This window comes from Mesorhizobium sp. P2_A8 (genome assembly GCF_056404935.1).
The window spans coordinates 229,266-286,130 of the sequence record NZ_JBFUDB010000004.1; the positions used below are offsets into that span (position 1 = coordinate 229,266).

The 56,865-nt window shown below is 63.4% G+C and carries 52 protein-coding genes (2 of these 52 running past the window's edge); 25 read left to right on the forward strand and 27 right to left on the reverse strand.

The genetic code is table 11. The features are described 5' to 3' along the window. A protein-coding gene (locus tag AC1D10_RS13585) for a DMT family transporter (RefSeq protein ID WP_379101577.1) crosses the window boundary here: on the forward strand, positions 1–771 show its 3' portion. The gene continues 153 nt to the left of window position 1, outside the view; only the last 771 of its 924 coding nucleotides appear in the window; its start codon lies off the left edge, out of view; its stop codon occupies positions 769–771. 36 nt (positions 772–807) lie between these two features. Here AC1D10_RS13585 and AC1D10_RS13590 read toward each other — a convergent pair whose 3' ends face one another. Then, positions 808–1,710 carry a phosphotransferase gene (locus AC1D10_RS13590; RefSeq protein ID WP_477272463.1) on the reverse strand — a complete coding sequence of 301 codons (903 nt, stop codon included), beginning with the start codon at positions 1,708–1,710 and terminating at the stop codon, positions 808–810. A gap of 101 nt (positions 1,711–1,811) precedes the next feature. Here AC1D10_RS13590 and AC1D10_RS13595 point away from each other — a divergent pair, with 101 nt between their 5' ends. Next, positions 1,812–2,444 carry a class I SAM-dependent DNA methyltransferase gene (locus AC1D10_RS13595; protein ID WP_477272465.1) on the forward strand — a complete coding sequence of 211 codons (633 nt, stop codon included), beginning with the start codon at positions 1,812–1,814 and terminating at the stop codon, positions 2,442–2,444. Between the two features lies 1 nt (position 2,445). On the opposite strand, the gene AC1D10_RS13600 is transcribed toward AC1D10_RS13595, so the two are convergent. After that, positions 2,446–4,887, reverse strand: coding sequence for a GcvT family protein (locus AC1D10_RS13600; protein ID WP_477272467.1), 2,442 nt, complete (start codon positions 4,885–4,887; stop codon positions 2,446–2,448). Then, positions 4,884–5,771, reverse strand: coding sequence for a phosphotransferase (locus tag AC1D10_RS13605; RefSeq protein ID WP_477272469.1), 888 nt, complete (start codon positions 5,769–5,771; stop codon positions 4,884–4,886). Before AC1D10_RS13605 ends, AC1D10_RS13600 begins: the two co-directional genes overlap by 4 nt. A gap of 411 nt (positions 5,772–6,182) precedes the next feature. Here AC1D10_RS13605 and AC1D10_RS13610 point away from each other — a divergent pair, with 411 nt between their 5' ends. The 7 genes from AC1D10_RS13610 to AC1D10_RS13640 all read left to right on the forward strand — a co-directional run bounded on the left by AC1D10_RS13610 (position 6,183) and on the right by AC1D10_RS13640 (position 13,781). Beyond that, positions 6,183–6,959 carry a DeoR/GlpR family DNA-binding transcription regulator gene (locus AC1D10_RS13610; RefSeq protein WP_477272471.1) on the forward strand — a complete coding sequence of 259 codons (777 nt, stop codon included), beginning with the start codon at positions 6,183–6,185 and terminating at the stop codon, positions 6,957–6,959. Between the two features lie 107 nt (positions 6,960–7,066). Beyond that, on the forward strand, positions 7,067–7,978 hold the full coding sequence (locus tag AC1D10_RS13615) for a LysR family transcriptional regulator (RefSeq protein ID WP_477272473.1): 912 nt from the start codon (positions 7,067–7,069) through the stop codon (positions 7,976–7,978). 220 nt (positions 7,979–8,198) lie between these two features. Beyond that, positions 8,199–9,353 (forward strand): ABC transporter substrate-binding protein, encoded by a 1,155-nt coding sequence (locus tag AC1D10_RS13620; protein WP_477272475.1) that lies wholly within the window; start codon positions 8,199–8,201, stop codon positions 9,351–9,353. A gap of 201 nt (positions 9,354–9,554) precedes the next feature. After that, positions 9,555–10,553 (forward strand): ABC transporter ATP-binding protein, encoded by a 999-nt coding sequence (locus AC1D10_RS13625; protein WP_477272477.1) that lies wholly within the window; start codon positions 9,555–9,557, stop codon positions 10,551–10,553. Further along, the gene (locus AC1D10_RS13630) at positions 10,550–11,518 is read left to right on the forward strand and encodes an ABC transporter permease (RefSeq protein WP_477272479.1); all 969 of its coding nucleotides are present in this window, start codon (positions 10,550–10,552) and stop codon (positions 11,516–11,518) included. The genes AC1D10_RS13625 and AC1D10_RS13630 overlap by 4 nt, the downstream gene beginning before the upstream one ends. Continuing rightward, a complete protein-coding gene (locus AC1D10_RS13635; RefSeq protein WP_477272481.1) occupies positions 11,508–12,323 on the forward strand; it encodes an ABC transporter permease in 816 nt (271 codons plus the stop codon). Before AC1D10_RS13630 ends, AC1D10_RS13635 begins: the two co-directional genes overlap by 11 nt. Before the next feature lie 30 nt (positions 12,324–12,353). Next, on the forward strand, positions 12,354–13,781 hold the full coding sequence (locus AC1D10_RS13640) for a gamma-aminobutyraldehyde dehydrogenase (RefSeq protein ID WP_477272483.1): 1,428 nt from the start codon (positions 12,354–12,356) through the stop codon (positions 13,779–13,781). Positions 13,782–13,896: 115 nt separating this feature from the next. Here the strand turns inward: AC1D10_RS13640 and AC1D10_RS13645 are convergent, their stop codons facing one another. The 10 genes from AC1D10_RS13645 to AC1D10_RS13690 form a co-directional block, all read right to left on the reverse strand. Next, positions 13,897–14,211 (reverse strand): hypothetical protein, encoded by a 315-nt coding sequence (locus AC1D10_RS13645; RefSeq protein ID WP_477272485.1) that lies wholly within the window; start codon positions 14,209–14,211, stop codon positions 13,897–13,899. 55 nt (positions 14,212–14,266) lie between these two features. After that, complete coding sequence (locus tag AC1D10_RS13650) at positions 14,267–14,629, reverse strand: nuclear transport factor 2 family protein (RefSeq protein ID WP_477272487.1); 363 nt, start codon at positions 14,627–14,629, stop codon at positions 14,267–14,269. 84 nt (positions 14,630–14,713) lie between these two features. Next, positions 14,714–15,193, reverse strand: coding sequence for a carboxymuconolactone decarboxylase family protein (locus tag AC1D10_RS13655; RefSeq protein ID WP_477272489.1), 480 nt, complete (start codon positions 15,191–15,193; stop codon positions 14,714–14,716). Positions 15,194–15,302: 109 nt separating this feature from the next. Further along, positions 15,303–16,856: an alpha/beta fold hydrolase gene (locus AC1D10_RS13660; RefSeq protein WP_477272491.1), complete on the reverse strand. Its 1,554-nt coding sequence runs from the start codon at positions 16,854–16,856 to the stop codon at positions 15,303–15,305. A 110-nt stretch (positions 16,857–16,966) separates the two neighbouring features. Beyond that, on the reverse strand, positions 16,967–17,278 hold the full coding sequence (locus AC1D10_RS13665; RefSeq protein ID WP_477272493.1) for a formate dehydrogenase subunit delta: 312 nt from the start codon (positions 17,276–17,278) through the stop codon (positions 16,967–16,969). Further along, positions 17,268–18,098: a formate dehydrogenase accessory sulfurtransferase FdhD gene (gene fdhD, locus AC1D10_RS13670; protein WP_477272495.1), complete on the reverse strand. Its 831-nt coding sequence runs from the start codon at positions 18,096–18,098 to the stop codon at positions 17,268–17,270. Before fdhD ends, AC1D10_RS13665 begins: the two co-directional genes overlap by 11 nt. Before the next feature lie 2 nt (positions 18,099–18,100). Continuing rightward, positions 18,101–21,013, reverse strand: a complete 2,913-nt coding sequence (fdhF, locus tag AC1D10_RS13675; protein WP_477272497.1) for a formate dehydrogenase subunit alpha — start codon at positions 21,011–21,013, stop codon at positions 18,101–18,103. Between the two features lie 10 nt (positions 21,014–21,023). Beyond that, entirely contained in the window at positions 21,024–22,580 is a 1,557-nt protein-coding gene (locus AC1D10_RS13680; RefSeq protein ID WP_477272499.1) for a formate dehydrogenase beta subunit, read from the reverse strand. After that, positions 22,577–23,056, reverse strand: a complete 480-nt coding sequence (locus AC1D10_RS13685; RefSeq protein WP_477272501.1) for a formate dehydrogenase subunit gamma — start codon at positions 23,054–23,056, stop codon at positions 22,577–22,579. Before AC1D10_RS13685 ends, AC1D10_RS13680 begins: the two co-directional genes overlap by 4 nt. A 136-nt stretch (positions 23,057–23,192) precedes the next feature. Continuing rightward, positions 23,193–24,092 (reverse strand): LysR family transcriptional regulator, encoded by a 900-nt coding sequence (locus AC1D10_RS13690; protein WP_379101616.1) that lies wholly within the window; start codon positions 24,090–24,092, stop codon positions 23,193–23,195. 150 nt (positions 24,093–24,242) lie between these two features. Here AC1D10_RS13690 and AC1D10_RS13695 point away from each other — a divergent pair, with 150 nt between their 5' ends. From AC1D10_RS13695 to AC1D10_RS13710, 4 genes are all read left to right on the forward strand, one after another. Beyond that, a complete protein-coding gene (locus AC1D10_RS13695) occupies positions 24,243–24,884 on the forward strand; it encodes a DUF47 family protein (protein ID WP_477272504.1) in 642 nt (213 codons plus the stop codon). 3 nt (positions 24,885–24,887) lie between these two features. Continuing rightward, positions 24,888–25,892, forward strand: coding sequence for an inorganic phosphate transporter (locus tag AC1D10_RS13700; protein ID WP_477272506.1), 1,005 nt, complete (start codon positions 24,888–24,890; stop codon positions 25,890–25,892). A gap of 209 nt (positions 25,893–26,101) precedes the next feature. Continuing rightward, positions 26,102–27,352, forward strand: coding sequence for a sensor domain-containing diguanylate cyclase (locus tag AC1D10_RS13705; protein WP_477272508.1), 1,251 nt, complete (start codon positions 26,102–26,104; stop codon positions 27,350–27,352). A 92-nt stretch (positions 27,353–27,444) separates the two neighbouring features. Beyond that, on the forward strand, positions 27,445–28,614 hold the full coding sequence (locus tag AC1D10_RS13710) for an Mrp/NBP35 family ATP-binding protein (RefSeq protein ID WP_477272510.1): 1,170 nt from the start codon (positions 27,445–27,447) through the stop codon (positions 28,612–28,614). 32 nt (positions 28,615–28,646) lie between these two features. Here the strand turns inward: AC1D10_RS13710 and AC1D10_RS13715 are convergent, their stop codons facing one another. Then, positions 28,647–29,096, reverse strand: a complete 450-nt coding sequence (locus AC1D10_RS13715) for an SRPBCC family protein (protein WP_477272512.1) — start codon at positions 29,094–29,096, stop codon at positions 28,647–28,649. 146 nt (positions 29,097–29,242) lie between these two features. Between AC1D10_RS13715 and AC1D10_RS13720 the strand changes: the two genes are divergently transcribed. Then, on the forward strand, positions 29,243–31,048 hold the full coding sequence (locus tag AC1D10_RS13720) for an IlvD/Edd family dehydratase (RefSeq protein ID WP_477272514.1): 1,806 nt from the start codon (positions 29,243–29,245) through the stop codon (positions 31,046–31,048). Here the strand turns inward: AC1D10_RS13720 and AC1D10_RS13725 are convergent. Beyond that, entirely contained in the window at positions 31,042–31,236 is a 195-nt protein-coding gene (locus AC1D10_RS13725; RefSeq protein ID WP_477272517.1) for a hypothetical protein, read from the reverse strand. The two genes, AC1D10_RS13720 and AC1D10_RS13725, sit on opposite strands and share 7 nt — an antisense overlap. On the opposite strand from AC1D10_RS13725, the gene AC1D10_RS13730 reads away from it, so the two are divergent. The 3 genes from AC1D10_RS13730 (at position 31,235) to AC1D10_RS13740 (ending at position 33,965) form a co-directional block, all read left to right on the forward strand. Beyond that, complete coding sequence (locus AC1D10_RS13730; protein ID WP_477272519.1) at positions 31,235–32,059, forward strand: chromate resistance protein ChrB domain-containing protein; 825 nt, start codon at positions 31,235–31,237, stop codon at positions 32,057–32,059. The two genes, AC1D10_RS13725 and AC1D10_RS13730, sit on opposite strands and share 2 nt — an antisense overlap. Further along, complete coding sequence (chrA, locus tag AC1D10_RS13735; RefSeq protein WP_477272521.1) at positions 32,056–33,441, forward strand: chromate efflux transporter; 1,386 nt, start codon at positions 32,056–32,058, stop codon at positions 33,439–33,441. Before AC1D10_RS13730 ends, chrA begins: the two co-directional genes overlap by 4 nt. 125 nt (positions 33,442–33,566) lie before the next feature. Beyond that, positions 33,567–33,965 (forward strand): hypothetical protein, encoded by a 399-nt coding sequence (locus AC1D10_RS13740; RefSeq protein ID WP_477272523.1) that lies wholly within the window; start codon positions 33,567–33,569, stop codon positions 33,963–33,965. Between the two features lie 15 nt (positions 33,966–33,980). On the opposite strand, the gene AC1D10_RS13745 is transcribed toward AC1D10_RS13740, so the two are convergent. Beyond that, positions 33,981–35,567 carry a trimethylamine methyltransferase family protein gene (locus AC1D10_RS13745; RefSeq protein ID WP_477272525.1) on the reverse strand — a complete coding sequence of 529 codons (1,587 nt, stop codon included), beginning with the start codon at positions 35,565–35,567 and terminating at the stop codon, positions 33,981–33,983. A 189-nt stretch (positions 35,568–35,756) separates the two neighbouring features. After that, on the reverse strand, positions 35,757–37,250 hold the full coding sequence (gene pdxR, locus AC1D10_RS13750; protein WP_184877324.1) for a MocR-like pyridoxine biosynthesis transcription factor PdxR: 1,494 nt from the start codon (positions 37,248–37,250) through the stop codon (positions 35,757–35,759). A gap of 349 nt (positions 37,251–37,599) precedes the next feature. Between pdxR and pgi the strand changes: the two genes are divergently transcribed. Then, the gene (pgi, locus tag AC1D10_RS13755; RefSeq protein WP_477272527.1) at positions 37,600–39,243 is read left to right on the forward strand and encodes a glucose-6-phosphate isomerase; all 1,644 of its coding nucleotides are present in this window, start codon (positions 37,600–37,602) and stop codon (positions 39,241–39,243) included. A gap of 5 nt (positions 39,244–39,248) precedes the next feature. Continuing rightward, positions 39,249–39,971 carry an HAD family hydrolase gene (locus AC1D10_RS13760; protein WP_477272529.1) on the forward strand — a complete coding sequence of 241 codons (723 nt, stop codon included), beginning with the start codon at positions 39,249–39,251 and terminating at the stop codon, positions 39,969–39,971. Here AC1D10_RS13760 and AC1D10_RS13765 read toward each other — a convergent pair. Both AC1D10_RS13765 and AC1D10_RS13770 read right to left on the reverse strand, forming a co-directional pair. Next, positions 39,968–40,705, reverse strand: a complete 738-nt coding sequence (locus AC1D10_RS13765; RefSeq protein WP_477272531.1) for a class I SAM-dependent methyltransferase — start codon at positions 40,703–40,705, stop codon at positions 39,968–39,970. The genes AC1D10_RS13760 and AC1D10_RS13765 overlap by 4 nt on opposite strands. Further along, entirely contained in the window at positions 40,702–42,696 is a 1,995-nt protein-coding gene (locus AC1D10_RS13770; RefSeq protein ID WP_477272533.1) for a long-chain-fatty-acid--CoA ligase, read from the reverse strand. Before AC1D10_RS13770 ends, AC1D10_RS13765 begins: the two co-directional genes overlap by 4 nt. Before the next feature lie 455 nt (positions 42,697–43,151). On the opposite strand from AC1D10_RS13770, the gene AC1D10_RS13775 reads away from it, so the two are divergent. The 5 genes from AC1D10_RS13775 to AC1D10_RS13795 are packed head-to-tail and all read left to right on the forward strand — an operon-like array spanning position 43,152 to position 48,390. After that, positions 43,152–44,750, forward strand: a complete 1,599-nt coding sequence (locus AC1D10_RS13775) for an ABC transporter substrate-binding protein (RefSeq protein ID WP_477272535.1) — start codon at positions 43,152–43,154, stop codon at positions 44,748–44,750. A gap of 43 nt (positions 44,751–44,793) precedes the next feature. Then, the gene (locus tag AC1D10_RS13780) at positions 44,794–45,801 is read left to right on the forward strand and encodes an ABC transporter permease subunit (RefSeq protein WP_477272537.1); all 1,008 of its coding nucleotides are present in this window, start codon (positions 44,794–44,796) and stop codon (positions 45,799–45,801) included. Next, positions 45,801–46,712 carry an ABC transporter permease subunit gene (locus AC1D10_RS13785; protein WP_477272539.1) on the forward strand — a complete coding sequence of 304 codons (912 nt, stop codon included), beginning with the start codon at positions 45,801–45,803 and terminating at the stop codon, positions 46,710–46,712. Before AC1D10_RS13780 ends, AC1D10_RS13785 begins: the two co-directional genes overlap by 1 nt. Further along, positions 46,712–47,563, forward strand: a complete 852-nt coding sequence (locus AC1D10_RS13790; protein WP_477272541.1) for an ABC transporter ATP-binding protein — start codon at positions 46,712–46,714, stop codon at positions 47,561–47,563. Before AC1D10_RS13785 ends, AC1D10_RS13790 begins: the two co-directional genes overlap by 1 nt. Continuing rightward, on the forward strand, positions 47,560–48,390 hold the full coding sequence (locus AC1D10_RS13795; RefSeq protein ID WP_477272543.1) for a dipeptide ABC transporter ATP-binding protein: 831 nt from the start codon (positions 47,560–47,562) through the stop codon (positions 48,388–48,390). The genes AC1D10_RS13790 and AC1D10_RS13795 overlap by 4 nt, the downstream gene beginning before the upstream one ends. Positions 48,391–48,424: 34 nt before the next feature. Here the strand turns inward: AC1D10_RS13795 and AC1D10_RS13800 are convergent, their stop codons facing one another. The 5 genes from AC1D10_RS13800 to AC1D10_RS13820 form a co-directional block, all read right to left on the reverse strand. Then, a complete protein-coding gene (locus tag AC1D10_RS13800; protein ID WP_477272545.1) occupies positions 48,425–49,699 on the reverse strand; it encodes a cysteine desulfurase-like protein in 1,275 nt (424 codons plus the stop codon). Positions 49,700–49,746: 47 nt separating this feature from the next. Then, a complete protein-coding gene (locus tag AC1D10_RS13805) occupies positions 49,747–50,421 on the reverse strand; it encodes an amino acid ABC transporter permease (RefSeq protein WP_379101655.1) in 675 nt (224 codons plus the stop codon). 161 nt (positions 50,422–50,582) lie between these two features. Next, positions 50,583–51,380 (reverse strand): ABC transporter substrate-binding protein, encoded by a 798-nt coding sequence (locus tag AC1D10_RS13810; RefSeq protein WP_477272548.1) that lies wholly within the window; start codon positions 51,378–51,380, stop codon positions 50,583–50,585. 73 nt (positions 51,381–51,453) lie between these two features. Beyond that, complete coding sequence (locus AC1D10_RS13815) at positions 51,454–52,644, reverse strand: pyridoxal phosphate-dependent aminotransferase (RefSeq protein WP_477273102.1); 1,191 nt, start codon at positions 52,642–52,644, stop codon at positions 51,454–51,456. Between the two features lie 184 nt (positions 52,645–52,828). Continuing rightward, positions 52,829–53,605, reverse strand: coding sequence for an HpcH/HpaI aldolase family protein (locus AC1D10_RS13820; RefSeq protein WP_477272550.1), 777 nt, complete (start codon positions 53,603–53,605; stop codon positions 52,829–52,831). 123 nt (positions 53,606–53,728) lie between these two features. On the opposite strand from AC1D10_RS13820, the gene AC1D10_RS13825 reads away from it, so the two are divergent. Beyond that, positions 53,729–54,820 carry an LLM class flavin-dependent oxidoreductase gene (locus AC1D10_RS13825; protein ID WP_477272552.1) on the forward strand — a complete coding sequence of 364 codons (1,092 nt, stop codon included), beginning with the start codon at positions 53,729–53,731 and terminating at the stop codon, positions 54,818–54,820. Positions 54,821–54,843: 23 nt separating this feature from the next. Here the strand turns inward: AC1D10_RS13825 and AC1D10_RS13830 are convergent, their stop codons facing one another. From AC1D10_RS13830 to AC1D10_RS13840, 3 genes are all read right to left on the reverse strand, one after another. After that, positions 54,844–55,239: a RidA family protein gene (locus tag AC1D10_RS13830; RefSeq protein WP_477272554.1), complete on the reverse strand. Its 396-nt coding sequence runs from the start codon at positions 55,237–55,239 to the stop codon at positions 54,844–54,846. Positions 55,240–55,303: 64 nt separating this feature from the next. Beyond that, a complete protein-coding gene (locus AC1D10_RS13835) occupies positions 55,304–56,452 on the reverse strand; it encodes an acyl-CoA dehydrogenase family protein (RefSeq protein ID WP_477272556.1) in 1,149 nt (382 codons plus the stop codon). Next, positions 56,452–56,865: the 3' portion of an enoyl-CoA hydratase family protein gene (locus AC1D10_RS13840; protein ID WP_477272558.1), read on the reverse strand. Its footprint extends 399 nt past the window's final position; the window shows 414 of its 813 coding nt (coding positions 400–813); the start codon falls outside the window, past its right edge; it ends in the stop codon at positions 56,452–56,454. The genes AC1D10_RS13835 and AC1D10_RS13840 overlap by 1 nt, the downstream gene beginning before the upstream one ends.

Here is a 56,865-nt window from a genome sequence, read left to right on the forward strand (position 1 = left end):
CGATCCATCGGCGCCTTTTTCGTGCTTGGCCCGATGATCGCTCATCAGGGCACGGCCAAGCTGTTTCGCATGGAACGCCTCGAACTGCAGCTGCTGCGCGTGGTGATGACCACGCTCGACACCGCGTTGTTCTACGCCGCCGTCGTCTACCTGCCGCTTGCCGACGTGATGAGCTTCTACATGGCCGGACCGATCTATGTCGCGGCACTGTCGCATTTGCTGCTTGGCGAAAAGGTGGGCTGGCGCCGCTGGGTGGCGATCCTGCTCGGCTTCTGCGGCGTGGTGATCATGCTGAAACCATCTTCGGCGGCGTTCTCGCTGTCATCGAGCTTCGCGCTCGCCGGCAGCATTGCCTTCGCCTTCGCCATCATCCTCAACCGGCGGCTGCGCGGCACCAGCGACACCAATCTGGTGACCTGGCAGACCATAGGCACGATGGTGGTCGGCGGTGTGCTGACCATCGGCGCCTGGCAGACCCCATCGGCGCTCGATTTCGGCGCCATGCTGCTGCTCGGCATCGTCTCTTGCGGCGCGCATCTGATGATCACCAGGGCGCTCAAGCTGGCGCCGGCCTCGACACTGGCACCGTTGCACTACACGCTGCTCTTGTGGGCGGTGGTGTTCGGACTGGTGTTCTTTGGCGACGTTCCAGGCCCGCGCATCCTGATCGGCTCGGGCATCGTCGTTCTCGCCGGCCTGTTCATCTTCCACCGCCAGAAAGTGGTCGACACCACGGTGCCGCCGGAAAACGTGCCGAAGGGCGTCAATTAGGATCCAGGTTTCTGGTAGGATCCAGGTTTCTGGCGCCTAACCCCGGCGTACCGCCGCCAGATGCCGCGAAAACTCCGGCGTCTCCATCAGTGCCTTGCAGCGGACGAACCGGCCGTCGGCATAGGCGCGGAAATCGTCGACCGGGTTGTTGTTGGCGAGCTGGATCAGCCCCCACAGCGTCCATAGCAGGTCGCACATCGCCTTGTAGATGACGACGCGGCCGCGCTCCGCCGACCTCGCCTCGCCGCCGAAATAGGCATGCATCATCTCTTCGTCCTGCGCCGTGTCGAATTTGCCTTCCACGCTGAGGTCGCCAAGGTCCCAGAGCGGATCGTTCATGCCCGAATATTCCCAGTCGACGATCCACATCCTGTCGCCGGCATCGAGAAAGTTTTCGCACAGCGGATCGCAGTGACAGGCGGCGAGGGGCAGGGGATGGGCGGCAAGCGCCGACCGCACGCTCTCGGCTTCGCGCACCACGTCATGATAGCCGGCCGGCAGGGCGACATCCTTGGTCGACAGCACCTTAAGATAATCGTCGATCATCGCAAACAGTTCGAAACGGAAGGGAAACACCGCGCCTGAGTTGTGCAGCTTACGAAAGGCCTCGCCGGCCCGCGCCGGGCTGCCCGGCCGAACCTTGAATTTTTCCGGCGACATCGTCTCGGCGCCAACGATGAAGCGCGTCACCATGATCCCGGAGCCGGGATCGACATGCAGAACCTCGGGACTGACCCCCGCCTTTGCCGCTTCGCGCGCCGCCACCGCTTCGTTGGCGCGGTTGATGTATTCCTCGGTGCCCTTGCCCGGGATGCGCAGGCAGAACTCGCCAGCCTTGAAAACCAGATTGGTGAGGCCGCCGAGCCGCTCCAGCGGCCCGGTGTAGCTGGCCAGCATGGGAATGGCGGAAAGCGTTTCACGCACCTCGTCGGTCACCATACCTGCGTCCCCACACGCTGTTATTTGTCGCAGCGACGGTTCCACAATTTTCGTGCTTTGGCTATCATCCGATACGAGACCGATTGGTGGACAGGACAAAAGTGGCGGACAAGAAACATCAGGGCCCGCTCGCCGAGGCTTACGCGGCGAAGCGGCCAGAGGACGTCGCGGCACTCTATGATCGCTGGGCGCAGACTTATGACGCCGATATGTCGGCCGCCGGTTATCGCCATCCGACGATCTGCCTTGCCTTGCTGGCTCGCCATCTGCCGCGCGGTGCCGCACCGCTGCTTGATGCTGGCGCGGGCACCGGGCTCATCGGCGAATGGTTGACCATTGCCGGCTATCCCCAGATCGAGGCGCTAGATATCTCGGAAGGCATGCTCGCCCAGGCGGCCCACAAAGGGGTCTATTCGGCGCTTCATTGCCTGGCGCTCGGCGGCAAGTTGCCCTTTGCCGACGATGCCTATGCCGGCATCATTTCGGCCGGCGTCTTCACCTCCGGCCATGTCGGCGCTGAGGGGCTGGACGAGCTGATCCGTATCTGCCGGCCGGGCGGCATCATCGTGCTGACGGTCAAGAACACGCTGTGGGATGCCGGTTTTGCCGCGCGCATCGCCGCACTCGAGGCGCAAGGTCTTGTCACGTCCGTCGAGGAAACGCGTCCTTACGTCTCCATGCCGGGCGAGGCCGACACCGTGCCCAGCCGCGGTCTCGCTTTACGCGTCACCTGATCTACGCTTTGACCTTGGCGGCGGCCGGGTCGTACATCGACTCGAGATGGATCTTGGCCGGCGACCGCTCCATCGCCACAACCAGCTCATAGTCGCCCGAGGCGAGAAAATCGTCGCTCACGCCGTCGATGTTGCGCACGTAGCCGTAGCCGATGTTGCTGCCCACCGTGTAGCCATAGCCGCCGCTGGTGAGATAGCCGACCGGCTCGCCGTTGCGCAGGATGGTCTCGCGGCCGAGCAGCACGATCTCCGGATCATCGACCGTGAAGCCGGCAAAGCGCTTCTTCAATGCCGCGCCGCTGATCGTCTCAAGCGCACGCCGTCCAACGAAATCGGTGTTCTTGCGCAGCTTGACCGCCCAGCCCAAGCCGGCTTCCTGCGGCGTGTCGTTGGGCGTGATGTCGGAGCCCCAGGCGCGATAACCCTTTTCCAGCCGCAGCGATTCCAAGGCGCGATAGCCGACCGGGCGGATACTGTGCTTGTAGCCAGCAGCCATCAGTGCATCGAAGACTTCCCCTGTCGCCGCGATCGGCACATGCAATTCCCAGCCGAGTTCGCCGACATAGGTGACGCGCAGCGCCCGCACTGTGCGGCCGGCGATGACAATCTCGCGCACATGGCCGAACGGGAAGCCGGCATTGGACACATCGGCGTCGGTCACGGCTGAAAGCACGTCGCGCGCCCTAGGCCCCATCAGCGACAGCGTGCCGAAATCCTCGGTGACATCGACAAGCGTGGCCTTGAGCCCTTTGCCGATATGGTCGCCGATCCAAGACAGGTCATGCGTGCGGAACCCGGTGCCGGTGACGATGTAGAACATCTCCTCGGCCAGCCGCGCCACGGTCAGATCGGCCTCGATGCCGCCGCGCGTGTTGAGAAGCTGCGTGTAGGTCAGCCGGCCGACCGGCTTGTTGACATCGTTGGCGCAGATCCAGTCCAGCGCCTTCAGCGCGTCAGGTCCGCTCAGCTCATATTTGGCGAAGGAGGATTGGTCGAAGATGCCGACCTTTTCGCGCACATGCCGGTGCTCGTCGCCGACAGCTGCGAACCAGTTCTGGCGCCCCATCGAATAGACGTCCCGCGGCTCGATGCCTTCTGGCGCGAACCAGTTCGGCCGTTCCCAGCCGAGCTTCGAGCCGAACACGGCGCGCTGCTGTTTCAGCCGATCGTAGAGTGGCGAGACGATGTGGGGTCGTCCGCTGGCGTACTCCTCATGCGGGAAGCCGATCGTATAGTGCTTGCCATAGGCTTCCAGCGTGCGGTCGCAGACCCACTGCCGGTCGCGGTGCAGGTTGGAGAAACGCCTGATGTCGACGACCCATAGGTCGAGCGGCGCTTCGCCATCGACCACCCACTGCGCCAGCACCCAGCCGGCGCCGCCACCCGACGCGATGCCGAAGGCGTTGAAGCCGGCGCCGACGAACATGTTGGCGCATTCGGGTGCTGCGCCAAGGATGAAATTGCCATCCGGCGTAAAGCTCTCCGGCCCGTTGATCATCTGCTTGACGCCGACGGTTTCCAGCGCCGGCACGCGCGCCATCGCTTGGCGCATGTGCTGCTCGAAATGGTCGTAGTCGTCGTCGAACAGCCGGAACTCCCAATCGTGGGGCACATCGCCGGTCGTCCACGCCTGCGGGTTCGGCTCATAGCCGCCCATCACCAGTCCGCCGACCTCTTCCTTGAAATAGGTGCGCCGGTCCGGGTCGCGGATGGTCGGCGCATCGGTCGCCAGTCCGTCGATCTTCTCGGTGATGATGTACTGGTGTTTAACCGGCTGCAGCGGCACGTTGATGCCCGCCATTGCGCCAACCTGCCGCGCCCATTGCCCGGCGCAGTTGACCACCTTGTCGCACGCGATGTCGCCCTTGCTGGTCTTCACCACCGTGATGCGGCCAGCCTTCATCTCGAAGCCGGTGACGCGCACATCCTCGAACAGTTTGGCGCCATGCATGCGCGCACCCTTGGCCAGCGACTGCGTGATGTCCGAAGGGCTCGCCTGGCCATCGGTAGGCAGCCAGGAAGCGCCGACGAGATCGCCGGTTTCCAGCAGCGGCCACATCGCCTTGACCTCCGCCGCCGACAGCAATTGCATGTCCATGCTGAAGCTTTTTGCCGTCGTCGCCAGCCTCCTGTATTCGGTCCAGCGGTCGGCATTGGTGGCGAGCCGCAGGCAGCCGGTCATCTTCCAGCCGGTGGCAAGGCCGGTTTCGGCCTCCAGCCCCTTGTAGAGGTCGACGGAGTATTTGAGCACGCGGGTGATCGAGGCGGATGAGCGCAACTGGCCCACAAGGCCGGCGGCGTGCCAGGTCGAGCCCGAGGTCAGCTTGCCCTGTTCGAGCAGCACCACGTCGGCCTTATGGTCGCGCGCAAGGTGATAGGCCGTCGAACAGCCGATGATGCCGCCGCCGATGACGACGATGGCGGCCTGGCTGGGCAATGTCATGATTTTTGTATCCCGTATTTTGTTCTGTAGTTTTCCAGCGCCGCATCGAGCCGCGTCAGGTTTTCCTCGGTGTAGGCGACATAGTCGATGCCGGGCGCGTCGAGGTAGAGTTCGGACACCATGCTCCACATCGCCTCGCGCAGCAGCGAGGCGCACTGCATGGCGGCATGCGAGCGGCGGATCGCTCCATCCGGCTCCTTCATGAAATAGGCGGTCAGGAAGGCGAAGGATTCCTCGTCGCTCATGCCGGCATTCGAGGCGACGCCGGCGAGGTCGAACATCGCCGTGTTGAAGCCAGCATACTCGAAGTCGATCAGCCACAGCCTGCTGCCGTCGTCGAGAATATTGGCCGGCAATAGATCATTGTGACCAAAGACGATCGGCAGCAATTTCTGCGCGCGCTCCAACTCGTCGGCCAGCGCCAGCAGGCGGGGCAATTCGCTGCGCTTGCGGCTGTCGCCCTCTTCAAGCGTGCGCGCATAATCGCGAATGACATGGAACACCCAGAACATGAAGCCGGCGCCAGAGACGTGATTGGGCATCTCCCGGTGGAAGCCGCGCATCAGGGCTGCGACGCGGCCAAGATTGGCGCGCACGTCCTCGGCGAGATAGGTTTTGGCGCCAAGGAACTCAGTCACCAGGATGCCCGGTTCGGCATGGAGGACGGCTGGCGCGAAACCGGCGGCATGTGCCGCCCGCGCGGTCATCACCTCGCGCTCGCGAAAGACGTGATGGAACGGATAGTCCTTGCCGAAGCGCACGACGTGCTTTCCGGCCGCGTCCTCGACCACATAATTGGCATTGCTGAGACCGCCGGGCAGCGGTGCGATCTCGATGCCGCCGGTCCAGCAGGGCAGGGCGCGGATGCTATCCTCGGCGGTCATGGAATCATTCCTGGTCTGCTGGGCTTCGAAAAGGCGCCAAGGACAGCGCGACGACAGCGGGGAGAAACACAAAAAATCTCGTCGGTGCGGGACGCCAGGATTGGTATCCCGCACCGCACCGACGAGCCCCTTGGCCAGGTTTTTGACCCCGCCATCCGCCCCCGCGGATCTGAAAATTCCTTGCACCAGGCACGTTCCAGACCGCCTGGTCAGTGAGTTGCGGCTCTGCCATCACCCTCCCGTTGCAGCTCCGAACCCCTGTTGCGATTTTGATTTCACGCCAAGGTTGCTCGGCTGTCAACAAAAAGATGTGACTTTTTTTGGGTATTTTGCCCGAAAGCACGGCCAGTTCCTTTAAAAGCAATTGAATTACCTTAGAATCGGTCAAAAGGGCTAAATCGAGGAAACCAAATGACCCATTCGAAACGGCACGGCGAGATCCTGCGGCTGCTGCAGGAAGAGGGGACTGTCACCATCGCCAGTCTGGCCGACCGGCTGGGCGTTTCACTCGAGACCGTGCGCCGTGACGTCAAGCCGCTCACCGGTGATGGCTCGGTCCTCAAGATGCATGGCGCCATCGGCCTGCCGTCAATGATCGGCGAAGCGCCGTTCGAACGGCGCATGCGCGACAATGCCGATGCCAAGCGCGTCATTGCCCGCATGGTCGCCGCCACCATTCGCGACGGTGAATCGATCATGCTCGATACCGGCACGACGACCTCGTTCCTCGCCCGTGAGCTACTCGGCCACCGCCGCCTGACGGTCGTCACCAACTCGTCGGACATCGCCCGCACACTGGCCACGGTCAATGGCAACAAGGTCTACATGGCCGGCGGCGAATTGCGCAGCGATTCAGGCGCAGCCTTCGGCGCCTCGGCCATAGACTTCGTCAGCCGTTTCTCGGTCAGCCATGCCATCATTTCCACCGGCGCCGTCGATGCGGTGATGGGCGTCATGGACTACGATCTGGAAGAGGCCGAGTTCGCCCGCATGGTGCTGTCACGCGGCCAGCGTTCGCTCGTCATCACCGATCACAGCAAGTTCGGCCGCCTGGGCCTGGTCCAGGTCTGCGGCTTCGACGGTTTTTCCGAACTCGCCACAGACCGGTCGCCATCGCGCGACGTTGCCGCCGCCCTTGCGCAAGCCGGCGCGCGGCTCAGCATCGCCGGCGGCGAAGCCGGATTCTAGTTCGCTTCATCGTTTCACGCTTGCGGAAATGCGGCACCGGTCGCCAGTCACGGAATAAGCTCTGGCGTCGGCTTTCCTTCCCTTGCGCGCCGGTGTTTAGTCCGGCCATGGCCTTCACCATCCGCCAGTTGCAGTTCTTCATCGCCGTGGCCGAGCAAGGCACGGTGTCGGGCGCTGCGCAGAACCTCTCGATCTCGCAGTCGTCGGTCACCGAAGCGATCAAGGAGCTCGAAAGCGATCTCGGCGTCGAATTGTTCGAGCGCCACCCGCGCGGCCTGAACATCACCCACAAGGGCCACCAGTTCCTGCGCCATGCGACAAAAATCCTTGCCGACGTTTCCGACGCACGCCGCTCTTTCTCCGGCGAACAGGCAGCAGTCGGCGGTCGGCTGCAACTCGGCGTCACGTCGCTGGTCGCCGGCTATGTGCTGTCGGATCTGCTGGCCCGCTACCGCCGTGCCTATCCCGGCGTCGAAGTCTCTGCCATCGAGGACAATGGCGACTACCTCGAACATCTCTTGATCGGCGGCAAGCTCGACATCGCGGTGATGGTGACGTCCAACCTGCGCGACCGCACGGCCTTGCAGTCGGAAATCCTCGAGGTCTCGGCCTATCGCCTGTGGCTGCCGCTTGGCCATCCGCTCGCCAGCGCCGACATCATCGGCATTGGCGACATCGCCGGCGAGCCGCTGATCATGCTCACCGTCGACGAGATCGAGGAGAACACGGGAAAACTTCTGGCGGCGATCGGCGCCAGGCCGCATGTCGCCTTCCGCACCCGTTCCGTGGAAGCGGTGCGCAGTCTCGTCGCCACCGGCGCCGGCGTGGCGTTGCTGCCCGACCTCGTCTACCGGCCCTGGTCGCTGGAAGGCGACCGCATCGAATCGCGCGATATTTCCGGCTCCTTGCCGGTGGTCCAGGTCGGAATGGTGTGGCGGCGCGGCTCCGGCCTGCCGCAGGCGTCACGTGATTTCATCGGCCTTGCCCAGTCGCAACGGACGGTCCGTCAGCGGCCCTGATGGGTCAGCCGGCGATCTATCGGAAAAACCGATATCGCCTTTCTGATAAATGAATTTGCGAAACCGGAATTTTCAAAGCACCTTCAGGTTCAGGGACCAAAGTCGCCAGCAGAGCGACATGCGTCCAACGGACGAACTGACAGTTTTTCAGTCCGCGCGTGACCCCTAGCGAAGACCGAAACCGGCTTTCGGGGTCAGGCGCCAAAATGGGAGATCGATGATGAATTCATTCCTGAAGTCATGCACAGCTTTGACGGTCGCGCTGACCTTCTCCGGCCAGGCCGTCGCCCAGGTCAAGGAGCTTGGCAAGGGCGAAGGCCAGGTCAACATCGTTGCCTGGCCGGGCTACATCGAACGCGGCGAAACCGACAAGGGCTATGACTGGGTGACTTCCTTCGAGAAGGAGACCGGCTGCAAGGTCAACGTCAAGACCGCCAACACCTCCGACGAGATGGTCTCGCTGATGAACGAGGGCGGCTTCGACCTCGTCACCGCTTCGGGCGACGCGTCGCTGCGCCTCGTTGCCGGCAAGCGCGTGCAGCCGATCAACACCGATCTCATCCCGAGCTGGAAGACGGTCGACGACCGCCTGAAGGACGCCCCGTGGTTCACCGTCGGCGGCGTCCACTACGGCGTTCCCTATCAGTGGGGTCCGAACATCCTGATGTACAACACCGAGGTGTTCAAGGAAGCGCCGAAGAGCTGGAACGTGGTCTTCGAGGAAATGAACCTGCCGGACGGCAAGTCCAACAAGGGCCGCGTCCAGGCCTATGACGGCCCGATCCACGTCGCCGACGCTGCCAACTATCTGATGTTCCACAAGCCGGAACTCGGCATCAAGGATCCCTATGAACTGAACGAGGACCAGTACAAGGCCGCGCTCGACCTGCTGCGCGTCCAGCGCACCCTGGTCGGCCGCTACTGGCACGATGCCGCCATCCAGGTCGATGATTTCCAGAACGAGGGCGTCGTCGCCTCGGGCTCCTGGCCGTATCAGGTCAATGCGCTTGTCGCCGCCAAGAAACCGGTCGCGTCGACCGTGCCGGAAGAAGGCGTCACCGGTTGGGCCGACACCACCATGATGGAGGCCGACTCCGCCAATCCGAACTGCGCCTACATGTGGCTGGAGCACTCGCTGTCGCCGAAAGTGCAGGGCGATGTCTCGGCCTGGTTCGGTTCGCTGCCGGTCGTGCCCGCCGCCTGCAAGGGCAACGAGCTGTTGACCGACGAAGGCTGCAAGACCAACGGCTACGACAATTTCGAGAAGATCAAGTTCTGGAAGACGCCGGTGTCGAAATGCGCCACCCAGAACGACCAGTGCGTGCCCTATTACCGCTGGGTGTCGGACTATATCGGCGTCATCGGCGGTCGGTGAGTGCCCTTACCTCCCCCTTGTGGGGAGGGTTGACGCGCAGCGTCGGGGTGAGGGTAGCTTTTGCGATCACCCTCACCTGCGGCTTCGCCACGACCTCCCCCACCGAGGGGGAGGTGAGCTGGCGCGCGAACTCATCATCCCAGTCCTGATTTGCAGGCGAGGGTGATCGACAGAACTGAACCGGCAAAAGACTGACAGCCCATGACATCAGCAGTCTCCTTCCGACAAGTTTCGCGCCATTTCGGCAGCGTTCGCGCCGTCGACGCGGTCGATCTCGAAATCGTGCCGGGCGAGTTCTTCGCCATGCTCGGGCCGTCGGGTTCCGGCAAGACCACGTGCCTGCGCCTCATCGCCGGTTTCGAGCAGCCGACCTCGGGCTCGATCGCGATCTTCGGCGAACGCGCCGAGGGCGTGCCGCCCTATCGCCGCAACGTCAACACTGTGTTCCAGGACTATGCGCTGTTCCCGCACCTGAATGTGCTCGACAACGTCGCCTACGGGCTGATGGTCAAGGGCGTCGGCAAGGCCGAACGGCACAAGGCGGCGGAAGAGGCGCTCTCGCTGGTGCGGCTGCCCGGCTATGGCGCCCGCCGCCCCGGCCAGCTTTCCGGCGGCCAGCGCCAGCGCGTCGCGCTCGCCCGCGCGCTGGTCAACCAGCCCAAGGTGCTGCTGCTCGACGAACCGCTCGGCGCCCTCGATCTGAAACTGCGCGAGAACATGCAGGAGGAGCTGAAGTCGCTACAGAAGGCGCTCGGCATCACCTTCGTGTTCGTCACCCACGACCAGGGCGAGGCGCTGTCGATGGCCGACCGCGTCGCCGTCTTCAACGACGGCAAGATCATGCAGATCGGCACGCCGGAGGATATCTACCAGCGGCCGAAGACCCGCTTCGTCGCCGATTTCGTCGGTTCCTCCAACGTGCTGCCGCCGGATTTCGTTCAGCGCTATTCCGGCCAGCATCGCTGGGGCAGTCTGCGCCCTGAATCCATTCGCGTCGGTCGCGCGGCAAGTGGCGAAGGCGTTTCCGCCCGCCTCCTCTCGACCAACTATCTCGGCGCCACGACAAGACTGGCGCTCGATGCCGACGGGTTGAAGCTGCACGCCATCGTGCCGGCCGGCACTGCCCTGCCTGGGGAAGGCGAGGCGGTCGTGCTCACCTTCAACCGCGAGCACCTGCATCTGATGGACGAGCCGGCATGAGCCTCGACGCCGCCATGCCACGCGCCACGGCGCCCGCCATTCTGCCGGGCAGCGGCGGCCTGCGCGGTGCGCTGTCGGATCTGTTTTGGCGCAGACCAAAGGTGTTGCTGTTGCTGATGCTGCTGCCGCCGGTGTTGTGGCTCGGCATCGTCTATATCGGCTCGCTGTTCGCGCTGCTGGCGCAGAGCTTTTTTTCCATCGACGAGTACTCCGGGCTGATCAACCGTGAGTTCACGCTGAAGACCTACGGCGACCTGTTCCAGGCGGCCAATCTTGACATCATCCTGCGCACGGTGACGATGGCGGGCCTCGTCACTTTGGCCTCGGCGATCATCGCCTTTCCGATCGCCTACTACGCAGCGCGCTATGCGCGCGGCCGCTGGAAGGCGCTGTTCTATCTCGGCATCATGCTGCCGCTGTGGTCGAGTTATCTGGTCAAGATCTACGCCTGGAAGCTGATCCTGGCGAAGGAGGGCATCCTCACCTGGCTGTTCGGCAAGCTGCATCTGCAATGGCTGATAGACGCCTGGCTGTCGCTGCCGGTCGTCGGCGGCAACTCGCTGTCGGTGTCGTTCACCGGCACCTTCATCGTCTTCGTCTATGTCTGGCTGCCGTTCATGATCCTGCCTGTACAGGCGGCCCTCGAGCGCGTGCCCGGCAATCTGGTCGAGGCCTCGTCCGATCTGGGGGCTTCGCCGGGGCAGACTTTTCGCAACGTGCTGTTCCCGCTGGCGCTGCCGGGCATCGTCGCCGGTTCGATCTTCACGTTCTCGCTGACGCTCGGTGACTACATCATTCCGCAGATCATCGGCACCTCGCGCCTGTTTATTGGCCAGGCGGTCTATTCGCAGCAAGGCACCGCCGGCAACATCCCGCTCGCCGCCGCCTTCACCGTCGTACCGATCGTCATTATGGGGTTCTATCTCTGGGGTGCCAAGCGCATGGGGGCTTTCGATGCGCTCTGATGGTTCCCGGTCCGCCCCGCTCGGCTTGAAGGTCGCCTCTGCCTGCGGGCTGCTGTTCCTGCATCTGCCGATCGTGCTGATCTTCGTCTACGCCTTCACGACGGAGGAAAAGAGCTTCGTCTGGCCGCCGCCCGGGCTGACGACGCAGTGGTTCGCCGTTACCTGGAACCGGCCGGATGTCTGGCAGGCGCTGTCGCTGTCGGTCAGGGTTGCCGCGATCTCGACGGCAATCGCGCTGATCCTCGGCACGCTCTGTTCGGCGGCGGTGTCGCGGACCAAATTCTTCGGCCGCGAAACCATCTCGCTGCTGGTCATCCTGCCGATCGCGCTGCCTGGCATCATCACAGGCATTGCACTGCGCTCGGCCTTTTCGCTGGCCGACATCCCGTTCTCGTTCTGGACGATCGTGCTCGGTCACGCCACCTTCTGCGTCGTCGTCGTCTACAACAACGCCGTCGCCCGCTTCCGCCGCACCTCGGGTTCGATGATCGAGGCGTCGATGGACCTCGGCGCTGACGGTTTCCAGACCTTCCGCCATGTCGTGCTGCCCAACATCGCCACCGCACTGCTTGCCGGCGGCATGCTGGCCTTCGCGCTGTCGTTCGATGAGGTCATCGTCACCACCTTTACCGCCGGCCAGCAGCAGACGCTGCCGATCTGGATGCTGGAAGAGCTGATCCGGCCGCGCCAGCGCCCGGTCACCAATGTCGTCGCGATGGTCGTTGTGCTGGTGACGCTGCTGCCGATCCTCGCTGCCTACTACCTGACCCGCGATGGCGACCAGATCGCCGGTTCGGGCAAATAAAATTCAAGAGTTCATAAGGGAGAGATGTCCATGGACACCCAGATGCTGATCGGCTCGAAGTTCGAGAAGGGCACCGAAACCGAGGAGCCGATCCTCAATCCGAAGACCGGGGCGACCATCCTCAACCTGCCCGAAGCCAGTCCGGCGCAGATCGAGGCGGCGGTGCTTGCGGCCGAGAAAGCGTTCGTCACCTGGTCGCGCACCACGCCTGCGCAGCGCTCTGGGTATCTCCTGAAGATCGCCGACCGCATCGAGGCCGAGGCACAAGAATTCGCTACGCTCGAGGCGCTCAACTGCGGCAAGCCGATCAATGCGGTGCTCAATGACGAGATTCCGGCGATCGTCGATTGCTACCGCTTCTTTGCCGGTGCGGTCCGCTCCATGCCGGGCGTGGTTGCCGGCGAATATCTGCCCGGCCACACCTCGATGGTGCGCCGCGACGCCATCGGCATCGTCGCCTCGATCGCGCCGTGGAACTATCCGCTGATGATGATGGCCTGGAAGCTGGCACCGGCGATCGCTGGCGGCAACACCGTGGTCTTCAAGCCGTCGGAGCAGACACCGCTGACGGCGCTGAAGCTTGCCAGGATTCTAGCCGAAATCCTGCCCGAAGGCGTGGTCAACGTCATGCTCGGCAGAGGTGACAGTGTCGGCAACACGCTGATCAACCATCCCAAGGTCAACATGATCTCGATCACCGGTGACGTCGCCACCGGCAAGAAGGTGCTGCAGGCAGCCGCCAAGTCGGTCAAGCGCACGCATCTCGAACTCGGCGGCAAGGCGCCGGTCATCGTTTTCGACGACGCCGACCTCGGCGCGGTGGTCAACGGCTTGCGCGCCTTCGGCTACTACAATGCCGGCCAGGACTGCACCGCCGCCTGCCGCATCTATGCCGGCAAGAAGATCTACGACAAGCTCGTCGCCGATCTCTCCTCGGCTGTCTCGACCATCAAGTACAATCGCCCCGACGACACCGAAAACGAGATCGGGCCGCTGATCTCGCGCCGCCAGCGCGACCGTGTCTCGAGCTTCGTCGAGCGCGCCTCGGAACTGAAGCACATCGAGATCACCACCGGCGGCAAGCCGGGTGAGGGCTCGGGTTTCTACTACCAGCCGACCGTCGTTGCCGGTGCGCTGCAGGAAGACGAGATCGTGCGCCGCGAAGTGTTCGGCCCGGTCGTCTCCGTCACCCGTTTTTCCGAGGTCGACGAGGCGGTGAACTGGGCCAACGACAGCGATTATGGCCTGGCGTCATCGGTGTGGACCAAGGACGTGTCGCGCGCCATGGCGACGGCCGCCCGCCTGCAATATGGCTGCACCTGGATCAACACCCATTTCATGCTGACCAACGAGATGCCGCATGGCGGGTTGAAGCAGTCCGGTTACGGCAAGGACATGTCGCTCTACGCGCTGGAAGACTACACCGCCGTGCGCCATGTGATGGTGGCGCATGGGTAGCGCCTTCCCATCTGCCCGTGAACGGGCAGATGGTGGCCCGAAGGGCCGGATGAGGGGCAGTGCGACGCTTCCAAAGCTGGCTTCGCCCCTCATATGCCTGCCGGGGAGAAGACCACTACTCCACGATGCGGTAGATGTTCCACAGGCTGGTGCCTGACACGACATACGGTTCCATGTCCTTGCCCCATTTGGCGTGCGCGTCGATCTTGCCGATCTTGGCGAAGAACGCCTCTAACTGGGCCAGGCTTTCGACCTTGTGATGGGATTCGACCGTCGCCTCCCGCGCGCCGATCGATCCGGTCATGATCTGGAATTCCAAGTCGGCGATGCCGACTTGCGAGCCGATCTCGCGTTCCCATTTCTTCATCAGTTCGAGCACGGTCTGCTTGTGCCCGAACTTGGCGTCGATCTGCCATCTGGCGCTGAACATCTTCTTCTCCTCCAGGTTTGCGGCCCAAGCCACAGTTGATTTATCGGCGGTTGACCTATTCGTCCCAGGCCTGCACGACGGTCTGCCGTGCGATCCGCCCGTTCTTCAGCTCCAGCATCGCCGCGGCGAATACTTTCGTGCCGTCCGGATAGGCGCAGGCCTGGGTGAAGGCGAGGCTGTCGCCATCAGCGATCGTTGTGTCGACCTTGTGGGTCATCGCCCGGCTGCAGATGTCGTCCCAGAAGGTGGCGATCGCTGCGCGGCCGCGGATTTCGCGCGGCTTGCTCGGTGGGTTGTTGCGGTCGATCACCCGCACCAGAGCGTCGTCGGCATAGAAGCTCGACAGCATCTTTCCATCACGGCCTTCGATTGCCTTCTTGATCGCCGCGCCGTCCACGGTCTGTGTCTTGGTCAGCATTTTATCCTCCATATGCCCGTCTCGCGATCGGGCGGTTGATAGTCAGAAGCGCTGCACGGCGCTCATCGCCGCGCAGGGATTTCTTCACTGCGACTTCGCCTTGACGGCCGCGAACACGTCGTCGGTCTGCTTCTTGAAGGTCGCGAGATCCACTTGGCTACCATTGAGCATCGTCGACCAGTGGCGCACGATCGCGGCCATCGCCACCGCCTCCTTGATCTCCTCGTCGCTGGCGCCGTTGAGCCTGGCCGCCTCCGTATGGAAATAGATGCAATATTGACATGGGATCTGTGCCGCGACGGCGAGCCCCAACAGTTCCTTGGTCTTGCCGTCGAGCGCGGTCTTCGGGTTGAGCTGGACGCCCTTGATCTCGGCCCAGGCGCCGGCGACGGCCACGTCGGGCAACGTCTTGAACATGTCCGGCACCGAGCCGAGCGTTGCCTGGATGTCCTTGTAGGCCGCCGCTGCCGACGCATCCTCGGCCTTTGCGGGTGCGATAGCGAACAACGCTCCAGCGCCTGCCGCAATCACCAGCGATTTGAGTGTGCGGTTTGACTTCAGCATTTCATCCTCCTTCGCAGCGCCTTTCCCGGCGGCATCCGCCCGGCCTGCATGGAGAGAAATGATAGCGTCTGCATGTCTCGCGCCGCTTCGCCCGAAAGCGCCATGGCTCTCATGGCCCGTCCGGGCCAGTGTGCCGGGCGGAAAATGCCGCCGCCGCCGCTCGCGAAGGCAGGTCGAGCTTGAGCAATATGTTGGCGACGTGACGCTTGACCGTGTGCTCGCTCAGCCTGAGCTCGGCGGCAATCGCGGCATTGCTCTTGCCGTCTGCAATCAGGCCCACCACTTCGCTTTCGCGTGCCGTCAGCACGGCCGGTTCGGTCGTTCGGGTCCTGGCGCGGCAGTCGGGCTCCAGATGCTGTTCGGACATCGCCCGCACCAGCGCCAGCGGCTCGTCCATCTCGTCCAGCGTGACCCGGCCGGCGTCGGTGAAATGCAGGCCCGAGCCGGTTGCGAGATCCGCCACCAGCCGCGAAGCGATTATGTCGCCGCGGCTGGCGTGCGCGGCAAGCTGCATCGTCACCCGCGTCGTCAGCCCCACTGGCGGCCCACGCAGTTCGATCTCGCCGACATGCGCGCCCTGCGCGCTGGCCACGCCAATGCCTTGTGCCGCCTCGCGCAGCGCGGCCGCGCAGCGTATGGCGCGCGCAGGCCCATCGAAGCGCGAGATCATCATCTCGCCATGCGTACCCACCGCGCGGCCGCCATGGCGGCCGACCAGCAGCCGCCAGGTTTCCTGGAAGCGCTGGCTGCGTTCGCTCCACATGCGGTCGCCCATCCGCGCCGTGTCGTAGATGCGTGTCGCCAGGAGTGCCGCCAGCACGCGGTCCACCTCGGCCACGGCACGCTCGCCTGTCAGGAATTCCTCGATCAGGTCGGCCACCCGGTCGACGTCGCCAGTCCAGATCGGGTGGTCGCGCCCGGGAATCTCGACCAGTCGTGAATTGGGAATCTTCCTGGCCAGGAAGCGGCTGGCGTCCGGGTCGACCCGTACGTCGCCGTGGCGATGAATGAGCAGCGTCGGTGCGCTGATCGCGGCCAGCACGCCGCGCACATCGATCCCGGCGTTCATGCGCGCCAGTGCCGCCGCCGCCGTCGGGCTCGCCGACAATCGTTCAAAACGAGCCCACCACTGGGCAAAATGTGCGTCGTCGACCCGGCTCGGCGCGAAATGAGGCAGGGTCGCACCGGTACCCCAGGCCGTCTCGGCCATCTCGATGAAGGCGTCGAGGCGCTCGGGCGACATTACCCATTTGTGGAAACGCGCATAGCCGCCATAGAGCGCCAGCGCCCGCGTCCGTTCCGGATAGGTGGCGGCGAACAGCATCGCCATAGGCGCGCCTTCCGAGGCGCCAAGCAGTGCCGCGCGGCCGCTGCCGGCGGCGTCCATCACCGCACGCACATCGTCCATGCGCGTTTCGAGGCTGGGCAGGTGGTGGGCGTCGACACGGTCGGACAGACCCGTGCCACGCTTGTCAAACAGGATCAGCCGCGAGAACGCCGAAAGCCGCTTCAGCAGCCGGCTGTAGCCCTGGTCTTCCCAGTGCAGATCGAGATTGGAAATGAAGCCCGGCACGAAGACGAGGTCGAGCGATCCCTGCCCGACCACCTGATAGGCGATCCGCACATCGCCGCTACGGGCATATCGGGTCTCGATCGGCCTCACGAGGTTTCCGCCCCGGCCTGACGATTTCTGATCGCCAACCATAGCAGAGCAGCGCCGATTGCGGCAGTTCAAACTTTAGCGATAGAAAATATAGCCGGCTTGGCCTGCGGTTATTTTTGCGAGGCGGCGACGTCGGCCGGGGAGGCCTCGAGCCCGAGTTTGAGGTCGGCCTCAGCCGGCGTGATCGGTCGCCTGATTTTGGCGGAGGCGGCCACCACCAACTCGTTGAAGTTCTCGGTGCCGCCATCCAGCATCTCGAACAGCTGCCGCCGCATCCTCGGCTCCCAGAACTTGTTGATATGCTCGGCGATGCCGGCGATGCCTTCCTCGCGCGGCTTGGAATGGAAGAAATCGGCGATCTGGTTTGCCATGCGCACCAGCTTCTCGCTCGTGCTCATGATGTGTTCTTCGTCATGCGACATGCTTGGCAACTCCCAGGACCACCCGGTCGGGGTGGGTGAAAACATCGAAATCATCGCCGCGCACCAACGCCACCAACGTCATGCCGGCCTCTTGCGCCGTGCGGATGGCCAGTGCGGTCGGCGCCGAGACGGCGATGATGAAGGCCGAGCCGATCGCCGCCGTCTTCTGCACCATCTCGACCGACACCCGCGATGTGACGACGACAGCACCGGATGCGCCATCGATGCCGGCCTTGGCCAGTGCGCCGGCCAGCTTGTCAAGCGCATTGTGGCGGCCGACATCCTCGCGCGCCATGACGATGCCCTTGCCCTGCACATAGAAACCGGCGGCGTGCACGGCTCCGGTCTCCGTGTGCAACGGCTGTACTTTCGACAGGAGCTTGACGGAACGGACGATATCGTCGCCATCAAGCGTAAGGTTTGACGCACCAACTGCATCGACCGAGCGCATCGCTTCCTCGATCGATTCGATACCGCACAGTCCGCAGCCGACCGGGCCGGCCAGTCGTCGGCGCCGCGCTTCGAAGCGCGTATTGGCGCTGTCCTTCAGCCGGATCTGGATATCGATACCGGCGCCATGGTCCTCGACCTCGATGGACTCGATCTCCTGGCGGTCGGCAATGATGCCCTCGGTCAGCGAGAAGCCGAGCGCGAAATCCTCGAAATCGGCCGGGCTTGCCATCATCACCGCATGCGTGGTGCCGGCGAAGGAAAACGCCACCGGCGTCTCTTCCGGCACCATCCGGTTGGCAGCCGTCGTCCCGCCTGCGCGGCGCGCCAGCCGCGATACCTGCGTCGTGGCTTTGCGGCGCTCGCTCAAGATTACTCCGCTGCTTCCAACTTCGCGATGCGACGGCTGTTGCGCGCCTGCTCGTCATAGTCGCGCTGCCATTCCGACGGCCCATTGGAAGCGCCGACCTGCACCGCCGTCACCTTGTATTCCGGGCAGTTGGTCGCCCAGTCGGAGAAGTCGGTCGTGATCACGTTGGCCTGCGTGTCCGGATGATGGAAGGTCGTGTAGACCACGCCGGGCGACACGCGGTCGGTGATCAGCGCGCGCAGCGTCGTCTCGCCCGAGCGGCTGGTCAGCCGGACCCAGTCGCCGTCGCGGATGCCACGGTTTTCGGCGTCATGCGGATGGATTTCGAGCCGATCCTCGCTGTGCCACATGATGTTGTCGGTGCGTCTGGTCTGTGCGCCGACATTGTACTGCGACAGGATGCGGCCGGTGGTGAGCAGCAGCGGGAAGCGCGGCCCGGTCCGTTCGTCCGTCGCCACATATTCGGTGCGGATGAACTTGCCCTTGCCGCGCACGAAACCATCGACATGCATGATCGGGGTGCCGAGCGGTGCCTTCTCGTTGCAGGGCCATTGCACGGATCCGACACGGTCGAGCAACTCGAAGGAAACGCCGGCGAAGCTCGGCGTCGTCTGCGCGATCTCGTCCATGATCTCGGAGGGGTGCTGGTAGTTCCAATCCAGCCCGATCGCGCGGGCAAGCTCCTGCGTCGCTTCCCAGTCGGCGTAGCGCGCCTTCGGCTCCAGAACCTTGCGCACCATGTTGATGCGACGCTCTGCGTTGGTGAAGGTGCCGTCTTTCTCCAGGAAGGTCGAGCCCGGCAGGAAGACATGTGCGTAGTTGGCCGTCTCGTTGAGGAAGAGGTCATGCACGACGACGCATTCCATCGCGGCCAGACCGGCAGCGACATGCTTGGTGTCGGGATCGGACTGCAGAATGTCCTCGCCCTGGATGTAGATGCCCTTGAAAGTGCCGTCGACCGCGGCATCCAGCATGTTGGGAATGCGTAGGCCGGGTTCGTCGTCCAGCTTCACGCCCCACAGGCTCTCATAGATGTCACGCACGGCTTCGCCGGAGATATGGCGGTAGCCGGGCAGTTCGTGCGGGAAGGAGCCCATGTCGCACGACCCCTGCACGTTGTTCTGGCCACGCAGCGGGTTCACGCCGACGCCTGGCCGGCCGATATTGCCGGTGGCCATGGCGAGATTGGCGATCGCCATCACCGTGGTCGAACCCTGGCTGTGTTCCGTCACCCCGAGGCCGTAATAGATCGCGCCGTTGCCCCCGGTAGCGTAGAGGCGCGCCGCACCGCGGATCAGCTCGGGATCGACGCCAGACAACTTGCCGACGGTTTCGGGGCTGTTTTCCGGCAAGGCGACGAACGATGCCCAATCCTGGAACTCCGCCCAGTCGCAGCGTTCGCGGATGAAGGCTTCGTTGAAAAGACCTTCGGTGACGATCACATGCGCCAGCGCGGTCAGCACAGCCACATTGGTGCCGGGCTTCAGCGGCAGGTGATAATCCGCTTCAACATGCGCCGACTTGACCATCTCGGTGCGACGTGGATCGAGTACGATCAGCTTGGCGCCCTGACGCAGCCGTTTCTTCAGCCGCGAGGCGAACACCGGATGGGCAGAAACGGGATTGGCGCCGATAATGACGGCGACGTCGGTGTAGTCGACGGAGTCGAAATCCTGCGTGCCGGCCGAGGTGCCATAGGTCTGGCCGAGCCCGTAGCCCGTCGGCGAGTGGCAGACGCGTGCGCAGGTGTCGACATTGTTGTTGCGGAAGCCCTGCCGCACCATTTTCTGGACGAGGTAGGTTTCCTCGTTGGTGCAGCGCGACGAGGTGATGCCGCCAATCGCTGTGCGGCCGTACTGATACTGGATACGGCGGAATTCCTGGGCCGTGTGGGAAATAGCCTCTTCCCAGGTCACCTCGCGCCAAGGATCGGTGATCTTTTCCCGGATCATCGGCGACAGGATGCGGTCCTTGTGGGTGGCGTAGCCATAAGCGAAACGGCCCTTCACACAGGAATGACCGTGGTTCGCCTTGCCCTCCTTGTAGGGCATCATGCGAATGACCTCGTCATCCTTCACTTCGGCCTTGAACGAGCAGCCAACGCCGCAATAAGCGCAGGTGGTGACGAGCGAGCGCTCCGGCAGGCCCTTGGCAAGGACCGCTTTCTCGCGCAACGCATCGGTCGGACAGGCCTGCACGCAGGCGCCGCAGGACACACATTCCGAATCGATGAATGCTTCGTGCATTCCCGCCGAAACTCTGGATTCGAAACCACGTCCTTCGATAGTCAGCGCGAAGGTGCCCTGCACCTCTTCGCAGGCCCTCACGCAGCGCGAGCAGACGATGCATTGCGTGGGGTCATAGGTGAAATAGGGATTGGATTCGTCGCGCGCGATGTAATCGACCGTCAGCGAGCCATGGCCGGGCGCTACGCCGTTTTCCTGCTTGACGTGGTTGCGGCCCTCGATGCCGTAGCGGTTCTCGGTCAAGCCGATCGACATCGCCACCGCGTCGAACTCGCTGGCACCGGTTCCGGCCTTCTCGTTCCAGCCGGTCGGATGATCGGAGACGTAAAGTTCCATCACGCCGCGGCGAATGGCGTCGAGCCGATCGGAGTGCGTACGCACCACCATACCCTCGCCGACAGGTGTCGTACACGACGCTGGCGTGCCGCCGCGCCCTTCGATCTCGACAAGGCAGATACGACACGAACCGAAAGAGTCCAGCGTGTCGGTGGCGCAAAGCTTCGGGATCTCGACCCCGCCTTCCATCGCGGCACGCATGATCGAGGTGCCTTCCGGTACGGTGATGCTGCGGCCGTCGACGCTCAGCGTGACCTGCTTCTGCGCCGTCGATTGCGGGGTTCCGTAGTCGATCTCTTCGACGAGGGACGGGAAGTCGGCCTTGATGTTCATCTGCCAGCTCCTATTCAGCAGCCACGCGCACGGGCGCAGGCTTGAAGTCGTCGGGGAAATGGGTGATCGAGCTCATGACAGGGTAGGGCGTGAAGCCGCCCAGCGCACAAAGCGAGCCGAATTTCATCGTGTTGCAGAGGTCGGTGACCAGAGCGAGGTTCTTCTCCGGCTCAATGCCGGCAGTGATCTTGTCGATGGTCTCGACACCACGCGTCGAGCCAATGCGGCAGGGTGTGCACTTGCCGCAACTTTCGATAGCGCAAAACTCCATGGCGAAGCGGGCCTGTTTCAGCATGTCGGCAGTGTCGTCGAACACCACGATGCCGGCATGGCCGATCAGCCCGTCCTTGGCCGCAAAGGCTTCATAATCGAATGGCGTGTCAAACAGCGCGCGCGGGAAATAAGCCCCCAGCGGTCCGCCGACCTGCACCGCCTTGACCGGACGTCCCGTCGCCGTGCCGCCGCCGATCTCGTCGACGATCTCGCCCAGCGTCATGCCGAAGGCCGCTTCGAACAGGCCGGCATATTTGACGTTGCCGGCGATCTGGATCGGGATCGTGCCGCGCGAGCGGCCCATGCCGAAATCCTTGTAGAAGGCGGCACCCTTGTCCATGATCACAGGCACCGAGGCCAGCGAGATGACGTTGTTGATCACCGTCGGCTTGCCGAACAGCCCCTTGTGAGCCGGTAGCGGTGGCTTTGCCCGTACCATGCCGCGCTTGCCTTCGAGCGAGTCCAGCAGCGCCGTCTCCTCGCCGCAGACATAGGCGCCTGCGCCGACCCGGATCTCCGTGTCGAAAGCGTAGGACGACCCCAGCACGCTGGCGCCAAGCACCCCGGCCTTGCGGGCGACGTCGACGGCCTTGTTCATCACCGCCACCGCATGCGGATATTCCGAACGGATATAGACAAAGCCTTTGGTCGCACCGGTGGCGATTCCGGCGATCGTCATGCCTTCGATCAGCACGAAGGGATCGCCCTCCATGATCATGCGGTCGGCGAAGGTGCCTGAGTCGCCTTCGTCGGCGTTGCAGACGATGTATTTGCGGTCGCCAACGGTATCGAGCACCGTCTTCCACTTGATGCCGGTCGGGAAGCCCGCGCCACCGCGCCCGCGCAGTCCGGATTCGGTCACCTGGGCAACAATGGCGGCGGGCGTCAATTCCAACGCGTTCGTCAGTCCATTCAACCCGCCGTGTTTCTTGTAGGATTCGAGCGACAGCGGATCTGTGACGCCACAGCGCGCGAAGGTCAGCCGCGTCTGCTTGGCCAGGAAGGGGATTTTGTCGGGGGCGCCCAGCCAGCGCTTGTGAGGGCCGCCGGTGAGGAAGCCACTGTCGAACAGGCTTTTGACATCGGATGGCTTGACCGGCCCATAGGCAACGCGGCCGTTGGCTGTCGCAACTTCGACCATTGGTTCGAGGAAATAAGCGCCGCGCGAACCGTTGCGCACGATCTTGGCCTCGATGCCGCGCTCGGCCAGTTCACTGGCGATCGCCTTGGCGACCTTTTCGGCGCCAAGCGCCAGTGCGCCGGAGTCGGCGGGAATGTAGATACGCGGGATCATGAGCGCACCTCGGCAACGATCTCGTCGAGCTTTTGGTCATCGAGCCGTCCGATCACCTCGCCGTCGAGCATGGCGGCGGGCGAACAGGCGCATAGGCCGAGACAATAGACCGGCTCCAGCGTCACCGAACCGTCGCGGCTCGTCTCATGAAAGCCGATGCCCAGCAACTGCTTCAGTTTGGCAGCGATGGCGTCAGAACCCATCGACTGGCAGGATTCTGCCTGGCAAACCTTCAGCACATGCCGACCTGCCGGATGGCTGCGGTAGTCGTGATAGAAGGTGACGACGCCGTGCACTTCAGCCCTGGAGATGTTCAGCGCTTCGGCGATGACCGGCAGTGCAACCTGCGGCACATGGCCGAACTCTTCCTGGATGCCGTGGAGGATCGGCAGCAGCGGGCCTTCAAGGCCTTTGAGCTCCTGGATGATCGCGGCCGTGCGCGACGTGATCTCGGTACTTGCAGGCTGCATCGTCATGCAGCGCCCTCCCTGGTCGATAGCTTTTTTATCGCTAAGTCTTTACAAAATCAGAGGAAACCCTCGGAATCAATAAAGCAGTTTCGTTGCTCGATAGAAATCTTCTATCAAACTTGGTCAGCCACCATTGTCTAGCCTAGCGGCGGGCGTGGAAATCGTCCGCCAGCGCCATCGCCTCGTCCAGCAGCGCCGAGACCAGCGGCGTGTGTGGTTCGCGCGGCGCCGCCACCAGGCCAACGGTGTGGCTGGCGTCCGGCTCGACGATCGGAATGGCCCGGATCGGTTCGGAAAAGCCGAATGTTTCCGCAAGGTTGAGCGGCATGATCGATGACCATTTGCCGGTGCGGATGTGCGAGAACAGCACGATCATCGAATTGGATTCGAGCGTCGGCCGGACCTGTACGCCGGCCTCGGCCAGGTGCTGATCGATGATGCGGCGGTTCTGCATGTCCGGCGTCAGCAGGCAAAGCGGCAGGCTGCTGAGCTCTGCCCATGTCACTTTGTCGCGATCGGAATAGGGATTTCCCATGGCCGTGATCAGCTGATAGCGCTCGTCATAGAGCGGCACGCTGGTCACCCGCCCCAGCGGCTCGTTGTCGAGATAGGTGATGCCGGCATCGATGTCGAAATTGCCGAGCAGGGACAGCACTTCGATCGAGGTCCGCGACAGCACCGAGAAGGTGACGCCAGGGTGCTTTTCGCGGAACGGCGTCGTCAGGCGCGGCAGCATGGCCAGCGCCGTCGGGATGGCGGCGATGCGGATGCGGCCGGACAGGCCATGGCGCGCCGCCCGCATTTCTTCTCTCATGGTGCGGGTGTCGCCGACGATGCGGCGCGCCCAGACCAATACCTGCTTGCCTTCGGGCGTCAGCCCCTGGAAGCGTGAGCCGCGCAGCACCAGCATCACGCCGAGCTGGCCCTCGAGCTGCTTGATGCCGGCCGACAGTGTCGGCTGGGTGACGCCGCACACGTCGGCCGCCCGCCCGAAATGCTCTTCCTTGGCCAGTGCGATGAAGAATTCCAGCTTGTCGATCATGCCATCTTTCCGCGCGTTCCGCGCAAGGTCGGGGAAATCGTCTTTCGCCGCAAGCGGTATGCGCAATCGCGTCGCATCCACATCTTTCAGCCGGCTTGCTGTTCCCTGCGACGCAATGCGGCGTTATGTGGATGAAACGGGAGGTCGACCATGCTGGGCTGGTTCCGCAAGCTTTTGCCGCGCGAAGATCGCTTCTTCGAGCTGTTCGAACGACATTCCCGCACCGTGGTCGGCGGCGCCGAGGCGCTGGAGCAGCTTCTCCAGGGCAAGGACATCGATCGCTGGTGTCAGAAAATCATCGATCTCGAAGACGAGGCCGACCATATCACCGCGGAAGTCCTGCTGGCGGTGCGACGCTCCTTCATCACCCCTTTCGATCGCGGTGACATCAAGGACCTGATCCAGTCGATGGATGACGCCATCGACATGATGCACAAGACCGTCAAGACGGTGAAGCTGTTCGAGAAGAAGGAATTCGATCCGCTGATGCAGGAAATGGGCGGCGTCATCGTCGCCGCCGCCAAGCTGGTCGCCGAGGCGATCCCGCTGCTCGGCAAGGTCGGCGCGCACGCGGTGCGCCTCAACGCCATCGCAGAAGAGGTCATGCGCGTCGAAAGCCGGGCAGACGATCTGCACGAACAAGGTCTGAAAGACCTCTTCAAGCGGCATGGACGCAGCGATCCCATGGCCTACCTGATCGGCAGCGAGATCTATGGCCAGTTGGAGAAAGTGGTTGACCGCTTCGAGGACGTCGCCAATGAGATCAGCGGCATCGTCATCGAGAATGTATAGGCGATGGAAGCAACCATCGCCTTTCCCGTGCTGATCGGCCTTGTCGCCGTAGCGCTGTTCTTCGATTTTCTCAACGGCCTGCACGATGCCGCCAATTCCATTGCCACCATCGTCTCCACGCGCGTGCTCAGGCCGCAATACGCGGTGCTCTGGGCGGCCTTCTTCAATTTCATCGCCTTCATGTTCTTCGGTCTTCATGTCGCCGAGACAGTGGGGAAGGGAATCGTCGACGTCACTATTGTCACGCCGGCGGTGATCTTCGCCGCCCTTGTCGGCGCCATTGTCTGGAACATCGTCACCTGGGTCGCCGGCATCCCTTCGAGCAGCTCGCATGCCCTGATCGGCGGGCTGGTCGGCGCTGGCGTCGCAAAGGCAGGCCTGGGCGCTATCGTCTGGACGGGCCTAGGCAAGACGGTCGCCGCGATCGTTGTGTCGCCGGCGACCGGTTTTGTTCTGGCGCTTGTCCTGATCCTTGCGGTTTCCTGGCTGTTCGTGCGCCAGACACCGTTTGCGGTCGACCGAACCTTCCGCGTCATGCAGTTCTTTTCCGCCTCGCTCTATTCCCTCGGGCACGGTGGCAACGACGCCCAGAAGACCATGGGAATCATCGCCGTGCTGCTCTATTCGCAAGGCATGCTCGGCACGACTTTCTACGTGCCGCTCTGGGTCGTCCTCACCTGTCAGTCGGCGCTGGCGCTCGGCACCTTGTTCGGCGGCTGGCGTATCGTTCACACAATGGGCTCGAAGATCACCCGGTTGAACCCGATGCAGGGCTTCTGTGCCGAAACCGGTGGCGCCATCACGCTGTTCGCCGCCACATGGCTCGGCGTTCCTGTTTCGACCACCCACACCATCACCGGTGCCATCATCGGCGTTGGCGCCGCCCGCCGCGTCTCGGCCGTGCGCTGGGGCATTGCCGGCAACATCGTCATTGCCTGGATTGTCACCTTGCCGGCCACGGCTGCCATTTCCGCGCTCACCTACCTCGCGGTTGGCCTGGCGGGGTGACGCGGGCACTCCGGTGCCTTTGGGGCGACCCCAATCTGCACCATCTGAGCCGCAGGCAAACGCCTCATGCCGCGAGCCCTTCCGCAGAGGTCGAACCGGCGACCCTTTGTCGGTCTATGAGTGGTGACAACAGGCAAATAACCAATTGATAAGATTTGGCTTGCCATGATGGTGGCCATGCGCACGCACCAGACCGCTGGAGGTAGAGCATGCTGCATGAGCACCCCACAGAAATGCAGACCGCGACGGACGCCGATCTGCGAGAAGCGGCGCGATTGCAGGCCCTCGACCGTTTCGACGTTCTGGACACGCCGCGCGAGGCGTCGTTCGACCGCATTACCCGGCTGATCAGGACCGTGTTCGATGTCCCGATTGCCATTGTCTCGGTCATCGATGGGCATCGCCAATGGTACAAGGCCTGCGATGGCCTCGCTACGGCTGAGGCCGAGCGCAAGGACACATTTTGCAAGCATACGATCCTGCAGGACGGCCCGCTGATCGTTCATGATGCAACGAAAAACCCACGCTTCGCCGACAACCCCAATGTCAGGAACGATCCGCACATCCGGTTCTATGCGGGCGTCCCCTTGCGCACCCATGATGGCCACAACATCGGCAGCGTGTGCGCGATAGGCGACCAGCCGCGCGATTTTGGTCAGCGCGAAACGGCCATCCTGCAGGATTTCGCCGACCTGGCGATGGATGAACTGGAATTGCGCCAGCATGCCTCGAGCGATGTGTTGACCGGCGTGTTGTCCCGGCGGGCCTTCATGGAGCAGGGCAGTCGGGCGTTTGCCCTGGCGAAACGGCAACGCTTTGATTTCTCCTGCGTCGTCTTCGACGTCGATCACTTCAAAGCGGTCAACGATACATTTGGGCATGCCGCCGGCGACAGGGTTTTGAGTGGCGTCGCAAAGCAATGCGGTGCGGCCTTGCGTGATGTCGACATTTTCGGACGCGTCGGCGGCGAGGAATTCGCCATCCTCATGTATGCGGGCCGCAAGGGCGCCCTTGAATCAGCCGAGCGATTGCGCAGCGCGATCGAGGCGATGCGCTTCGCCCACGGCACGGCAGAGCTAGCGGTTACCGCCAGCCTCGGCATTGCCTCGCTTGATTCGACGATCCCCAGCTTGCATGAACTGATCGAACACGCCGACGCGGCCATGTACGCTTCGAAACACGCTGGCCGCAATCGAACCTCCGTCTGGAATTCGCTCGCAAAAGACCAGCCACCGCCACGGCGCAGGGTGCTCAAGGCTGGTCAGATCGTGTTCAACAGGCGCATGTCGACCATCGACTGCACGGTTCGCAGCTTCGGCGAGGACGGCGCCACAATCGATGTGTCGAATATCGCCGGCATTCCTCAGCAGTTCACGCTGGTCATCAGGGCAGACCGGTTCGAAACCAGGTGCCGGGTCGTCTCCCAGGCCGAAAGACGCCTGGAACTGGCTTTCGACTGAACCAGGCCTGTTCGATCTCGCATCTGGCGATGAACTGCATTATCTCAAGCCAGCCGCTGTTTGAGCCAGCCAATGTTTGAGGAAATGCCGTCATGTCTGTCACCAAGGAAATCGTCACCGAGCGCCTGAAGACGGTCAATGGACCGGATTTCACCGGCAACATCGTCGACCTTGGTATGGTTTCCGAGATTTTCATCGCCGATTCCAAGGTCTTCTTCTCGATTACCGTTCCCGCCGCACGCGCCCAGGAAATGGAGCCGCTGCGCGCCGCCGCCGAGCGTGTCGTCAAGGCGATCCCCGGTGTCGCCGGCGCCGTCGTTGCGCTGACGGCGGAAAAGAAGGGCGGCGGCATGGAGGCGCCGGTTCCATCGCGCCCGGCACCGAGGCCGGCTCCGCCCGCCGCCGCGCCGCGTGCCGCTCCACACGCTCCTGCTTCGCACAGCCAGGGCAAGCGTGGCGTGCCCGGCATCGAAGCGATCATCGCCGTCGCTTCCGGCAAGGGCGGTGTCGGCAAGTCGACCACCGCCGTCAACATTGCTCTTGGCCTCGCCGCCAATGGTTTGCGCGTCGGCGTGCTCGACGCCGACATCTATGGCCCCTCCATGCCGCGGCTGCTCAACATCCATGGCCGGCCGCAGACCGTCGACGGCAAGATCCTGAAACCGATGGAGAATTATGGGTTGAAGGTGATGTCGATGGGCTTTCTCGTCGATGAGGAGACGCCGATGATCTGGCGCGGGCCGATGGTCATGTCGGCACTGACGCAGATGCTGCGCGAGGTGGAATGGGGCCGGCTCGACGTGCTCGTCGTCGATATGCCTCCAGGCACCGGCGACGCCCAGCTGACCATGGCCCAGCAGGTGCCATTGGCCGGCGCCGTCATCGTCTCGACGCCGCAGGACCTGGCCCTGATCGACGCCCGCAAGGGCCTCAACATGTTCAAGAAAGTCGATGTGCCGCTGCTCGGCATCGTCGAGAACATGAGCTATTTCATCGCTCCGGATACCGGCAAGCGCTACGACATCTTCGGCCATGGCGGCGCCCGCCGCGAGGCCGAGCGTCTCGGCGTCACCTTCCTCGGCGAAGTGCCGCTCGAGATGGGCATTCGCGAGAGCTCGGATGCCGGCACGCCAGTGGTTGTCTCGAAGCCCGACGGCCCCGAGGCAAAGATCTACAGGGATATTGCCGGAAAGGTCTGGGACCGGATCAATGAAGAGCGGGGTGCGGCCGCGGACGCCGTGACGAGCATCGTGTTTGAGTGATGCGGATATCCCTCCCCTCGAGGGGAGGGGGCTCAGCCGCCGACCTTCTCGCCGAAGCTGGAAAAAAACTGCCCGGCCAGTTTCTTCGAGGTCGATTCGATCAGCCGGCTGCCCAATTGAGCGATCTTGCCGCCGACATCGGCCTTGGCCGCGTATTTCAGCACCGTCGCGTCCGGCCCATCTTCAGTCAGCGTCACATCGGCCCCGCCCTTGGCGAAGCCGGCTATGCCGCCCTTGCCTTCGCCCTGGATGGTGTAGGAATGCGGCGGCTTGAGGTTCTTCAGCATCACCTCGCCGTTGAACGTCGCCTTGATCGGCCCGATCTTCACCACCACGGTGGCCGCCATCTCGGTCGGCGACTTCATCTCCAGGCTCTGGCAGCCGGGAATCGTCGCCTTCAAGACCTCGGGATCGTTCAGCGCTTCCCACACCTTTTGCAGGGGCGCGGCAATGCGCTCCTCGCCTTCGATCACCAAAGCCATGAAAACCTCCCTGACAAGACTGATTGAAGCCCTAACCCACAGCTGGGGGCCTGTCTATCGCACCAAAGTCCGGATGCGACCCTGCGCCCTCTTGCCTGCTCCCGCGCGTTGCCATATCGATTTGTCTTACAAATACGGAGACCACGATGGCAGGCGCCCCCACCAGGAAGAAAAAATTTCGCTCGCAGGAGTGGTTCGACAATCCCGACAATCCGGGCATGACGGCGCTCTACCTGGAGCGCTACCTCAACTACGGCCTGACGCGGGCCGAACTGATGTCCGGCAAGCCGCTAATCGGCATCGCCCAGACCGGTTCGGATCTCTCGCCCTGCAACCGCCATCACATCGAGCTGGCCAAGCGCGTGCGCGAAGGCATCGTCTCGATGGGCGGCATTCCGTTCGAATTCCCGTGCCATCCGATCCAGGAGACCGGCAAGCGCCCGACCGCCGCTCTTGACCGCAACCTTGCCTATCTCGGCCTGGTCGAAGTGCTCTACGGCTATCCGCTCGATGGCGTCGTGCTCACAATCGGCTGCGACAAGACAACGCCGGCCCTGCTGATGGCGGCAGCCACCGTCAACATCCCGGCGATCGCGCTGTCGGTCGGCCCGATGCTCAACGGCTGGCACAAGGGCAAGCGCACCGGCTCCGGCACCATCGTCTGGGAATCGCGCCAGCGCCTATCGGCCGGCGAGATCGACTATGACGAGTTCATGGACATCGTTGCCTCCTCGGCGCCGTCCACCGGCTATTGCAACACCATGGGCACCGCCACGACGATGAACTCGCTGGCCGAGGCGCTTGGCATGCAATTGCCGGGCTCGGCCGCCATTCCCGCGCCCTATCGCGAACGTGGCCAGATTTCTTATGAAACAGGCAAGCGTATCGTCGAGATGGTGCACGAGGATCTGAAGCCGTCCGACATCATGACGAGAGAGGCTTTCGAGAACGCCATTGTCGTCAATTCGGCCATTGGCGGCTCGACCAACGCGCCTATCCATCTCAACGCCATCGCCCGCCACCTCGGCGTCAAGCTCGACAATGACGACTGGCAGACTGTCGGCCTCAATGTGCCGCTGCTGGTTAATTTGCAGCCGACGGGCGAATATCTGGGCGAGGATTACCATCATGCCGGCGGCGTGCCGGCGGTGATCGCCGAGCTGATGAAGGGCGGGCTGTTGCCGCATCCCGGCGCGCGCACGGTCAACGGCAAGTCGATCGGTGAGAATAGCGAAGGTGTCGCCAACGAGAACACTGACGTCATCCGCACCGTTGCCGAGCCTCTGAAGGCCAATGCCGGCTTCATCAACCTCAAGGGCAATCTGTTCGATTCCGCGATCATGAAGACCAGCGGCATCTCGCCGGAATTCCGCGAGCGCTACCTATCCAATCCGAAGGATCCCGAGGCTTTCGAAGGCAACGCCATGGTGTTCGACGGACCCGAGGACTATCACGCCCGCATCGACGATCCGGCGCAAGGCATCGATGAACACACGATCCTGTTCATGCGCGGCGCAGGGCCGATCGGCTATCCCGGTGGCGCCGAGGTCGTCAACATGCAACCGCCGGCCTATCTGATCAAGAAGGGCATCCATGCGCTCGCCTGCATCGGCGATGGCCGCCAGTCCGGCACGTCGGGTTCGCCGTCGATCCTCAACGCCTCGCCGGAAGCCGCGATCGGCGGCGGGCTGGCGCTGCTCAAGACGGGCGACCGTGTCCGCATCGACCTTCGCAAGGGCACGGCCGACATCCTCGTCACCGACGACGAGATCACCCGGCGGCGTGCCGAATTGCAGAACAATGGCGGCTATGACTATCCCAAGCACCAGACGCCCTGGCAGGAGATCCAGCGCGGCATGGTCGCGCAGTTTTCAGAGGGAATGGTGCTGAAGCCGGCGGTGAAATACCAGGATGTCGCGCACACCAGAGGCGTCCCCAGGGATAATCACTGAGCGAGCATCTGTTCGTAGATGCTTACATAAATGACAAACGGCGGCTTGATCCGGATCAGGCGGCCGCCATCCTTGACAAGCCCGCGCGATGCATCCACCATCATGACAAGGGGTGTATCGCGACGACCCCGTGAGGCGTCAGCCCAACGTTCGCGTCCAAGCTTCTCTTTCCAGGAGGTGGACGCCATGCCGTCAACAACCGCTATCACAGTATCGCAACTATCCCGCCTGATCGGTCTGCCAGGCGCGCCCGTCATCATCGATGTCCGTATCGATGATGACTTCGACGCCGATCCGCGCCTTCTGCCGGCCTCGAGCCGGCGCGATTTCAAAACCGTCTCGACCTGGGCACCGGCGTTCGCCGGCCAATCGGTGGCGGTCGTTTGCCAGAAAGGGCTGAAACTCTCACAAGGTGTCGCCGCATGGCTGCGCCATGAGGGCACTTCCGCCGAAAGCCTCGACGGTGGATTCGAAGCCTGGCGCGATGCAAAGGGACTTCTGGTCCGCACCGACACCTTGCCTTCGCGCGACGAAAAGGGCCGCACCGTGTGGGTGACACGAGCCCGCCCGAAGGTCGATCGCATCGCTTGTCCCTGGCTGATCCGGCGTTTCGTCGATCCGCATGCGATCTTTCTGTTTGTCGAGGCTGCCGAAGTGCCTGCCGTGGCGGATCGCTTTCAGGCGGTGCCTTTCGACATCGACAATGTGTTCTGGAGCCATCGCGGCGAACGCTGCACCTTCGACACGATGATCGAGGAGTTTGGACTGGAATCCGAGGCGCTCGATCGCCTTGCCCTGATCGTGCGCGCGGCCGACACCGCAAGCCTCGACCTTGTTCCCCAGGCGGCCGGCTTTCTGGCGGCTTCGCTCGGTCTGTCGCGTATGTTTCGCGACGATCTGGAACAACTGGACGCAGGCATGCTGCTCTACGATGCGTTCTTCCGCTGGTGTCGCGACGCCACCGAAGAAACGCACAACTGGCCCGGTGCAGGCTCGAGCAAACCGTCATGAGCGCGCTTGTGTCGCAAGATACGGTGGTCCCGGTGCCGGCCGCACCGACCTTCACCGAAGCCGTGAAGGTCTGGGCAAAGATCGGACTGCTCAGCTTCGGCGGGCCGGCCGGGCAGATCGCCTTGATGCACAAAGAACTGGTCGAGCAGCGGCGCTGGATCGGTGAGCAGCGTTTCCTGCATGCGCTGAACTACTGCATGCTGCTGCCTGGCCCGGAAGCCCAGCAACTCGCCATCTATATCGGTTGGCTGCTGCACAGGACGGTCGGTGGCCTTGTCGCCGGCGTCCTGTTCGTCGTGCCGGGCGCGCTCGTCATGCTCGTCCTGAGCAGCCTCTATGTGCTCTATGGCGACACGCCGCTGGTCGAGGCGCTGTTCTTCGGGGTGAAGGCGGCGGTGCTTGCCATTGTCGTCGAGGCGGTGATCCGGATCGGACGGCGTGCCTTGAAGAACCGGGTCATGGTGTCGATCGCCGTCTCGGCTTTCATCGCCATCTATGCGTTGAATGTGCCGTTCCCGCTCATCGTCCTGCTCGCGGGCCTGACGGGATGGCTGGGAGACCGCATTGCTCCGGCGCTGTTTTCCGGCTCGGCGCATGGCAAGGGCGATGTTGCCGATATCAAGGGTGCGGTCGACCTGATGTTCGAGCGCGGCGAGTTGGCGCACCTCAGGCCGACGAAATGGCATGCGCCGCGCACGGTTGCGATCTGGCTGCCGATCTGGCTCGGGCCTGTTCTGCTGATCTGGTGGCTTACCGGCACGGCAAGCGTCTGGACCGAGATAGGCCGGTTCTTCAGTCTCATGGCGGTCGTCACCTTCGGCGGCGCCTACGCGGTGCTTGCCTATGTCGCCCAGGCAGCCGTCCAGTCCTTCGGCTGGCTCGCCCCCGGTGAAATGGTCGACGGTCTTGGGCTTGCCGAAACGACGCCCGGTCCGCTCATTCTGGTTTTGCAGTTCGTCGGCTTCATCGCCGCGTTCCGCCACTCCGGGTCGCTGGACCCGTTGCTTGCCGGATCGCTGGGGGCGTTGCTGACCTTGTGGGTTACGTTCACGCCCTGCTTCTTCTGGATATTCCTCGGCGCCCCCTATATCGAGGCGCTGCGCGGCAACAAGGCCTTGTCGGCAGCACTTGGCGCGATCACCGCCGCTGTTGTCGGGGTGATCATGAATCTGGCTCTCTGGTTTGCCTTGCACGTCATTTTCCGTGAGGTGCACGCATTGGGCCTCGGCATGAGTGTGCCGGTGTTTTCGTCGATCGACTGGCGCGCGGCACTGCTTTCCTGTGCCGCCATGATCGCCATCCTGAAGCTGAAAATCGGCATGCTGCCGACGCTTGCGGGGTCTGCTCTTGCCGGCGTCTTGCTGCTGGCGGCGAGTGGCTGACAGGCGCAACGACAAAGACTCAGAGCGCGTCGCGTGATCCGTCTCTACGCGACGCGCTTTACAAGACGCTGTCTTTGAATTCCGCTTGCGAACCACCTAAGTGGTTGGAAACGGATTGGAACATCATGGCGGGACGACGCTCTTCCCTAGGCTTCCTCGGAATGTTGGGTCGTTCGGGCGACTTGAGACAGCTCGATGCGGCATTGCGTGGCGCCGACCTTCATCCAGCCCTCGTGCCGGAGGGCGTAAAACTCACGATCGTCAATCTGATGAAGGATCGCTGGCCCGACGAGCCGCCCAGCCAAGCTTATCCAGAAGTGGCGCGGCTGTTCAGCTATTGCATCGCCGGACCGGAAGCCTTCGAGCGATCCAATGGTGTTCAGAACAGGCTGGATGCAGAGCGCCAGATCGAGGCCGCCCTTGAAACCGGCGACGGCTTCGATGCGCAAATCGTGCTGATGACGCTGCACGCCAAGTTGATCAGTGCCGAAGTCGTCGAGCGCTATGGACTCCACGCGGATTGATTGTTTTGCGAGGGTCTACCCGCCCATGCTGCCGCGCGGCAGCTTGATCATCTCGCCAAACCGGGCGCGCAGTTTGTCGTCGATCAGTTTCGGCACATGGCGCGGAAAGCGCTCGGCAAGCACGCGTTTCTTCTCGATGATCGCCCGCTGCAGGATGTCGGGTCGGCCCTTCTCGTTCCATTCCTTGGGCGAAAAGCGGTCGCCGACGGCCGGATAGAAATACTCGGTCTGCATCAGCCGCAGCGTCTGCTCGTTGCCGAGATAATGGCCCGGACCCTTCAGGCAGACATCGGCGATGGTGTCGATCGACAGCGCCTCGTCCGTCACCTCGATGCCGCGCACGCAGCGCAGGCAGTGGCCAAGCATGTCGTTGTCGATGATCAGGCTTTCCAGGCAGAAACCGAGCAGTGAGGCGTGCATGCCGGCCGATTCGTAGACCAGGTTGAGCCCAGCAAGGCCGGCCATCACATCGGTGATGCCTTTTTCATAGCCGGACTGGATATCGGGCAGTTTCGAATCGGTCATGCCGGCGGCCGAGCCACCCGGCAGGTCGTAGAATTGCGCCATCTGCGCGCAGGCCGCGGTCAGCACCGCCTGCTCGGCCGACCCGCCCGACATGGCGCCGGTTCTGAGATCCGAAACGAACGGCCAGGTGCCGAAGATCGCCGGATGCCCCGGCTTGATGGCATTGACATAGACGAGCCCGACCAGCACCTCGGCCACTGCTTGCACCACGGCACCTGCAATCGCTGCCGGTGCCGTGGCACCCGCCTGTCCGGCCGACAGCAAGAGGATCGGGATGCCGCCTTCGACGCAGGCTTCGAGCACGCCGCAGGCGTCCTCGGCGAACTTCATCGGCGGCACGACGAAACAGTTGGAGTTTGAGACGAACGGCCGGGCGCGGAAATTCTCCTCGCCACCGGCGATGGCATAGAGCATTTCGAGCGCCGGCTGCACGTTCTCGCGCACGGTGAACGAGGTGCCGACATGCTTGGAAGTTCCCATCACGCAGGCATAGAGCGTGTTGAAATCCATATCGAGCGGATCGGGAATGTCGCGCGGCACCATCGGCCGCTGGAAGAAATGGATGTTGTCGAGCCCCTCGACGAGGCGGGCGGCGTCATAGATGTCCTGCAGCAGCGACTCGCGATACTCGCGCTTTTCGACATCGACCAGATGCACGGCGGCACCCGCCGTGCCGTAGTGCACGCGCTTGCCCTTGATCAGCATGTCGTGCTTGGGGTCCTGGCCGTGCAGCGTGAAATGCCGGGCGGCTTTCTTGATCGTGTCGAGCACGACAGCCCGAGGGAAGCGGATGCGGCCATCGTCGCCATAGCTGGCGCCGGCCTTGGTCAACGCGTTGATGCAGGAGGGAATGGCATTGGCGAAGCCAACCGTTTCCAGGAGCGTCAGCACCGCCTCGTGGATGCGTTCCTGGTCGTTCTCGGTCAGCGGTCCGTAGCTGCCGCCTTCGAGACCGGCGCGCACCGGTTTGATGTCGTCGGCCAACGGTGCGGCCCGCATGGCGCGGCGCGCTTCGCGCCCGCCGGAGCGGCGCGAACGCTGATCCGCCGCCGCTTCCTGCTTTTCAAGAACTGACATGGAGACACTCCACCTTTCCGAGAAGCAGGGCGGCGGTTGGTCCACCATCGGCTGCTTCTTCCCCTTTGTGCCCCGACTATGCCGCCGGCATTGGCCCAGCCTATGAGCCAGACGGTCCGGTCGCATATGCCAGAGCTAATGGAGCCGGAGCCAGGCTGTGTGGCTCCGGTCTGGGGATCGGGCGATGGATCAGGCGGCGGCCGGCCTGCGGCCGGCGGCGGTGGCCAGTTCGCGGATGCCGGGCTCGATGTGCTGCAACGCGATCGAGGAAATGCCCAGCCGCATGAAACGCGAAGGCTTTTCGGTGCGATCGAAGAAGCGGTCGCCCGGCTCGATGATGACGCTGCGCGAGGCGGCGGCCTCGGCCAGTCCGCGTGCATCGGTGCCGCGCGGCCCTTCGAGCCACAGCGACGTGCCGCCGGCCGAATCGGTCGAACGCCATTCCGGCAGGAAAGCGGAAATCGCATGGACCAGGCGCTTGCGCCGCTCGTCGAAGGCGCTCGACAGCCGCCGCACCAGTGCCTCGTGATGGCCGAGCGACAGGAACAGCGCGACGGCGCGCTGGTTGTTGGCCGGCGGATGACGCAGCATGAACCGGCGCAGTGCCCGCAGTTCCGAGATCAGTCCGGCCGAAGCGACGATGTAGCCGAGCCGCAGGCCCGGAGCCAGCGTCTTCGACATCGAGCCGACATAGACGACACGGCCGGAGCGGTCGAGGCTCTTCAGCGCCTGCTGCGGCGCCTCGTCGAGAAGCTGGCTGTCATAGCCGTCCTCGATGATGATCTGGTTGTAGCGGTTGGCCCGCGCCAGGAGATCCTGCCGCCGTTCCGCCGACAACGGCACCATGGTCGGGCAATGATGGCTGGGCGTGACGAAGACGAAACCGGAATCATTGGGAATAGAAGCGGTTACGATGCCGGACTGGTCGACCGGCACCGGCTGTATGTCGGCGCCGGCAAGCCGGAAGATCGAGCGCGCGTCGGGGTAGCCGGGGTCCTCCATCGCCACCTTGGAGCCCTTGCTCATCAGCAGCGTCGCCAGCATGTAGAGCGCGTTCTGGGCGCCCAGCGTGACGATGATCTCGTCGGGATTGGCGAAGATGCCGCGCCGCGGCAACAGCCGCGCCTGGATCTGCTCGATCAGCAGCGGATCGTCGCGATCGACCATGTCGGACGCCCAGTTGCGGATTTCGAGCACGGCAAGCGCCATGCGGTTGCACTCGCGCCACTCGGCGGTCGGGAACAGCGCCGGATCGAACTGGCCGTAGACGAAGGGGTAGGACGACTTGATCCAGTTCTCGTGCTTGGCCGGTGGCGGCATGTCGCTGGCGGCGATCTTGCGGCGTGCCTTCCAGTCGATCTCGTTGGCCTGGTCGGGCGCCTTCTGGTGCGGCTTGGCCGGTGTCGCCAGCACGTCGGGATTGACGAAATGACCACGCCGCTCGCGTGCCACCAGGAATCCCTGATCGACGAGCTGCTGGAAGGCCAGCACGACGGTTCCGCGCGCCACGCCGAGTTTTTCGGCCAGGATCCGGCACGAGGGAAGCGGCATCGAAGCGGCGATCTGCCGGTCGAGAATGGCGGCCACGATGGCTTGGCGGATCTGCGCCTGCAGGGTCTGGCCGGATTCAGCCGAAATCCGGAACAGGCCGGACCATATCGCCGTGTCGTTTCGCTGTGGCATGGGAGATGTTCCTCGATGGCCAGCTTTTTTCGCTTGGCTGGACCAGTCGAATGTAACGGTGGCACAAGGGGTTGCGCCAATCAATTTTTCTGATCGTTGGGATTTATGCCAGTGATCCTTCGGCCGAAATCAGGCGCTGCGCCCTCGCTGCGTGACACACTGTGTAACCACCACCCCGTGACGCACCTGCGTCATCGCAGCGTGACGTTCCGTCATCGACGCGTGACGATTCGCGTCATCTCCCCATATTGACCGCACGGAATTCGGCTCAATAGTTTTGGCGCGACGACACGCGCCGGAAACATCCGGTCTGATATGGTGCGTCGAAAACGTCAGGAGTCGCCCGCCAGTGGATCAGTCAGCATTCCAGAAACAGCTTGCCGCCTTACGCGTTCATCGCGCGGCGGCCCCAGCCAGCATGCGCCAGGCCTTCGCCGCCGATCCGCAGCGGTTCGAGAAATTCTCCGCCACCGACGGTGACCTTCTGCTCGACTGGTCGAAATGCGCGGTCGATGCGGTCACCATGGAATTGCTGGAGAAGCTGGCCAAGGCCGCCGATCTCGAAGGCCGCCGGGCGGCGATGTTCGCCGGCAAGAAGATCAACCTCACCGAAGACCGTGCCGTGCTGCACACGGCGCTGCGCAACCTGACCGGCAACGGCGTCACGGTCGATGGCCAGGACGTCAAGGCCGACGTCATTGCCGTGCTCGACGCGATGGGCGCCTTTGCCGATGCCGTGCGCTCCGGCAAGGCGGCCGGCGCCACCGGCAAGAAGATCACCGACATCGTCAACATCGGCATCGGCGGTTCCGATCTCGGCCCGGCCATGGCAACGCTGGCGCTGGCGCCCTATCATGACGGGCCGCGCGCGCATTACGTCTCCAACATCGACGGCGCCCATATCCACGACACGCTGAAAGGGCTCTCGGCCGAAACCACGCTTTTCATCATCGCCTCCAAGACCTTCACCACCGTCGAGACGATGACCAATGCCGAGACGGCGCGCAAATGGGTGCAGGAAGCACTCGGCAAGGAAGCGGTCGGCAAGCATTTTGCCGCTGTCTCGACCGCGCTCGACCTGGTGGCGAAGTTCGGCATCGAATCGGATCGCGTCTTCGGCTTCTGGGACTGGGTCGGCGGCCGCTATTCGCTCTGGGGTGCGATCGGCCTGCCGGTGATGATCGCGGTCGGGCCGCGGAATTTTCGCGCCTTCCTCGATGGCGCGCACGAGATGGACGAGCATTTCCGCACCGCACCGGTGCAGGAGAACCTGCCGGCCCTTTTGGGGCTGGTCGGCTGGTGGCATCGCGTGATCTGCGAATATCCGGCGCGCGCCGTCATTCCTTACGATCAGCGCCTGTCCAGGCTGCCGGCCTATCTGCAGCAGCTTGATATGGAATCGAACGGCAAGAGCGTTACCCTCGAAGGCACGGCGGTGACAACGCCGACCGGTCCGCTTGTCTGGGGCGAGCCCGGCACCAACGGCCAGCATGCCTTCTTCCAGCTGCTGCACCAAGGCACCGATTTCATCCCGGTCGAATTCCTTGCCGCGGCCGTCGGCCACGAGCCGGAGCTCAAGCATCAGCATGATCTGCTGCTCGCCAACTGCCTGGCCCAGTCGGAAGCGTTGATGAAGGGCCGCACGTTGGAGGAGGCACGCGCCCAGATGCTGGCCAAGGGCATGAAGCCGGCCGATGTCGACAAGATCGCGCCGCACCGCGTCTTCTCCGGCAACCGACCCTCGGTGACCATCCTCTACCGCAAACTCGACCCGCGCACCTTTGGCCGGCTGATCGCGCTCTACGAGCACCGCGTCTTCGTCGAGGGAACGCTGTTCAACATCAACTCCTTCGATCAGTGGGGCGTCGAGCTCGGCAAGGAACTGGCCACCGGCCTTTTGCCTGTCGTGGAGGGCAAGGAAAGTGCCGCGAAGCGGGATGCCTCGACCGCTGGCCTGGTGGGATACATCCACCATTTGCGTGGATCGGAGTGAAGAACTTGGCAGACATCAAGGGAATACTGTTCGACAAGGACGGGACGCTTGTCGACTTCAACGCGACGTGGCTCGGCATTGCCGACTTCATGGCCATGGATGCGTCCGACGGCGATCGCTGGAAAGCCGACAGGCTGCTGGCCGCTGCCGGCTTCGATTTCGCCAACAAGCGCTTCAAGCCAGACTCGATCTTTGCGTCGGGCACCAATCTCGACGTCGTCGAATTGTGGTTCCCGCGGCTGTCCAACGAGGACCAGATGCTTGCCGTCGCTCGCTTCAACGAGATCACCTCGGTGCAGGGCTCGACAATGGCGGTGGCGTTGCCGGGCGTCGTCGAGACGCTCACCGCCCTGCACAGGAAATCCTACCGGCTTGGCGTCGCCACCAATGATTCGACCAGCGGTGCGGAAAAGACGCTGGTGACGCTCGGCGTCGCGCAGCTGTTCGACGCCGCCTATGGTTACGACGCGGTCGCCAATCCGAAGCCGGCGCCCGATACCATCCTGGCCTTTAGCGACCTCACCGGCCTGCCGCCATCGGCGATCGCAATGGTCGGCGACAACCGCCATGATCTCGAAATGGCGCGGGCCGGCGGCTGCGGGCTGGCGGTCGGTGTGCTCTCGGGGACCGGCACCCGCGAATCGCTGGCCGGGATCGCCGACGCCATCCTGGACTCGGTTGCCGACCTGCCGGGCTTCCTTGCGGCACGGGTCAAGGAAACGATCTAGCGACCGGATTTACCCACGAAACGAAAGACACCGCTCTTCGGCGCGCTGTCTTTCGCCTGGCCGAAATCCGGCACCTGGTATTCGGCAAGCAGGCGCAGCCGCGATCGCGGCAGGTAGGCGCGGCCTGGGTCGCCGACCAGAACCTCGATACCGGCATCAAGGCAGCGGTCGAGGAAAGGCATGACGCGGTCGGCGACGGCCTGTCCATAAAAGACGTCGCCGGCGGTCACGACATCGACCGCGGGCGGCGATCCGCTGGTAATATCCCGCGCCATCACCGTCATCGCGACGCCGTTCGCCGCCGCGTTGAGAGCGAGAGCGGCAACGCCGTTGCGGTCGATCTCGGCGGCGATCACCGCGCTCGCCCCGGCCTTGGCCGCGGCAATGCCGACAAGGCCGGAGCCAGCGCCAAGGTCGAGCACGCGGCGACCGACCACGGTTTGCGGATGGTCGAGTATATGGCGCGCAAGCACCGCGCCGCCGGCCCACACATAGGCCCAGTAAGGCGGCTGCGGCTCGGGTCCATCGTCGTCCGCCTCGGCCGTGTCGTCATCCGAGTTGGAGCTTTGCTGCGGATCGGTGAGCCGCCTCAGGCCGCTCGCCGGATGGGGCGTATAGAGCCGTATCTCGGGAAGCGACGGCACCGGGGCGACGCGCATGTTCGCCCGGATGAACTCTGTCGGGTCAGGACGGCAAGGTGCGTCCACGGCCTCCAGGCCGTCGGCTGCCGTCATTCGCGCAGCGCTCTTCGCAGGATCTTGCCGACCGGCGTCTTCGGCAGTTCGGTCCGGAATTCGATATATTTGGGCCGCTTGTAGCCGGTCAGGTTCTCGCGGCAATAGGCGGTGAGCGCCTCGGCGGTCAGCGCCGGATCCTTCTTGACCACGAACAGTTTCGGCACCTCGCCCGAATGTTCGTCCGGCACGCCGATCGCCGCCACTTCGAGCACGCCCGGATGCATGGCCACCACTTCCTCGAGCTCGTTCGGATAGACGTTGAAGCCCGAGACCAGGATCATGTCCTTCTTGCGGTCGACGATCTTGGTGTAGCCAAGTTCGTCCATGAAGCCCATGTCGCCGGATTTGAAGTAGCCGTCCTTGGTCATTACCTTGGCGGTCTCATCCGGCCGGTTCCAGTAGCCCGCCATCACTTGCGGCCCCCGGATGCAGATTTCGCCAACTTCGCCGAGCGGCAGATTGTTGCCGTCGTCATCGCGGATGGCGATCTCGGTCGAGGGCAGCGGCAGACCGATCGTGCCGGTGAAGCCGCCGGCGGTGAACTTGTTGGCGGTGGCCACCGGCGAGGTTTCCGACAACCCGTAGCCCTCGGTCACCGGACAGCCGGTCAGCGCCTTCCAGCGTTCGGCGACGCCCTTCTGCACCGCCATGCCGCCGCCCAGCGTCAGCACCAGCGGCTTGAAGTCGAGCTTGCGGAAATCCTCATTGTTGAGCAATGCGTTGAACAGCGTGTTCAAGCCCGGAAAGATGTGGACCGGATATTTCTGCAGTTCCTTGACGAAGCCGGGAATGTCGCGCGGGTTGGGAATGAGCACATTGCGCGCACCTTGCTGCATGCCCATCAGCGCGTTCACCGTCAGCGCGAAGATATGATAGAGCGGCAGGGCGCAGATAAAGTTCGGATGCGCCGGTTTCGGCTTGATCGTATAGGCGTCTTCCATCCACTGCGCGTTCTGCACGACATTGGCCAGCACGTTGCTGTGCAGCAGCGTTGCGCCCTTCGAGACGCCCGTGGTGCCGCCCGTATATTGCAGGAAGGCGACATCGTTGGCCGCCACCTTGGCTGGCTTGAAGTCCATGCCGGCGCCGGCCTTCATGGCCGTGTTGAACTTGACATGGCCGGGCAGCGACCATGCCGGCACCATCTTCTTCACCCGGCGCACGACGAAATTGACGATCGTGCCCTTCAGGCCGCCGAGCATGTCGCCCATCGCGGCGACCACCACATGCTTGACCGCCGTTCTGGAGATGACCGCTTGCAAGGTGTTGGCGAAGTTCTCCAGGATGACGATGGCTTGTGCGCCGGAATCCTTGAGCTGGTGCTCCAGTTCGCGCGGCGTGTAGAGCGGATTGATGTTCACCACCACATAGCCGGCACGGAGCACGGCCATCATCGCCACCGGATATTGCAGCACGTTGGGCATCATCAGGGCGACGCGCGCGCCCTTTTGCAGTCCCTTCGATTGCAGATAAGCGCCGAAGGCCGCCGACAGCCGTTCGACATCGGCATAGCTGATAGACTTGTCCATGCAGGTGAAGGCGGGCTGGGCGGAAAATTGCTTGCAGGCAGCGACCAGGAAATCGCCGATCGAGCTGTAGGGCAAGGCGCCGATTTCAGCTGGTACGTTTTTCGGATAGCTCTTGAGCCACGGCTTTTCCGGCAGGCCGGCGGCAAGCGTCGTCAACGCTTTCGGCAATCGCGAGGCTGCGGCCGGCTTCGCTGCCGGTGCGACCTTCGCCGCTGCAGCCGTCGCCACCGGCTTGGCGGCGGCGGGCTTTGCCGCGGACGTCGTCTTGCCGGCAACAGGCTTGGCCGGGGCTTTGACCGCCGGCTTTGTGCTTGCCTTCACGGGTATGGTGACGGCCTTCGGCTTGGCCGCGGCGGCCTTGGCAACGGGCGCTTTCGGCTTGACTGCGGCGGCCGCTGCCTTGGGAGCCGCCTTGGCTCCCGCTTTCACCGGCGCCGTCGTCTTTGATGCTTTTGCCACCCGTTCCTCCCTCGACAGTTCTTGTTCGTCCGTGCCGCGCTCGCCTCCGAATTGACAGAGACGCCCTCCGCTGCTGCCTGGATATCATCTATGTATTGCCTCTATCGGCGGCGGTGCAAGCCTTGCCCTTGCGGCAAGGCGGTGAAAGATTTGCCGTCGAAAATCTTTCCTGTCGCCGACATTGCGAGCCGGTATCCCGCCGCACCTTTGGTGGGGCGAAGGCCGGCGCGGCATCGATATCGCCAGATTGGCGATCAATAAAAAAATGCGGTCGTTAACAATCTCGTGAATGGAAAAAACTGCTAATTTTTTCTGCCATTTAGCAAAATCGCGGATTTTTTTCCTGCTTCCCGCGGGGTAAGCAAACGGGGTGTTCCAAAGCCGGAAAAACGGTGCTTATATGCGCGCTTCGCGAGCCTGATAGAGGGGCTTGGAAGAACATCAGGGAGTGCTCAATGAAAAAGAAACTCGCTTTTGCGGCCGCGTTGCTGGCCGCAAGCGTCCTGGGCGGCATGGCCAATGCGAAGACGCTTGTCTATTGTTCGGAAGCGTCGCCGGCCAATTTTGATCCGGGTACGACGACGGGCGGCAACGACTTCGATGCCTCGTCGCGGACCGTTTATTCGCGCCTGGTCGAATTCAAGCATGGCGGTACCGAGGTCGAGCCAGGCCTCGCCGACAAGTGGGAAATCTCCGACGACGGCCTGGTCTATACCTTCCACCTGCATCCGGGCGTGAAGTTCCAGACCACCGATTTTTTCAAGCCGACCCGCGACCTGAATGCGGATGACGTGGTCTTCTCTTTCGATCGTCAGTTCAACAAGGCGAATCCTTGGAACGGTGACAAGTATCTGCCCAACCTGACCTGGGACTACTACACCGGCATGGACATGCCGAAATACGTCGCCAAGTGGGAAAAGGTCGACGACCTGACCGTCAAGCTGACGCTGACCGAGCCGAATGCACCGATGCTGGCCAATCTCGGCATGGACTTCGCCTCGATCGTGTCGAAGGAATATGCCGACCAGCTGGAGAAGTCCGGCAAGATGGCCGATTTCTCCACCAAGCCGATCGGCACCGGTCCGTTCCAGTTCGTCGATTACCAGCTGGATTCGGTCATCCGCTATGCGGCCAACCCGGACTATTTCAAGGGCAAGGAGAAGATCGACGATCTCGTCTTCGCCATCACCCCTGACGCGACCGCGCGTATCCAGAAGGTGCTTGCCGGCGAATGCGACATCGCGCCCTATCCGAATCCTGCCGACATCGGCACGATCAAGGCCAACCAGGACGTGACGCTGATGGATCAGGCCGGCCTGAACATCGGCTACATGAGCTACAACACCACCATCCCGCCACTCGACAAGCCTGAGGTGCGCCATGCGCTCAACCAGGCCATCGACCGGGAATCGCTGATCAAGTCGCTGTTCCAGGATGCGGGCGCCACGCCGGCCGTGAACCTGATCCCGCCGACCATGTGGTCGTGGGACAAGGACGTGAAGTCCGATTCCTACGATCCGGAAGCGGCCAAGAAAGTGCTGGCCGCTGCCGGACTGACGGAAATCCAGCTTTGGGCTTCCGATCGCGTTCGTCCTTACAACCCGAACTTCCAGCGGGCCGCCGAACTGATCCAGGCCGACTGGGCCAAGGTCGGCGTCAAGGCTGAGATCGTCAACTACGAGTGGACCAAGTATCGCTCGGAGGGCAAGAAGAAGGATCGTCCCGGCGCCTTCCAGATCGGCTGGACCGGCGACAATGGCGATCCGGACAACTTCTTCGCCACCCTGTTCGCCTGCTCCGCCATCGGCGTCTCCAACTACTCGAGCTGGTGCGACAAGGACTTCGAGGACCTGATCCAGAAGGCCAAGAAGACCAGCGACCAGGCTGAACGCACCAAGCTTTACGAACAGGCGCAGGTGGTCTTCCAGAAGCAGGCTCCGGCCTTCCTGCTGGCCCACAGCCAAGTCTACGCAGTCGTGCGCAAGAATGTCAGCGGTTTCATGATGGACCCGCTCGGCATTCACCGCTTCGACGGCGTCGACAAAGCCGAATAAGAAATTGAGTGGGGCGGCGCCGTAGAGCGCCGCCCCCTTCACCATGCTCAAATATATACTCCACAGAATTGCACTTTTGATCCCGACGCTTGTCGGCATCACTATCTGTGCCTTCGCCTTCGTCAGGCTGCTGCCTGGCGATCCCATCCTTGCCATGGCCGGCGAACACGGCGTGGCGCCGGCGCGTTACGAGGAACTCAAGGAACAGTTCGGTTACAATCTGCCGATCTGGCAGCAATATGCACGCTATGTCGGCGAGGTCGTGACCGGCGATTTCGGGGTCTCGATTTCATCCAAGCGACCGGTGATGGAAGAGTTCAAGGTCCTCTTTCCCGCAACGATGGAACTGTCGTTCTTCGCCATGATTTTCGCCATGGTGCTCGGCATTCCAGCCGGCATCTTCGCGGCAGTCAAGCGTGGCTCGTGGTTCGATCAGTCGCTGATGGGCACGGCGCTCGTCGGCTATTCCATGCCGATCTTCTGGTGGGGCCTGCTGCTGATCATCTTCTTCTCCGGCTACCTCGGCTGGACACCGGTTTCGGGCCGCATCGGCCTGCAGTTCTTCTTCAAGCCGATCACCGGCTTCATGACCATTGATACCTTGCTCTATGGCAAATGGGATGCGTTCCGCTCGGCGTTGAGCCACCTGGTCCTGCCCTCGATCGTGCTCGGCACCATCCCGCTGGCTGTGATCGCCCGCCAGACGCGTTCGGCCATGCTGGAAGTTCTGGGGGAGGACTATGTCCGCACGGCGCGCGCCAAGGGCCTGTCGCCGTCGCGGGTGGTCGGCCTGCATGCGTTGCGCAATGCGCTCATCCCCGTGGTCACCACTATCGGCCTGCAGGTTGGCACACTGCTTGCCGGCGCCATCCTCACCGAAACCATCTTCGCCTGGCCGGGCATCGGCAAGTGGATGGTCGATTCCATCTTCAAGCGCGACTATGTCGTCGTGCAGTCAGGTCTGCTTTTGATCGCCCTCATCGTCATGGCCGTGAACCTCATCGTCGACGTGCTCTACGCCGTCATCAACCCGCGCATACGGGCCGCGTGATGAGCCAGTCGACTGAAGTCACCGCGCTCGCCGCCGGCAGCCCTGACCGCCTGACAGGGTTCAGGACCTTCTGGCACTATTTCTCCGTCAATCGCGGCGCCGTGATCGGCCTGTTCGTCTTCATCCTGCTGGTGCTGGCGGCGCTGTTTGCGCCGCTGCTCGCGCCCCATGCTCCCGACATTCAGGACAAGACCGCGTTTCTCAGGCCGCCGGCCTGGCAGGCCGGCGGCAGCGCGCAATATCTGCTCGGCACCGATCCGGTCGGCCGCGACATCCTTTCGCGCCTGCTCTACGGCGCGCGTTTTTCGCTGCTCATCGGCGCGGTCGTGGTCACGCTGGCACTCACCGGGGGCATCACGCTTGGTCTGCTGGCCGGCTATTTTCGCGGCTGGGTCGACGTGGCGATCATGCGCCTGATGGACCTCATCCTGGCGTTCCCGTCGCTGCTCCTGGCGCTCGTCCTGGTCACCATCCTTGGGCCAGGCCTGTTCAATGCAATGCTGGCTATTGCGCTCGTCCTGCAGCCGCATTTTGCACGGTTGGTGCGCGCTGCCGTGATGGCGGAGAAGAGCCGCGAGTATGTCGTGGCGGCAAAGGTTGCCGGCGCCGGCCATATCAGGCTGATGCTTCGCACAATCCTGCCGAATTGCCTGGGACCGCTGATCGTCCAGGGCACCTTGTCGTTCTCCAACGCCATTCTCGAAGCGGCGGCCCTCGGCTTCCTCGGCCTCGGTGCCCAGCCGCCGACACCGGAATGGGGTACGATGCTCGCTTCGGCGCGCGAATTCATCCTGCGTGCCTGGTGGGTGGTGACCTTCCCGGGCCTCGCCATTCTCATCACCGTGCTTGCCATCAATCTGATTGGCGACGGCCTGCGCGACGCGCTCGATCCGAAGCTGAGGAGGTCGTGATGGCGCTGCTCGATATCCACAATCTCGTCGTCGAATTCCAGACCGCGTCAGGTCCGTTCCGGGCGGTCGACGGCGTCTCACTGCATGTCGACGAGCGCGAAGTGCTGGCCATCGTCGGTGAATCCGGCTCTGGCAAGTCGGTGTCGATGCTAGCGGTCATGGGCCTGCTGCCATGGACGGCCACGGTCACTGCTGACCGCATGAGCTTCAATGGCCGCGATCTCCTGAAGATGAGCCCGGCCGACCGCCGCAAGATCATCGGCAAGGACATGTCGATGATCTTCCAGGAACCGATGGCCAGCCTCAATCCCTGCTTCACCGTCGGATTCCAGATCGAAGAGGTGCTGCGCTTCCACATGGGTATGGATGGCGCGCAGCGACGGGCCCGCGCCATCGAACTCCTGACGAAGGTCGGTATTGCCGAGCCGGCGGAACGGCTGAACTCGTTCCCGCACCAGATGTCGGGCGGTCAGTGCCAGCGCGTCATGATCGCCATCGCCATCGCTTGCAATCCGAAGCTGCTGATCGCCGACGAGCCGACGACCGCGCTCGACGTCACCATCCAGAAGCAGATCCTCGATCTGTTGGTCTCGCTGCAGGCCAAATACGGCATGGGCCTGATCATGATCACCCACAATATGGGCGTGGTGGCCGAGACCGCCGACCGTGTCATCGTCCAGTACAAGGGCCGCAAGATGGAAGAGGCCGACGTGCTGTCGCTGTTCGAGTCGCCGAAGAGCAACTACACCCGCGCGCTTTTGTCGGCGCTGCCGGAGAATGCCGTCGGCGACCGGCTGCCGACCGTGTCCGACATGCTGTTCGAGCCGGCGCCCTCGGGAGCCGCCGCATGAGCATCAAGGTCGTAGAAGGCAAGAACATCGTGCGCGACTACCATATCGGTGGCGGCTTGTTCCGCGGCCAGCGCACGGTGCACGCGGTCAAAGGCGTCTCCTTCAGCGTCGACAAGGGCAAGACGCTGGCCATCGTCGGTGAAAGCGGCTGCGGCAAGTCGACGCTTGCCCGCATCATCACGCTGATCGATCCTGCAACTTCGGGTGAGCTGTTCATCGACGGCAACAAGGTCGACATCGCCAAAGACGGGCTGAGCAAGGAGATGCGCCGCAAGGTGCAGATCGTCTTCCAGAACCCCTACGGGTCGCTCAACCCGCGCCAGAAGATCGGCGACGTGCTGGGCGAACCGCTGCTGATCAACACCGGCAAGCCGGCTGAGGAACGGCGCGACCTGGCGATGAAGATGCTGAAGAAGGTTGGCCTCGGACCCGAGCACTACAACCGCTATCCGCACATGTTCTCGGGTGGCCAGCGCCAGCGCATCGCCATTGCCCGCGCGCTGATGCTCAACCCGAGCCTGCTGGTGCTCGACGAGCCGGTCTCGGCGCTCGATCTATCGGTGCAGGCGCAGGTGCTCAACCTGCTCGCCGACCTGCAGGACGAGTTCCAGCTGACCTATGTCTTCATCAGCCACGATCTGTCCGTCGTGCGCTATATCGCCGACGATGTGATGGTGATGTATTTCGGCGAAGCGGTCGAATACGGCTCGCGCGAGGAGGTCTTCGCCGATCCCAAGCACAGCTACACCCGGACGCTTTTTGCGGCGACGCCACGTGCAGACGTCGCTTCGATCAAGGCGCGGCTGGCAAAGAAGAAAGCAGCCTAACGCCGCGGCGTCAGGCTGGAGCAATTCAGCTCGCTCACGACAGCTTGGCAATGATGGCGCGCAGTGCCTCGCCGAAACGGTGGATCTCCTCGACCGTGTTGTAGTGGACCAGCGAGGCGCGGATGGCGCCACTGTCCATCGAGAGGTTGAGCCGCTTCATCAGCCGCGGCGCGTACATGTGGCCATCGCGGATGCCGATCTGCATGTCGGCCATCTCCTCGACGATCCTTTGCGGTGACAGTTTGCCGATGTTGAAGCAGAAGGTCGGCACGCGTTCGGTGATGCGGGCCGCGTCGGCAACGCCGTAGATCGTCGCACCGCAATCCTTGAGCACAGCGAGCATCTCGCGTGCCAGCACCAGCTCATAGTCGCGGATGGCGCCCATGCCGGCGACGATGTTGTCGCGCCGCGAACGGTTGTTGGATGGCGCAAGATTGCGGCCGATCAGTTCGAGATACTGCACGGCCGCATCCATGCCCGAGACGTTTTCGTAGATGAAGGTGCCGGCCTCGACCTTGTAGGGCGGCTCGTCGGGGATGAAGTCCTCGCGGAAGGTCGGTAGCCGCTTCAGTGTTTCGAAGCGGCCCCACAGGAAGCCCATATGCGGCGAGAAGTTCTTGTAGCCGGAGCAAACCAGATAATCGCAGTCCCAGGCCTGCACGTCGATCAGCCCGTGTGGCCCATAGTGCACGCAGTCGAGGAACACCTCGGCGCCAGCCGCGTGCGCAATCCTGGCCACGGAAGCAACGTCGACGATCGAGCCGATCGAATGCGCCGTGACCGTGCAGGCGACCAGCCGGGTGCGATCCGAAACCAGCGGGCGCAAATCGTCGACATGCAGATTGCCGTCCTCGCGCATGCGCCACCATTTGAACTTGGCGCCGGCCTGCTCCAGCGCCAGCCAGGTGGCGATGTTGGCGTCGTGGTCCATGTCGGTGATGACGATCTCGTCGCGCTCCTGCAGCATCTGGCTGATGCCGAGGCTGACCAGGCGGATGAATGAGGTGGCGTTCATGCCGAAGCAGATTTCCGCCGGGCTATAGGCGTTGATCAGCAGCGCCACGCTTTCGCGGGCATCGGCGACCGCCTGGTCCACCGTGACGCTGCGGCCATAGCGGCCGCCGCGCTGGACATTGTGTGAAACCAGATGGTTGGTCACCGCGTCGAGCACGCTCTGCGGGATCTGTGCGCCGGCGGCGTTGTCCATGAAGATGAAATCGCCGGCCCGCTGCAGGGCGGGGAACATGGCGCGTATGGTGTCGACGGGGAACGCGGTGGCGTTCGCATTGTCGGTTTGATGCTTGTTCACGGGCAGGCTCCTGCGAAGTGCTTGGCGGATGGGATCAGTTGGCGAGGTCAGCGCGTCTTCTCGGTCTTGAAGCGTTCTTCCAGCAGGCTGACGAGCCGGACCATCGGCCAGAGGAAGATGAGATAGACAAGCGCGGCGCCGATCAGCGGCGAGGGGTTGGCGTAGAGCGACTGCGCGTTGGTCGCTTCCTTGAGCAGCTCCGGCAACGCCACGGTGGAGGCGAGCGAGGTGTCCTTGAACATCGAGACACAGTTGCTGGTCATCGGCGGAATGACCACGCGGATCGCTTGCGGCAGCACCACCTTGCGCAAGGTCAGCAGGAACGGCAGGCCAAGCGCCTGAGACGCCTCGAACTGGCCGCGCGGAATGCTCTCGATGCCTGAGCGGAACACCTCGGCCGAGTAGGCCGACATGACGAAGGCGAAGGCCGTCACCGCGGAGGCCCAGGACGACAAGCGTATGCCGAGAAACGGCAGCGCGTAGTAGATCAGGATCAGCACGACCAGCACCGGCAGCGCGCGGAAGATGTCGGTGTAGCCGACCGCAAGCCACCGCAGCGGCTTGGGCGCATAGAGCCGCACCAGGCTGATCCCCAGGCCGATGGGGATGCCAATACCGATGCTCAATATGCCGAGCAGCAGGGTGTTCAGGAAGCCGCGCAGCAGCGCCGGCAGGCTGGACATGATGACATCGGGGTTGAAGAAGGTGTCCAGCAGCGACATGGGAGCGTTCCCGAACCGTTTTGCGTCCCGTGACGCGAGAGCAAGACCCGAACCCCGAAATCGGTTCTGCCGCATCGACTGCGGTTCCGGGAAGGATCATGAATGAAAACGAGACGTGCCGGCCTTTCGAGCCGGCACGCCTGTGTTCTGTCAGGCGCCGCTCAGGCCTTCGGCAGCGGCATTTCCTTGACGGACGAGGAATCGGCCGGCGCATCGCTGCCGAACCACTTCTTGTGGATGGCGGCCAGCGTGCCGTCCTTCTTCATCGCGGTCAGCGCGTCGTTCAGCTTGCCGAGCAGCGGGTGGTCCTTGGTCATCATCAGGCCGTACTGTTCGCCGGTCTTGATGCGTTCCTTGACGGTCAGGTCCTTCATCTTGGTGAAGGAATACTCCATGCCCGGAATGTCGCTGACGGCCGCATCGACGCGACCGGCGCTGAGATCGAGCAGCAGGTTCTGCTGCGTGTCATAGCCCTTCACGTCGCTGAAGCCGTCGGCTTCCTGATGCGCCTTGACCCAGGTTTCGCCGGTCGAGCCGGACAGCACGCCGACGATCTTGCCTTTGAGGTCGGCTTCGGCCTTGATCGGGCTGTCGGTCTTGGTGGCGATGCCCATGTCGGAATCATAATAGGGCTGCGTGAACGACTGCGACTTCAGCCGCTCAAGCGTGATGGTGATCGACGAGATGGCGACGTCGATGCGCTTCGAGGTGGTGGCGGCGAACAGCGCCTGGAAACCGAGGTCGGCGATATCGGTGGTCATGCCGATGCGCTTGGCGGCTTCGTTGACGATGTCGACTTCAAAACCCTCGAACGTGCCGCTCTCGTTCTTGTACTCGAAGGGCGGATTGGTCGGGTAGGCGCCGACATTGAGCACGTCGGCGGCATAGGCGGTGGCGGGGCCGGTGGCGATGCCGATGGCGGCGGCGAGAAGAAGCAGGTTGCGACGCGTGAAGCTCATTTGTGTTCCCTCTGTTGTTGATCGGGCGGGTTGGTCCCGCACGGTTTTTTGCCGCTCCGCCTCCGGCAGGGCGTCAATTCATGGCAGCGACCATGCGGTCGAGCGCGGTCGCTATCTCTTTGCGTTCTCGGCACACGCACATCCTGAGGAAGGCCGTTGCCGAACTTCCAAAGAGATGGCCGGGTGCCAGCCCGACGCGCGCCGTCTCCAGAATTCTGGCGCAGGCGCGTCGTGCGTCGCTCTCGCCTTCCATGGCAAAGAAGGCATACATGCCGCCACGCGGTTTCGCAGGCAGGACGATGCCAGGTATCTGCGCCAGCCGGTCGTAGGCGAGGTCAAGGCCGGTTCTGATCCGTTGCCTGATCTCCTCGACCAGCGGTTCGCCCTGGCGGATCGCCGCGACAGCGCCGGCCTGGATCGGGGCTGCGGTGCCGCTGTTGACATATTGGGTCATGGCGCCGAGCTGGTCGGCCACTCCCGATGGATGCGTCAGCCAGCCGATGCGCCAGCCGGTCATCGCCCAGGCCTTGGAGAAGCTGTTGACCGACAGCACCCTGTCGCCATCCTCGGCGATCTGCAGGATCGAGGGAGCAACGTCGCCATTGAAATAGAGCCGGCCGTAGACCTCGTCTGAGATGATCCAGATGCCGGTGCGCCGGCTGAAGTCGAGCAGCGCGCGCATCTCCTCGGCTGACGCGGTCCAGCCGGTCGGGTTGGACGGCGTCGACAGGAAGATCGCCCGCGTGCGCGCATCGCATGTCGCGAACAGCCGGTCGAGATCGAGATGCCAGTCACCCCTGTAGTCGAGCGAAAACGGCCTTGGCTCGCCGCCGATCAGGTGGATGGCGTTGTGAATGTTGGGCCACTGCGGCGCGACATAGACGACATTGGTGCCGGTATCGACCAGCAGTTCCAGCGCCAGATACAGCGCCTGCATGCCACCGGGCGTGACCGTGGTGCGTGCGATGGGGATCGGCCGGTCATGGATGCGCGTCTGGTACTCCGACAGCGCTTCATTCAACGGCCCGTGGCCGCGCATGTTGGGAACGTAGAACGTCAGGCCTTCGTCGAAGGCGGCCTTGGCGGCCTCGCGGATGAAAGCGGGCGTCACCATGTCGCCTTCGCCGTACCAGAGCGCGATGACGTCGCCGAGTTCGCGCGCCCGCACGGCAAGGTTGGCGATGTTCTCGGTGTGTAGGTCACGAATTTGGGCGCGCACGCCGTCGAAAGCATAGCGCGCGCTGGACGATGACTGGGGCAGCATGAACGACAAGGACTGAAACCCTCTCCCACCGGAGGCACCACGATGGACTGCCGGCAAGCCCGTCCGGCACCGCCGTCGCCATCGATTTTGGAATGCTTATCCAAAGTGCGGCGCTTTTCAAGGCGAAAGTTTTAAGCTTAAAAAGTTTGGTCGGCCTGTTGCCCTGTCGATACGCCTTTTCGCGCTAGCTGCGCCCGTCTCGCACCAGTTCGGCACGCGCAGCGGAGGTGCTGGCGGCAGCACCCGCACCGAGAAACATCGTATCGCTGGCCAGCACGAAGAAGCTGGCACCGATGGCTGCCCACTGGGCCGCGTCCTGCGGCTTTGCGCAGAAGATGCCTGACGTCCTGCCGTGAGCAACCGTCAGGCCGATGATCCTGCGGATCGCCTCGGTGAGCTTGTCGGCACCTTTAGGTCCGATCGCATTGATCGACACCGAAAGATCGCCGGGACCGACGAAGATCACGTCGACGCCGTCGACGGCGGCGATCGCCTCGATGTTGGCCAGCCCTTCCGATGTCTCGACCTGGACCGCGACGACGATCCTGTCATTGGCGCCGGCAAGATATTCGGGAATGCGATAGCCATAGCCGGCGGCACGGCCGGGTCCGACGCCGCGCTCGCCCTGCGGCGGATAGCGCGAGGCTTTGACGGCCATCGCCGCCTGGGCGGCGGTCGAGACGCGTGGGATCAGCACGCCTTGCGCACCGCTGTCCAGCGCTGCCTGGATGGCTTCCGGTGCATGGCCGGGAACGCGCACCATCGCCGGCACGCGATGCACGTCGGCCGCGCGCACCATGGCCTCGATCATGTCGCGCGAGATCTGGGCATGCTCCCAGTCGATGCAGAGGAAATCGAGGCCGGACTGCGCCATCACTTCGACCGCGACGGGATGGGGAATGGCCACAAAGGAACCGACGAGGTTCGCCTTGCCGATGCACTTCTGGCGGAACTCGCTCATGCCCATCCCCTTTCTCGCTCTGCCGGAATCCATATCCGCAAACGGCGGTCAAGCGAAGCTATTTCAGGCTTGAAATATTTTCGCGCGGGCCTAGCGTATGCTCTCCCGCCGCGAGTTCCATTCATGATCAAAGCGCATCCCCTGCACGGCCCGAACAAGCTGAAGCTCGGCGTCTTTTCGACCAATGCCGATGGCGGGCTTGCCATCACCGAAGTGCCGGAACGTTGGACGGCGAGTTGGCAGGACAACCTGACGGCGGCGCAGATCGCCGACCGCGCCGGGCTGGAGTTCATGCTGCCGATCGCCCGCTGGCGTGGTTTCGGCGGCCGCAACAAGGTGCGCGAGTGGTCGTTCGAGACCTTCACCTGGGCGGCGGCACTTGCCGTGGCCACCGAACAGATCGGCCTGTTCATGACCGTGCACGTGCCGCTGGTGCATCCGCTCTACGCCGCCAAGGCGCTGGCGACGGTCGACCATATCAGCCAGGGCCGCGCCGGCCTCAACATCGTCTGCGGCTGGAACCCGAAGGAATTCGGCATGTTCGGCACGCCGCTGGTGGAAAAGGGCTACGACCAGGCGGCTGAATGGATCGAAATCCTCGAAAAGCTTTACGCCTCGGCCGAGCCTCTCGACTATGAGGGCACCTATTATCGCCTCAAGGAGGCGGTGAGCCGGCCGGCCAGCCTGCAAGTTCCGCGCCCGGTGACCATGAACGCCGCTTTCGGCGGGCCGGGCCGCGATTTCGCCGCAGCCAGATGCGACTATCTGTTCACGACTTTTTCGGAAATGTCTGACGCCGGCAAGCACGTCGCCGACATTCGCGAGCGCGCCGACAAGGTGGGCCGCGATGTCGGCGTCTACACGGTGGCGCATGTCGTCTGCCGCCCGACGATGGAAGAGGCGCGGGCGTACTACACGCGCTATGCCGTTGATATGGCCGACCATGATGCGGTCGATGCCCATATGGCCGGCAAGAAGGAATTCTCGCAATCGCACGACCCGCACGCCTATGACCGCTACCGGCAGCGTTTCGCCGGCGGCGCCGGCACCTATCCGCTGATCGGCACGCCGGAAACGATTGCCGCCGACATGATCGCCATTGCCGGGCAGGGCTATCAAGGCATCGCGCTGTCCTTCGTCAATTACACGCAGGAGCTGCCCTATTTCTGCGATCACGTATTGCCCATTCTGAGGAAGGCTGGGCTTCGCGAATAATTTATTCCGGAGTAACCAACTGGTTATTCCGGAATGACCGCCGTGGCCTGGATCTCGACCTTGGCCCGGTCCTCGACCAGCGCCATCACCTGCATGGCCGCCATCGCCGGAAAATGCCGGCCGATGACCTCGCGATAGGCCTCGCCGATACCCCTGAGGTTGGCGAGGTATTCGGCCTTGTCGGTGAAATACCAGGTCATCGCGGTGATGTGCTGCGGCCCGGCGCCGGCCTCGCCCAGCACCGCCACGATGTTCAGAAGTGTCTGCCGCACCTGGCCGACAAAGTCGTCGGTTTCGAACTGGCACTGCCCGTTCCAGCCGACCTGTCCGCCGACGAAGACGAGCTTGCCGCGCGCCGCAACGCCATTGGCGTAGCCGACAGGTTTTGCCCAGCCTTCCGGCTGCAGGATCTCGTGCATTCAAAACCTCCCGGTAGTCCAAATCCCAATTCTCAAAAATCGGATGCTCGTCAATTTCCTGCCGTCAGGCCGCGCCCATCACCTGCCGCGCAATCACCACTTTCTGCACGTCCGAGGCACCCTCGTAGATGCGCAGCGCGCGGATCTCGCGATACAGGCTTTCGACGATGTGACCCTTGCGAACGCCGTCGCCGCCATGCAGTTGCACCGCCTTGTCGATCACCTCTTGCGCCTTGTCGGTGGCGAACAGCTTGGCCATCGCCGCTTCGCGGGTGACCCGCGCCGCGCCCATGTCCTTGGTCCAAGCGGCGCGGTAGACCAGAAGCGCTGCCGCATCGACGTCCAGCGCCATATCGGCGATATGACCCTGCACCATCTGCAGTTCGGCCATCGGCGCGCCGAACAATTTGCGCTCTGCCACCCGTTTGATGCTTTCATCGAGCGCACGGCGGGCAAAGCCGAGCGCTGCCGCACCGACGGTCGAGCGGAACACGTCGAGCACCGACATGGCGATGCGGAAGCCGTCGCCGGGCTTGCCGATCAGCGCCGCGGCGGGGAGACGGACCTTGTCGAACGACAGGCGTGCCAGCGGATGCGGCGCGATCACTTCGAGGCGTTCGGCGATGCCAAGGCCCTTGGCGTCGCCCGGCACGAGGAAAGCGGAGAGCCCCTTCGCGCCCGGCGCCTCGCCGGTACGGGCAAAGACGACATAGAGATCGGCGATGCCGCCATTGGATATCCAGGTCTTCTCGCCCGACAAAATGTAGCTGTCGCCATCGCGGCTCGCCGTCATCTCGGTGTTGGCGACGTCCGATCCGGAGCGCGGCTCCGACAGGGCGAAGGCGGAAATCGCCTTGCCGGCGCGTGTCTTTGCCAGCCATTGCTGCTGCTCGGGCGAGCCGAACAGGCTGAGCGCGCCGGTGCCAAGCCCTTGCATGGCGAAGGCGAAATCGGCGAGCCCGTCATGGCGGGCGAGCGTCTCGCGCGTGATGCACAGCGTGCGCACGTCGAGTGGTCCCGGATTGTTTGTATCGAGCGCTGTCGGCTTGAGCCAGCCGTCACTGCCGAGCTTGCCCACCAACTCACGGCAGGCGGCATCGACGTCATGGTGGGCGACCGGCAGGTTTGTCGTGCACCATGCCTCAAGCCGTTCGGCCAGTTCGCGATGGCGATCCTCGAAGAACGGCCAGGAGAGGAAACTCTTGTCAGCCATCAACTGCCCTCGAACACCGGCTTTTCCTTGGCCACGAACGCCTTGTAGGCGCGCTCGAAATCGCGCGTTTGCATGCAGATCGCTTGCGCCTGCGCTTCGGCCTCGATCGCCTGGTCGAGGCCCATCGACCATTCCTGGTTGAGCTGCGTCTTGGTGATGCCGTGGGCGAAGGTCGGGCCGGAGACGATGCGCGCCGCCATGTCGACCGCGTCGGCCTCCAGCGAGGCGGCATCAACCAGCCGGTTGTAGAAACCCCAGCGCTCGCCTTCCGCCGCCGTCATGGTGCGGCCGGTGTAAAGCAGCTCGGCGGCGCGGCCCTGGCCGATGATGCGCGGCAGGATCGCACAGGCGCCCATGTCGCAGCCGGCGAGGCCGACGCGGGTGAACAGGAACGCCGTCTTGGCTTCCGGCGT

Excerpts from the sequence above, each read along its gene's own strand:
- AC1D10_RS13695 (WP_477272504.1), top strand. The coding sequence starts at position 24,243 with ATGCTGGGCTGGTTCCGCAAGCTTTTGCCGCGCGAAGATCGCTTCTTC.
- AC1D10_RS13620 (WP_477272475.1), top strand. The coding sequence starts at position 8,199 with ATGAATTCATTCCTGAAGTCATGCACAGCTTTGACGGTCGCGCTGACC.
- AC1D10_RS13680 (WP_477272499.1), bottom strand. The coding sequence starts at position 22,580 with ATGATCCCGCGTATCTACATTCCCGCCGACTCCGGCGCACTGGCGCTT.
- AC1D10_RS13705 (WP_477272508.1), top strand. The coding sequence starts at position 26,102 with ATGCTGCATGAGCACCCCACAGAAATGCAGACCGCGACGGACGCCGAT.
- AC1D10_RS13625 (WP_477272477.1), top strand. The coding sequence starts at position 9,555 with ATGACATCAGCAGTCTCCTTCCGACAAGTTTCGCGCCATTTCGGCAGC.
- AC1D10_RS13685 (WP_477272501.1), bottom strand. The coding sequence starts at position 23,056 with ATGACGATGCAGCCTGCAAGTACCGAGATCACGTCGCGCACGGCCGCG.
- AC1D10_RS13715 (WP_477272512.1), bottom strand. The coding sequence starts at position 29,096 with ATGGCTTTGGTGATCGAAGGCGAGGAGCGCATTGCCGCGCCCCTGCAA.
- pdxR (WP_184877324.1), bottom strand. The coding sequence starts at position 37,250 with ATGCCACAGCGAAACGACACGGCGATATGGTCCGGCCTGTTCCGGATT.
- AC1D10_RS13655 (WP_477272489.1), bottom strand. The coding sequence starts at position 15,193 with ATGCTGAAGTCAAACCGCACACTCAAATCGCTGGTGATTGCGGCAGGC.
- AC1D10_RS13720 (WP_477272514.1), top strand. The coding sequence starts at position 29,243 with ATGGCAGGCGCCCCCACCAGGAAGAAAAAATTTCGCTCGCAGGAGTGG.
- AC1D10_RS13820 (WP_477272550.1), bottom strand. The coding sequence starts at position 53,605 with ATGAGCGAGTTCCGCCAGAAGTGCATCGGCAAGGCGAACCTCGTCGGT.
- AC1D10_RS13610 (WP_477272471.1), top strand. The coding sequence starts at position 6,183 with ATGACCCATTCGAAACGGCACGGCGAGATCCTGCGGCTGCTGCAGGAA.
- AC1D10_RS13830 (WP_477272554.1), bottom strand. The coding sequence starts at position 55,239 with ATGCACGAGATCCTGCAGCCGGAAGGCTGGGCAAAACCTGTCGGCTAC.
- AC1D10_RS13795 (WP_477272543.1), top strand. The coding sequence starts at position 47,560 with ATGAGCATCAAGGTCGTAGAAGGCAAGAACATCGTGCGCGACTACCAT.
- AC1D10_RS13630 (WP_477272479.1), top strand. The coding sequence starts at position 10,550 with ATGAGCCTCGACGCCGCCATGCCACGCGCCACGGCGCCCGCCATTCTG.
- AC1D10_RS13700 (WP_477272506.1), top strand. The coding sequence starts at position 24,888 with ATGGAAGCAACCATCGCCTTTCCCGTGCTGATCGGCCTTGTCGCCGTA.
- AC1D10_RS13640 (WP_477272483.1), top strand. The coding sequence starts at position 12,354 with ATGGACACCCAGATGCTGATCGGCTCGAAGTTCGAGAAGGGCACCGAA.
- AC1D10_RS13740 (WP_477272523.1), top strand. The coding sequence starts at position 33,567 with ATGGCGGGACGACGCTCTTCCCTAGGCTTCCTCGGAATGTTGGGTCGT.
- AC1D10_RS13725 (WP_477272517.1), bottom strand. The coding sequence starts at position 31,236 with ATGGCGTCCACCTCCTGGAAAGAGAAGCTTGGACGCGAACGTTGGGCT.
- chrA (WP_477272521.1), top strand. The coding sequence starts at position 32,056 with ATGAGCGCGCTTGTGTCGCAAGATACGGTGGTCCCGGTGCCGGCCGCA.
- AC1D10_RS13765 (WP_477272531.1), bottom strand. The coding sequence starts at position 40,705 with ATGACGGCAGCCGACGGCCTGGAGGCCGTGGACGCACCTTGCCGTCCT.
- AC1D10_RS13805 (WP_379101655.1), bottom strand. The coding sequence starts at position 50,421 with ATGTCGCTGCTGGACACCTTCTTCAACCCCGATGTCATCATGTCCAGC.
- AC1D10_RS13790 (WP_477272541.1), top strand. The coding sequence starts at position 46,712 with ATGGCGCTGCTCGATATCCACAATCTCGTCGTCGAATTCCAGACCGCG.
- AC1D10_RS13730 (WP_477272519.1), top strand. The coding sequence starts at position 31,235 with ATGCCGTCAACAACCGCTATCACAGTATCGCAACTATCCCGCCTGATC.
- AC1D10_RS13835 (WP_477272556.1), bottom strand. The coding sequence starts at position 56,452 with ATGGCTGACAAGAGTTTCCTCTCCTGGCCGTTCTTCGAGGATCGCCAT.
- AC1D10_RS13600 (WP_477272467.1), bottom strand. The coding sequence starts at position 4,887 with ATGACATTGCCCAGCCAGGCCGCCATCGTCGTCATCGGCGGCGGCATC.
- AC1D10_RS13815 (WP_477273102.1), bottom strand. The coding sequence starts at position 52,644 with ATGCTGCCCCAGTCATCGTCCAGCGCGCGCTATGCTTTCGACGGCGTG.
- AC1D10_RS13825 (WP_477272552.1), top strand. The coding sequence starts at position 53,729 with ATGATCAAAGCGCATCCCCTGCACGGCCCGAACAAGCTGAAGCTCGGC.
- AC1D10_RS13615 (WP_477272473.1), top strand. The coding sequence starts at position 7,067 with ATGGCCTTCACCATCCGCCAGTTGCAGTTCTTCATCGCCGTGGCCGAG.
- AC1D10_RS13710 (WP_477272510.1), top strand. The coding sequence starts at position 27,445 with ATGTCTGTCACCAAGGAAATCGTCACCGAGCGCCTGAAGACGGTCAAT.
- AC1D10_RS13665 (WP_477272493.1), bottom strand. The coding sequence starts at position 17,278 with ATGTCGCATGACGAAGAACACATCATGAGCACGAGCGAGAAGCTGGTG.
- AC1D10_RS13690 (WP_379101616.1), bottom strand. The coding sequence starts at position 24,092 with ATGATCGACAAGCTGGAATTCTTCATCGCACTGGCCAAGGAAGAGCAT.
- AC1D10_RS13745 (WP_477272525.1), bottom strand. The coding sequence starts at position 35,567 with ATGTCAGTTCTTGAAAAGCAGGAAGCGGCGGCGGATCAGCGTTCGCGC.
- AC1D10_RS13645 (WP_477272485.1), bottom strand. The coding sequence starts at position 14,211 with ATGTTCAGCGCCAGATGGCAGATCGACGCCAAGTTCGGGCACAAGCAG.
- AC1D10_RS13775 (WP_477272535.1), top strand. The coding sequence starts at position 43,152 with ATGAAAAAGAAACTCGCTTTTGCGGCCGCGTTGCTGGCCGCAAGCGTC.
- AC1D10_RS13590 (WP_477272463.1), bottom strand. The coding sequence starts at position 1,710 with ATGGTGACCGACGAGGTGCGTGAAACGCTTTCCGCCATTCCCATGCTG.
- AC1D10_RS13605 (WP_477272469.1), bottom strand. The coding sequence starts at position 5,771 with ATGACCGCCGAGGATAGCATCCGCGCCCTGCCCTGCTGGACCGGCGGC.
- AC1D10_RS13810 (WP_477272548.1), bottom strand. The coding sequence starts at position 51,380 with ATGAGCTTCACGCGTCGCAACCTGCTTCTTCTCGCCGCCGCCATCGGC.
- fdhF (WP_477272497.1), bottom strand. The coding sequence starts at position 21,013 with ATGAACATCAAGGCCGACTTCCCGTCCCTCGTCGAAGAGATCGACTAC.
- AC1D10_RS13785 (WP_477272539.1), top strand. The coding sequence starts at position 45,801 with ATGAGCCAGTCGACTGAAGTCACCGCGCTCGCCGCCGGCAGCCCTGAC.
- AC1D10_RS13635 (WP_477272481.1), top strand. The coding sequence starts at position 11,508 with ATGCGCTCTGATGGTTCCCGGTCCGCCCCGCTCGGCTTGAAGGTCGCC.
- AC1D10_RS13650 (WP_477272487.1), bottom strand. The coding sequence starts at position 14,629 with ATGCTGACCAAGACACAGACCGTGGACGGCGCGGCGATCAAGAAGGCA.
- AC1D10_RS13780 (WP_477272537.1), top strand. The coding sequence starts at position 44,794 with ATGCTCAAATATATACTCCACAGAATTGCACTTTTGATCCCGACGCTT.